General features: G+C 57.3%; 42 protein-coding genes. 29 read left to right on the top strand and 13 right to left on the bottom strand.

All coding sequences use genetic code 11. From position 1 onward, the window contains the following. Positions 1–341: hypothetical protein (locus tag B3Q33_RS09790; RefSeq protein ID WP_286827506.1), on the top strand; the 341-nt coding region annotated here is incomplete at its 5' end. Between the two features lie 89 nt (positions 342–430). Here B3Q33_RS09790 and B3Q33_RS09795 read toward each other — a convergent pair. Both B3Q33_RS09795 and B3Q33_RS09800 read right to left on the bottom strand, forming a co-directional pair. Continuing rightward, positions 431–619, bottom strand: coding sequence for a hypothetical protein (locus tag B3Q33_RS09795; protein WP_272961452.1), 189 nt, complete (start codon positions 617–619; stop codon positions 431–433). Between the two features lie 167 nt (positions 620–786). After that, positions 787–1,623, bottom strand: a complete 837-nt coding sequence (locus B3Q33_RS09800; RefSeq protein ID WP_272961453.1) for an SDR family oxidoreductase — start codon at positions 1,621–1,623, stop codon at positions 787–789. 122 nt (positions 1,624–1,745) lie between these two features. Here B3Q33_RS09800 and B3Q33_RS09805 point away from each other — a divergent pair, with 122 nt between their 5' ends. The 3 genes from B3Q33_RS09805 to B3Q33_RS09815 all read left to right on the top strand — a co-directional run bounded on the left by B3Q33_RS09805 (position 1,746) and on the right by B3Q33_RS09815 (position 3,433). Then, positions 1,746–2,759, top strand: coding sequence for an AraC family transcriptional regulator (locus tag B3Q33_RS09805; protein ID WP_035250015.1), 1,014 nt, complete (start codon positions 1,746–1,748; stop codon positions 2,757–2,759). Between the two features lie 71 nt (positions 2,760–2,830). Then, positions 2,831–3,235 carry an HIT domain-containing protein gene (locus B3Q33_RS09810; RefSeq protein ID WP_272962032.1) on the top strand — a complete coding sequence of 135 codons (405 nt, stop codon included), beginning with the start codon at positions 2,831–2,833 and terminating at the stop codon, positions 3,233–3,235. A 3-nt stretch (positions 3,236–3,238) separates the two neighbouring features. After that, positions 3,239–3,433 carry a CPXCG motif-containing cysteine-rich protein gene (locus B3Q33_RS09815; RefSeq protein WP_035250019.1) on the top strand — a complete coding sequence of 65 codons (195 nt, stop codon included), beginning with the start codon at positions 3,239–3,241 and terminating at the stop codon, positions 3,431–3,433. 305 nt (positions 3,434–3,738) lie between these two features. Here the strand turns inward: B3Q33_RS09815 and B3Q33_RS09820 are convergent, their stop codons facing one another. From B3Q33_RS09820 to B3Q33_RS09830, 3 genes are all read right to left on the bottom strand, one after another. Next, positions 3,739–4,023 (bottom strand): SelT/SelW/SelH family protein, encoded by a 285-nt coding sequence (locus B3Q33_RS09820; protein WP_272962031.1) that lies wholly within the window; start codon positions 4,021–4,023, stop codon positions 3,739–3,741. After that, the gene (locus B3Q33_RS09825) at positions 4,023–4,604 is read right to left on the bottom strand and encodes a YajG family lipoprotein (RefSeq protein WP_272962030.1); all 582 of its coding nucleotides are present in this window, start codon (positions 4,602–4,604) and stop codon (positions 4,023–4,025) included. Before B3Q33_RS09825 ends, B3Q33_RS09820 begins: the two co-directional genes overlap by 1 nt. 76 nt (positions 4,605–4,680) lie before the next feature. Then, entirely contained in the window at positions 4,681–5,652 is a 972-nt protein-coding gene (locus B3Q33_RS09830) for a polyprenyl synthetase family protein (RefSeq protein ID WP_273010080.1), read from the bottom strand. Positions 5,653–5,891: 239 nt separating this feature from the next. Here B3Q33_RS09830 and rplU point away from each other — a divergent pair, with 239 nt between their 5' ends. From rplU to proB, 4 genes are all read left to right on the top strand, one after another. Further along, positions 5,892–6,203, top strand: coding sequence for a 50S ribosomal protein L21 (gene rplU / locus B3Q33_RS09835; protein ID WP_007148862.1), 312 nt, complete (start codon positions 5,892–5,894; stop codon positions 6,201–6,203). 30 nt (positions 6,204–6,233) lie between these two features. Continuing rightward, positions 6,234–6,494 carry a 50S ribosomal protein L27 gene (rpmA, locus tag B3Q33_RS09840; protein WP_035250027.1) on the top strand — a complete coding sequence of 87 codons (261 nt, stop codon included), beginning with the start codon at positions 6,234–6,236 and terminating at the stop codon, positions 6,492–6,494. A gap of 439 nt (positions 6,495–6,933) precedes the next feature. Beyond that, the gene (gene cgtA / locus B3Q33_RS09845) at positions 6,934–8,118 is read left to right on the top strand and encodes an Obg family GTPase CgtA (protein WP_273010078.1); all 1,185 of its coding nucleotides are present in this window, start codon (positions 6,934–6,936) and stop codon (positions 8,116–8,118) included. 23 nt (positions 8,119–8,141) lie between these two features. Continuing rightward, positions 8,142–9,254, top strand: a complete 1,113-nt coding sequence (gene proB, locus B3Q33_RS09850; RefSeq protein ID WP_035250029.1) for a glutamate 5-kinase — start codon at positions 8,142–8,144, stop codon at positions 9,252–9,254. Positions 9,255–9,405: 151 nt separating this feature from the next. Here the strand turns inward: proB and rpsT are convergent, their stop codons facing one another. Beyond that, a complete protein-coding gene (gene rpsT / locus B3Q33_RS09855) occupies positions 9,406–9,672 on the bottom strand; it encodes a 30S ribosomal protein S20 (protein ID WP_035250031.1) in 267 nt (88 codons plus the stop codon). Between the two features lie 226 nt (positions 9,673–9,898). On the opposite strand from rpsT, the gene murJ reads away from it, so the two are divergent. From murJ to B3Q33_RS09915, 12 genes are all read left to right on the top strand, one after another. Beyond that, positions 9,899–11,464, top strand: a complete 1,566-nt coding sequence (murJ, locus tag B3Q33_RS09860) for a murein biosynthesis integral membrane protein MurJ (protein ID WP_272961736.1) — start codon at positions 9,899–9,901, stop codon at positions 11,462–11,464. A 151-nt stretch (positions 11,465–11,615) separates the two neighbouring features. Then, the gene (gene ribF / locus B3Q33_RS09865) at positions 11,616–12,596 is read left to right on the top strand and encodes a bifunctional riboflavin kinase/FAD synthetase (protein ID WP_035250034.1); all 981 of its coding nucleotides are present in this window, start codon (positions 11,616–11,618) and stop codon (positions 12,594–12,596) included. Continuing rightward, on the top strand, positions 12,593–15,403 hold the full coding sequence (gene ileS / locus B3Q33_RS09870; RefSeq protein WP_272961737.1) for an isoleucine--tRNA ligase: 2,811 nt from the start codon (positions 12,593–12,595) through the stop codon (positions 15,401–15,403). Before ribF ends, ileS begins: the two co-directional genes overlap by 4 nt. Continuing rightward, a complete protein-coding gene (gene lspA, locus B3Q33_RS09875) occupies positions 15,396–15,920 on the top strand; it encodes a signal peptidase II (RefSeq protein ID WP_052043072.1) in 525 nt (174 codons plus the stop codon). Before ileS ends, lspA begins: the two co-directional genes overlap by 8 nt. Continuing rightward, a complete protein-coding gene (gene fkpB, locus B3Q33_RS09880) occupies positions 15,913–16,383 on the top strand; it encodes an FKBP-type peptidyl-prolyl cis-trans isomerase (protein ID WP_035250038.1) in 471 nt (156 codons plus the stop codon). Before lspA ends, fkpB begins: the two co-directional genes overlap by 8 nt. Before the next feature lie 90 nt (positions 16,384–16,473). Continuing rightward, positions 16,474–17,409: a 4-hydroxy-3-methylbut-2-enyl diphosphate reductase gene (gene ispH / locus B3Q33_RS09885; protein ID WP_035250040.1), complete on the top strand. Its 936-nt coding sequence runs from the start codon at positions 16,474–16,476 to the stop codon at positions 17,407–17,409. Between the two features lie 329 nt (positions 17,410–17,738). Beyond that, positions 17,739–18,215, top strand: coding sequence for a GspH/FimT family pseudopilin (locus tag B3Q33_RS09890; RefSeq protein WP_272974946.1), 477 nt, complete (start codon positions 17,739–17,741; stop codon positions 18,213–18,215). Continuing rightward, positions 18,206–18,736, top strand: a complete 531-nt coding sequence (pilV, locus tag B3Q33_RS09895) for a type IV pilus modification protein PilV (RefSeq protein ID WP_272974947.1) — start codon at positions 18,206–18,208, stop codon at positions 18,734–18,736. The genes B3Q33_RS09890 and pilV overlap by 10 nt, the downstream gene beginning before the upstream one ends. Beyond that, positions 18,736–19,509 (top strand): PilW family protein, encoded by a 774-nt coding sequence (locus B3Q33_RS09900; RefSeq protein WP_272974948.1) that lies wholly within the window; start codon positions 18,736–18,738, stop codon positions 19,507–19,509. Before pilV ends, B3Q33_RS09900 begins: the two co-directional genes overlap by 1 nt. After that, entirely contained in the window at positions 19,506–20,042 is a 537-nt protein-coding gene (locus tag B3Q33_RS09905; RefSeq protein ID WP_272974949.1) for a PilX N-terminal domain-containing pilus assembly protein, read from the top strand. Before B3Q33_RS09900 ends, B3Q33_RS09905 begins: the two co-directional genes overlap by 4 nt. Positions 20,043–20,053: 11 nt before the next feature. Further along, entirely contained in the window at positions 20,054–23,059 is a 3,006-nt protein-coding gene (locus B3Q33_RS09910) for a PilC/PilY family type IV pilus protein (protein ID WP_272974950.1), read from the top strand. A 10-nt stretch (positions 23,060–23,069) separates the two neighbouring features. Then, positions 23,070–23,516, top strand: coding sequence for a type IV pilin protein (locus tag B3Q33_RS09915; RefSeq protein WP_272980214.1), 447 nt, complete (start codon positions 23,070–23,072; stop codon positions 23,514–23,516). Between the two features lie 46 nt (positions 23,517–23,562). Here the strand turns inward: B3Q33_RS09915 and B3Q33_RS09920 are convergent, their stop codons facing one another. Beyond that, the gene (locus tag B3Q33_RS09920) at positions 23,563–24,060 is read right to left on the bottom strand and encodes a GspH/FimT family pseudopilin (protein ID WP_272974952.1); all 498 of its coding nucleotides are present in this window, start codon (positions 24,058–24,060) and stop codon (positions 23,563–23,565) included. 71 nt (positions 24,061–24,131) lie between these two features. Between B3Q33_RS09920 and B3Q33_RS09925 the strand changes: the two genes are divergently transcribed. Then, the gene (locus B3Q33_RS09925; protein WP_272974953.1) at positions 24,132–25,229 is read left to right on the top strand and encodes an NAD(P)/FAD-dependent oxidoreductase; all 1,098 of its coding nucleotides are present in this window, start codon (positions 24,132–24,134) and stop codon (positions 25,227–25,229) included. On the opposite strand, the gene B3Q33_RS09930 is transcribed toward B3Q33_RS09925, so the two are convergent. The 3 genes from B3Q33_RS09930 to B3Q33_RS09940 form a co-directional block, all read right to left on the bottom strand. Further along, positions 25,178–26,563, bottom strand: a complete 1,386-nt coding sequence (locus tag B3Q33_RS09930; RefSeq protein ID WP_272974954.1) for a sigma-54-dependent transcriptional regulator — start codon at positions 26,561–26,563, stop codon at positions 25,178–25,180. The two genes, B3Q33_RS09925 and B3Q33_RS09930, sit on opposite strands and share 52 nt — an antisense overlap. A 12-nt stretch (positions 26,564–26,575) precedes the next feature. Next, a complete protein-coding gene (locus tag B3Q33_RS09935) occupies positions 26,576–28,060 on the bottom strand; it encodes a sensor histidine kinase (RefSeq protein WP_286827507.1) in 1,485 nt (494 codons plus the stop codon). 61 nt (positions 28,061–28,121) lie between these two features. Continuing rightward, complete coding sequence (locus B3Q33_RS09940) at positions 28,122–28,391, bottom strand: PP0621 family protein (protein WP_232222144.1); 270 nt, start codon at positions 28,389–28,391, stop codon at positions 28,122–28,124. A gap of 66 nt (positions 28,392–28,457) precedes the next feature. Here B3Q33_RS09940 and B3Q33_RS09945 point away from each other — a divergent pair, with 66 nt between their 5' ends. Then, positions 28,458–30,083 (top strand): NAD+ synthase, encoded by a 1,626-nt coding sequence (locus tag B3Q33_RS09945; protein WP_035250057.1) that lies wholly within the window; start codon positions 28,458–28,460, stop codon positions 30,081–30,083. 115 nt (positions 30,084–30,198) lie between these two features. Here the strand turns inward: B3Q33_RS09945 and B3Q33_RS09950 are convergent, their stop codons facing one another. After that, complete coding sequence (locus tag B3Q33_RS09950) at positions 30,199–31,014, bottom strand: outer membrane protein assembly factor BamD (protein WP_035250059.1); 816 nt, start codon at positions 31,012–31,014, stop codon at positions 30,199–30,201. Between the two features lie 70 nt (positions 31,015–31,084). On the opposite strand from B3Q33_RS09950, the gene rluD reads away from it, so the two are divergent. From rluD to clpB, 3 genes are all read left to right on the top strand, one after another. Then, positions 31,085–32,059: a 23S rRNA pseudouridine(1911/1915/1917) synthase RluD gene (rluD, locus tag B3Q33_RS09955; protein ID WP_035250061.1), complete on the top strand. Its 975-nt coding sequence runs from the start codon at positions 31,085–31,087 to the stop codon at positions 32,057–32,059. A gap of 86 nt (positions 32,060–32,145) precedes the next feature. Beyond that, a complete protein-coding gene (pgeF, locus tag B3Q33_RS09960; RefSeq protein WP_272961745.1) occupies positions 32,146–32,901 on the top strand; it encodes a peptidoglycan editing factor PgeF in 756 nt (251 codons plus the stop codon). A gap of 275 nt (positions 32,902–33,176) precedes the next feature. Further along, positions 33,177–35,762, top strand: coding sequence for an ATP-dependent chaperone ClpB (gene clpB / locus B3Q33_RS09965; RefSeq protein ID WP_272980339.1), 2,586 nt, complete (start codon positions 33,177–33,179; stop codon positions 35,760–35,762). Between the two features lie 43 nt (positions 35,763–35,805). Here clpB and B3Q33_RS09970 read toward each other — a convergent pair whose 3' ends face one another. Next, positions 35,806–36,267, bottom strand: a complete 462-nt coding sequence (locus tag B3Q33_RS09970) for a DUF4124 domain-containing protein (RefSeq protein ID WP_272961748.1) — start codon at positions 36,265–36,267, stop codon at positions 35,806–35,808. Between the two features lie 458 nt (positions 36,268–36,725). Here B3Q33_RS09970 and B3Q33_RS09975 point away from each other — a divergent pair, with 458 nt between their 5' ends. Together B3Q33_RS09975 and ilvN are read left to right on the top strand one after the other, a co-directional pair. Further along, positions 36,726–38,447 carry an acetolactate synthase 3 large subunit gene (locus tag B3Q33_RS09975; protein WP_035250067.1) on the top strand — a complete coding sequence of 574 codons (1,722 nt, stop codon included), beginning with the start codon at positions 36,726–36,728 and terminating at the stop codon, positions 38,445–38,447. Continuing rightward, complete coding sequence (ilvN, locus tag B3Q33_RS09980) at positions 38,447–38,938, top strand: acetolactate synthase small subunit (RefSeq protein ID WP_035250069.1); 492 nt, start codon at positions 38,447–38,449, stop codon at positions 38,936–38,938. Before B3Q33_RS09975 ends, ilvN begins: the two co-directional genes overlap by 1 nt. A gap of 254 nt (positions 38,939–39,192) precedes the next feature. On the opposite strand, the gene ilvY is transcribed toward ilvN, so the two are convergent. Beyond that, a complete protein-coding gene (gene ilvY, locus B3Q33_RS09985) occupies positions 39,193–40,077 on the bottom strand; it encodes an HTH-type transcriptional activator IlvY (protein ID WP_272961749.1) in 885 nt (294 codons plus the stop codon). 158 nt (positions 40,078–40,235) lie between these two features. Between ilvY and ilvC the strand changes: the two genes are divergently transcribed. Next, positions 40,236–41,252: a ketol-acid reductoisomerase gene (ilvC, locus tag B3Q33_RS09990; RefSeq protein ID WP_035250094.1), complete on the top strand. Its 1,017-nt coding sequence runs from the start codon at positions 40,236–40,238 to the stop codon at positions 41,250–41,252. 96 nt (positions 41,253–41,348) lie between these two features. Next, a complete protein-coding gene (gene pssA / locus B3Q33_RS09995; RefSeq protein ID WP_035250072.1) occupies positions 41,349–42,128 on the top strand; it encodes a CDP-diacylglycerol--serine O-phosphatidyltransferase in 780 nt (259 codons plus the stop codon). The last annotated feature ends 396 nt before the right edge of the window (positions 42,129–42,524 follow it).

Here is a 42,524-nt window from a genome sequence, read left to right on the forward strand (position 1 = left end):
GGGCTGATGGTCGCCCGGCTCGTGCCCGCCAGTGGGAAGCGGAATTCAACGTGGCCTCCTGGGTCCGTATTGCCGGGGCCGCAGGCAAGGTGCAGTTGGTAGTGCGTTACATGGACAGCAAGGCCGACCGGGCTGTGCTGGTGGATACTGCTGACGTTGGGGGCGAGGGTAGTGCCCTGTTGTCCGGGAGTATTCGCCTGAAGCTGACCGCGGATGTGGAGCAGGTGCAGATCTCCCTGCGGCTCAGCGAGCCGGCCATGACCCATGTGGTGGAAGAGCTGTTCATGCAGCGTCGTGGCGCCGCACTGAAATCGTCCGATAAGCTGATTTCCAACTACTGATCAGACAGGAAGATGGATAAGTTGGCTGCTCCGGGCCGATGGCCGTGGCGGCCTTGTGCTGTGTTGGCTGTAGCCAAAAAATAAACGCGTCAGCCCTGCCGGCTGACGCGCTGCGGAAAATCCAGCCTGCCCTCCAGGTCGTCCTGTTCCGTGGACGCCGTGCCGTCACGGTTCACCAGGGACTCCGGCAAGCTCTGAAAATCCAGACCGGTGAGCCGGTTCAGGTTTTCCAGTGCCGTTGTCGGGCGCAGTTTTCGTAATTTCAGAATCTTGCTCATGGCATGTTCTCTCTCGCTTGGAGTTAGCAAAGCGAGAACCGTGCCAGCATTGTGAAAATATTTTTATTGTTTTTGCTCAAAGGGTTACGGAGGAAATGTGAAAAAAGTCACGGTGAAATGGGCGGAACCCGGCAGCAAGTGACAATTTTGGTAACCCTCCTTTCCTGTCAATCCAGAAAGAAATCCGGCAATAGCTTGTCATCGTCCAGATCCGGGTCCACCCGATAGCCGCTGAGATCGCTGATGCCGGCATCGCGTAGTACCTCCTCATCAATAAAGAAGTGCCCGCTAGCGTCGGCTACCGGTCTGGTGAGGATGGCCCAGGCCGCATCGGCCATGATCGATGGCTGGCGAGCAGCCTTGACGGTGGGCGCGCCGCCCAGCTGGTTCTGTACTGCAGCGGTATTGATGACGGTTTTCGGCCACAGGGCATTTACCGCTACCTTGCCGGCGTATTCGTCGGCCATCCCCAGTACACACAGGCTCATGCCGTACTTGGCCATGGTGTAGGCCACGTGGCGGCCAAACCAGTGGGGTGCCATGTTCAGTGGCGGGGCCAGGTTGAGGATGTGCGGGTTGGCGGCTTTCTTCAGATGGGGCAGGCACAGCTTGCTGGCCATGAAGGTGCCGCGACTGTTGATCTGATGCATCAGGTCGTAGGACTTCATGGTGGTGGCTTCGGTGCCGGTCAGGGAGATGGCACTGGCATTGTTGACCAGAATGTCGATGCCGCCAAAGGTGTCTACGGCCTGGTCCACGGCGGCCTGCAGCTGTTCCTCGTAGCGAATATCCCCCACGCAGGGCAGGGCTGTGCCACCCGCCTCGCGGATTTCCTCGGCCGCGGTATAGATGGTGCCCGGTAGTTTGGGGTGGGGCTCTGTGGTTTTCGCAAACAGGACGACGTTGGCGCCGTCACGGGCCGCGCGCAAGGCAATCGCCTTGCCGATGCCACGGCTGGCGCCGGTGATAAACAGGGTTTTGCCTTTGAGGTTGGCGGTGGACATGGTGCTCTCCCGGGGTTGGCGCCATCAAGTGAACGAGAGTTACTTGTCAGCGGCAGGGCGTAACGTTATGGTTGCTTCTTTCGGTCATTTGGGGCCATAGACGGCATCAGCAGGAAACAGCCATGACAATACTAAAAATGGACCCTGCGGAGTACTCGGTCTCCGCCGAATACCTGGCCCTTTTTCTGGATGTGATGTCCAGACGGGGCATTGCCAATGAGGTATTGCTGTCCGACACCGCCATTGAGCCCGGTTGCTGGCGCGATCCAAAGGCGCGGGTAACCGCCCAGGATTTTGAAAGGGTCGTGATGCGCGGTATCCAGCTTAGCGGTGAACCCTGGCTGGGCTGGGAGTTGGGCGCCGCCATGACGATTTCCTCCCACGGGTTTCTTGGTTATGCCGCCATGAGCAGTGCCACCCTCGGCGAGGCCATGGAGCTGGCGGTGAAATACTTCCGTACCCGCAGCACCCTGGTACAGCTGGATATTTTCACCGATGGCGACATGGCGGTGATGCAGATCGATGAGTTGCTGGCGCTGGGTGGGTTGGCGCCGGTAATGATGGAAAGCCTGTTCGCCAGTTTTCACTTCATGGGCCAGAAGTTGTTGCCGGACATGGAGATTATTGGCGAGCTGCGTTTTACCTACCCGGAACCGGAGTACTTTGCGCGCATGCGCCCGGTGATGCCGGTGCCGGTATATTTCGATTGTGCCTACAATCAAATGCGCTTTCCGGTGGAACGTCTGGACTATGAGCTGCAGTTTGCCGACCCGCGCCTGGCACGCATGGCAGCGGACCAGTGTGAGCAGGAGATGGCCTCCATCAAGGCGCCGCCAGCCCTGCTTGGCCAGGTACGGCGGATCATTCTGGGCGGCGGTGGGCGCTTTCCCGGGGTGGAAGAGGTGGCCAGTGAGCTACATATGTCTTCACGGACCCTAAAGCGCAAGCTGCAGCAATTGGGTACCAGTTATCAGGAGGTGCTGGATGGTTTGCGCAAGGGCCTGGCGGTGGAGTACCTGACCCAGACAGATAAGACCGTGGACGAGATCGCCATGAGTCTGGGCTATTCTGATGCCTCCAATTTTGCCCGGGCGTTTCGGCGCTGGACCCTGCGCAGCCCTTCAGATTATCGATAAGAGACGCTGCATGTTTCACGCAGGGAGTTGCGTGAAGCGTGTTGCGCGTTGTTGTCCATCAAGGAGACATCATGGCCACACTGCATCCCCGTCTTGCTGCTGATACCCGTGACCTGGGGGAAACCGACTTGTGCTGGCTGCGCTGGATGAATGACCGGCGCTTTGCCTGGCTGATCGTGGTGCCCAAGCGTGATGGTCTGCGCGAATGGCATCATTTGCCCAGTACGGAGCAGCAGTTGCTACTGCAACAGGTCAATGGCCTGGCGGCGGAGCTGGAGCGGGTGACCGGGGCGGACAAGATCAATATCGGCGCCCTGGGCAATATGGTGCCGCAACTGCATATTCATATCATCGCCCGCTTTGAGGGAGATCCCTGCTGGCCCGGTCCGGTCTGGGGACAGGGCCAGCCTGAACCCTGGGCAGAAGGGGAGGCGCCGCAGTGGCTGCAGGGGCTGATCATCGCGGAGGTGGGCTAGCTTATGGCGGGACTGGTACCGGTGACCGTGCAATGCCCCCATTGCTGGGAGCCCATCGAGGTGCTGATTGATACGTCGGTGGCGGAGCAGGAATACGTGGAAGACTGTCAGGTGTGCTGCCAGCCGTTGCTGTTTACGGTGGCGGTACCGTTCGACAGTGAAGAGCCGCAAGTAGATGTGCGGCCGGAGAATGAATAGCCCGCCCCTGTGAGGTTGACCCGGCGTTGCCGTAGGAGCGTCGCTGGCGGCGCGATAGCCAGGAGCATGTTGCCCTGAGCTGTTTCGAAGCCGCTGTAGGAGCTCCTCTCGAGGGGCGAGCCACGCGTCAGCGTGGAAATTCCCCGCGGGCGATCAGGAGTATCAGGGCTTTACAGGTTCCATTGCTGGCCTGCCTCGCTATGCTCAGTTCGCCCCTCGAGAGGAGCTCCTACAGCAGCGTTGTAGAAAGTGTTTTGCGGCGCTGGTTATCGCGTTGTCCGCGACGCTCAGTGGAGTAGTGGGTATCAGGCGTCCTTGCGATCAATATGCCCCAGCTCCCGCTCCGGGCAGACCACATCCCGCACCCGTCGCTTCAACTCGGTAATGTCCGGAAAACCGCCATCTGCCTCGCGTTCCCAGATCGGCTGGCCATTAGCTTCGATGCGGAATGCTCCGCCTGTGCCCGGTTGCAGGGCCACTTCATCCAGTTCGTCGCTGAAGGTGGTCAGCAATTCCTGCGCGTACCAGGCGCTGCGCAGCAGCCAGTTGCACTGGCTGCAGTAGTGAATGGCGACGCGGTTGCCTGGCATCAGGGCGTGTAGTTACCCGCCAGGAAGGCCAGCATTTCCGGATCCTTGAGCAGGCGGTTGATGGCGCCGCTGAGGATGTCGTTGACCATCTGTTGGTTGCGGTTGGCCGAGGGGGTCAGAGGCAGGTCATGAACTACGCTGCTTTTGTAGGTGCCGGTGTGAAGCACGTCGCCGCGGCTGGCTTCGGCCAGCAGGGTGAGAGTCAGGGTCACTTCATTGACCACTGAGCCTTCTTCGGGCACATAGTCCAGCTGTTCCAGGCGAACCTCCAGGCGAGTGGCATCTTCGCCGGGGTTGAAGGCATTGAAGCCCTGGGTTTGCAGCCCTTTGCGAATGGCATCTTCGATAGCGCTTTTTACATCATTGGCGGGGCGCACCAAGGCGGTGTTTTTATACACGCCGCCGCGGGTGCCGAAGGCTTCCTGGTCACGGGAATCCACCGCCAGAACCTGCACGGGCTGATTCTGGCCAACATTGGTGGCCTCCACATCGGCAACCGGTTTGACGTCAATCATCTGCGGGCTGAGGGCGCAGCCGGCAAAGGTGGCACTCAGGGCAAGAACTAGCACAGCGCGTAACATAAGGACTCCTTGGTGACAGGTTCAGCCAACACGCGGCGCATCAATATTTCGTGCAGCGTGTTGCCTGTTGCGGTTTTCAATAGGTCCGCTTGAGAGATTCTTCCGCCAGGGTGAACAGGGTCTCCTTGTAAGGGGAGGCCGGCACCGCGGCGATGGCGTCCAGGGCCAGGCGCGTATGCTCGGCGGCCTTGTCCACCGTATATTGCAGACCACCGCTGGCCTGAACGGTTTCAATAATATGCTGCAGATGGTCCAGGCCGCCGTTGCGAATGGCATCCTTGATCAGTGTGGCCTGCTCCGCACTGCCGTTGGCGATGGTGTAGATCAGCGGCAGGGTGGGTTTGCCCTCGGCCAGGTCGTCGCCCACGTTCTTGCCCAGCTCGTTGGCTTCGCCCTGGTAGTCCAGCACATCGTCGATAAGCTGAAAGGCAATGCCCAGATGGCGGCCGTAGGCGGCGAAGGCATCCACGAAGTCAGTGTTTTCGTCGGCCCCCAGAACGGCGCCGGTTTCCGCCGCCGATTCAAACATCTTGGCGGTCTTGTGATGAATCACCCGCATGTAGTTGTCTTCGCTGGTGTTGGGGTCGCGCACATTGATCAGCTGCAGCACCTCACCCTCGGAGATGGTATTGGTGCTCTGGGAGAAAATATCCAGCAACCGAGAATGCCTGAGGCCCACCATTAGCTGCAGGGCGCGGGAAATCAGGAAATCGCCCACCAGGACGCTGGCGGCATTGCCCCATACCGCATTGACCGTGGGCCGTCCGCGGCGCAAGTTGGACTCATCCACCACATCATCGTGGAGCAGAGTCGCGGTATGCAGGAACTCGATAATGGCGGCCACATCCACATGGCGCTCGCCATGATAGCCCGAGGCGCGGGCACACAGGATGGACACCAGCGGACGCAGGCGTTTGCCACCGGACTGGACGATATAATCCCCCACCTCGCGGATCAGCGGGACATTGGAATCCAGGTGGTGGTTGATAAACTGGTTCACCGCCGCGAAGTCATCTTCGACGACAGCATAAATGGCCTTGAAATCCATGCACTTGTGTCCAGACAGAAGGTGGGCGCAACAGCGGGCAATGCTAGCAGTGGCTGGCGGCTAGTCAAGGAAAGCCCATTCCCTGTGAAGGCCGCGGCAGCGGGCAGAATCAGGGCTTGTTCAGGGGCGGTGTTTCACGTACACTTCGCGACCCAATTTCATCCTCTGCCTGGCCTGCAAGTGACGATGCTTCTGAACTGGAGTCGTCCGCCTGAGTGGAGTCGTGCTGGAGCACATGCATGTACGCAGTAATCAAAACCGGTGGCAAGCAGTATCGCGTTGAAGAAGGCGATGTTGTGCGCATCGAGAAAATTGAAGTGGCCACCGGCGAATCCGTGGATTTCGACCAGGTGCTGCTGGTTGCCAACGGCGATGACGTGAAAGTCGGCCAGCCGATGCTGGATGGCGCCAAGGTAACCGCTGAAGTGCTGGAGCAGGGCCGTCACAAGAAAATCAAGATTGTGAAGTTCCGTCGTCGCAAGCACTCCCGCAAGCAACAAGGTCATCGCCAGTGGTACACGGCGGTGAAAATCACCGGGATCCAGGGCTGATCCTTAGACATTTGAAGAGAGGATTGAGACATGGCACATAAGAAAGCCGGTGGTAGTACTCGTAACGGTCGCGATTCGGAAAGTAAACGCCTTGGCGTAAAGCGCTTTGGCGGTCAATTGGTCAGCGCAGGCGAAATCATCGTTCGTCAGCGTGGCACCAAATTCCACGCTGGTGGTAACACCGGCATGGGCAAAGACCACACCATCTTTGCCAAGGAAACCGGTCGCGTTAAGTTTGAAACCAAGGGTCCGCTGAGCCGCAAGTTTGTGGTGATCGAGCCCGTGGCCTGATCCGCAAGGGTCGGTAAGAACCTGTTCGCGCTCTATACGCAGCAGCGTTGCCACTAAAAAAGCCGCCAGGCAAGGCGTGAACCGCAGGGCCTGACGGGTCAAGTTCAAGGTTCACAACACGGCATGGCGGCTTTTTTAGTGGCAACCCGAAGGGCCGGGCCCCTTTTGCCGCCAGCCCGCGATTGCGCTTGCTTATGTAGAATGACTACACGGCACAATCGCAATCACGACCTGGCGACAAAATTGACTCCGGCGCTGCTGCGTATAGAGCGCGAACAGGTTCTCAAAGCCCCGCGAGGCTCCTGCCCGCGGGGCTTTTTTGTGTCAGGCTGCTTGCAAGCGGCGTGGGCAATAGCACGCGAACAGATCCAGGACATTGTGGTGAGTGGCCCGTGTGCTGCCCTACAATGGCATCCATCCAGTAATAGAGTGTCCCCCAATGCAATTTGTCGATGAAGCCACCATTGAAGTTCACGCCGGTAAAGGCGGTGATGGCTGTCTGAGTTTCCGGCGCGAAAAATACGTGGAATTCGGCGGTCCGGATGGTGGCGACGGCGGCGCCGGTGGCAGTGTGCTGGTGAAGGCGGATACCAATCTGAATACTCTGGTGGATTACCGCTACGACCGCAATTTCAAAGCCCGTAACGGCGAGGGCGGCAAGGGGCGGCAGATGACCGGTAAATCCGCTGATGACGTGGTGTTGCTGGTGCCGGTGGGTACTACCATCGTCGATGTGGATACCGATGAGGTGCTGGCGGATCTGACCGATCCGGAGAAGCCGGTAATGATCGCCCTGGGCGGTCGCGGCGGGCTCGGTAATATTCATTTCAAGAGCAGCACCAACCAGGCCCCGCGCAAGATTACCAAGGGCAAGCCGGGTGAATCCCGTCGCCTGCGCCTGGAATTGAAAGTGCTGGCGGATGTGGGGCTGCTGGGCATGCCCAATGCCGGCAAGAGCACCCTGATCCGGGCCATTTCTGCCGCCAAACCCAAGGTGGCGGATTATCCGTTTACCACCCTGGTGCCCAATCTTGGCGTGGTGAAGGCGGATCGCCATCGCAGTTTTGTGGTGGCTGATATTCCCGGCCTGATCGAAGGGGCCGCAGAGGGTGCAGGTTTGGGGATTCGTTTCCTCAAGCATCTGGCGCGTACCCGCCTGTTGCTGCATGTGGTGGATCTGGCGCCCATGGATGGCAGCAGTCCGGCCGATCACATTGATGCCATTGCCGACGAGCTGGACCGTTTTTCTCCGGCTCTGGCCGAACAGGAGCGCTGGCTGGTGTTCAACAAGATTGATCTACTGGCGGATGATGAAGCGCAGACGCAGGCGGATGCCATCGTTGAGGAGCTGGGCTGGCAGGGGCCGGTGTTCCGCATTTCCGCTGCTGCGGGTGTGGGCTGCGAAGACCTGGTCTACGCCCTGATGAATGCTATTGAAGACCGTCGCCGGCTGGAACAGGAAGATCCGGATTATGCCGCCGCGCAGCAGGATCTGCGGGCTCGTCTGGAAGAAGAAGCCCGCGAGAAGGTGCAGGAGCTCAAGGCGGATGCACGCCGGGCCCGCCAGAATGATGATGACGACGACGATGATGACCACGATGTGGAAGTGGTTTACGAACCCTGATCAAGCGTGACTAAGGAGTGGGTGTGGCGGACCGCCAGCGTTGGGTAATCAAGATAGGCAGTGCCCTGCTGACTAATGACGGCAAGGGGCTGGATTGTGCGTTGATGCAGTCCTGGGTGGACCGCATGGTGGCGCTGCGTGAGCAGGGCATCGAAGTGGTGATTGTGTCCTCCGGCGCCGTGGCGGAAGGAATGACCCGGCTGGGTTGGACCTCCCGTCCGGATTCCGTGCACGAGCTGCAGGCCGCTGCTGCGGTGGGCCAGATGGGGCTGGTGCAGGCCTGGGAGTCGCGCTTTCAGAAGCACAATCTGCACACCGCCCAGGTGCTCCTTACCCACGATGACTTGTCCGATCGCAAACGCTACCTCAATGCCCGCTCCACGCTGCTGACCCTGCTGGGCTTTTCGGTGGTGCCGGTGGTGAACGAGAACGATACCGTGGTCACCGATGAAATCCGCTTTGGCGACAACGATACCCTGGCGGCTCTGGTGGCGAATCTGATCGAGGCGGACCGGCTGGTGATTCTCACCGACCAAGATGGGCTCTTCGACGCCGACCCACGTAGCAATCCCCAGGCAGCATTGATCCGCGAGGCACGGGCGTCGGACCCGGATATTGCCCGAGTGGCTGGCGGTGGCGGATTATTGGGGCGTGGAGGCATGGCCACCAAGGTGCGTGCCGCCAAGCTGGCTGCCCGCTCTGGGGCGTCGACGACCATTGCCTCCGGGCGCAGCCCGCAGGTGTTGGCAGAGCTGGCCCAGGGGCAGGGGCCGGGCACCACATTGTTGCCGGATACCTCGCCCATGAATGCCCGCAAGCAGTGGCTGGCCGGGCATCTGCAGATGCGTGGCCGTGTGGTGCTGGATGCCGGTGCGGTGCGCCGTATCCGCGATGGCGGCTCCAGCCTGCTGCCGGTGGGTGTGGTGGATGTGTTCGGCCAGTTCTCACGGGGGGAAATGGTGGCCTGTGAGAGCGAGCAGGGCGAGCGTATCGGCTGTGGCCTGGCCAACTATGACGCTGCCGACGCACGCCGCATCTGTAGAAAGAAAAGTACCGAGATTGCCGATGTGCTGGGCTACATGAATGAAGAGGAACTGATCCACCGGGATAATATGGTGGTGTTCGACGTCGGCTGATGTGGGAAGCGAGTCTCGAGTTTTCGAGTTTCGAGAAGCGAAAGGCAAAACCGGTTTGGCCCTTCGAAACTCGCTTCTCGCAACTCGTCACTGATTTCCAGGCATAAAAAAACCGGCCAATGGCCGGTTTTTTAACGCGAACGCGTCAGAATCAGGCAGCCATGGCCTTGATCTTGGCGTTCAGGCGGCTCTTGTGGCGAGCTGCCTTGTTCGGGTGAAACTTGCCCTTGCGGGTGGCTTTATCCAGCACAGACACCGCCTGGGTATAAGCTTCCTGAGCGCTGCCTTGGTCGCCGGACGCAATAGCCGCGTTCACCTTTTTCAGGTATGTGCGCACCATGGAGCGCATCGCTGCGTTGTGCTGACGGCGGTTTTCCGCCTGACGCGCACGCTTGCGTGCTTGCGGTGAGTTAGCCAAGGTCCTGCTCCTATACTTTTAAATTCGAAGGTCAAATTCGGGTTGTGACACTGGCCGCTGGGGCCGACCCTACCTGTTGTGATCAAAAAACACGCGGGTCATGGTCTAAAGACGCGCAACTATGCCGATCCGACGGCCCGATGTCAATGGGCTGTGGGGGCGGAAATCATCATTCTGGCGGTTTGGGCGACCTTTGTTTACTCTTGCCCGGTTTGCTGGAGGCATCATGACCGAACCCACAGAAAAGACCCCGAAAAAAGCCGGTTTAATGGCCTCCACCGCCCTGGTGGCGACCATGACCATGCTGTCGCGGGTGCTCGGGCTGGTCCGGGATGTGGTGATCGCCCGTATGCTGGGGGCTTCCGCCGGGGCCGATGCCTTCTTCGTGGCCCTGAAAATCCCCAATTTTTTCCGTCGCCTGTTTGCCGAAGGGGCCTTTAACCAGGCGTTTGTGCCGGTGCTCAGCGAGTATCGAAGCAAAGGCAGCATGGCGGCCACCAAGCTGTTGGTGGACCGGGTGGCCGGCACCCTGGGAACCGTGGTGGCGTTGATCACGCTGGTGGGGATGCTGGCGGCGGCGGGGGTGGTGTGGCTGTTTGCTCCCGGTTTTGGCGATGATCCGGTGAAACGGGCGCTGACCGTGGAAATGCTGCGGCTGACCTTCCCCTATCTGTTCTTTATTTCCCTGACCGCCTTTGCCGGCGGCATTCTCAATTCCTGGAACCGCTTTGCGGTGCCGGCCTTTACCCCGGTGCTGTTGAACCTGAGTCTGATCGGCTGCGCCCTGTTCCTGGCGCCGCAGTTTGCCGAAGATCGCATGGCGGTGGCGCTGGCCTGGGGGGTGTTGATCGCCGGGGTGGCGCAGCTGCTGTTCCAGTTGCCGTTCCTGGCGCGGTTGAACCTGATGCCGGTGCCGCGCATGGGCTGGTCGGATCCGGGGGTGCGCAAGATCATGACATTGATGATTCCGGCCCTGTTCGGGGCGTCGGTCTATCAGCTCAACTCCCTGGTCAATACGGTGCTGGCGTCACTGCTGGAAACCGGTTCGGTGACCTGGCTCTATTATACGGACCGGCTGATCGAGCTGCCGTTGGGCATTTTCGCGGTGGCCATTGGCACGGTGATCCTGCCCAGCCTGTCCAGCAAACATGTGGATGCGTCCAGCGAGGCGTTTTCCCGTACTCTGGATTGGGCTATCCGCATGGTGCTGCTGATTGGTCTGCCGGCGGCGCTGGCGTTGGCAGTATTGGCCGAGCCGCTGCTGTCCACCCTGTTCCAGTACGGTGAATTCACTGCCTTTGATGTGGCGAAAACGGCGGAATCCCTGCGCGCTTACAGTACCGGCCTGTTGGCGGCCATGCTGATCAAGGTGCTGGCGCCAGGCTTCTATGCCCGTCAGGACACCCGCACCCCGGTGAAGATCGGTGTGATTGCCATGCTGGCGAATATGGCGTTCGGCGCCATGCTGGTGTGGGAGTGGCACCATGTGGGGCTGGCGACGGCCATGGCGCTGTCCGCCTGGCTTAATGCCGGGCTGTTGTATCTTGGGCTGCGTCGGGCCGGGGTTTATCAGCCGCTCAAGGGCTGGTTGTTACTCTGGGGGCGGATGGTGTTTGCTGGTATTGCCATGGCGGCGGTCACCTACTGGTTGTCGTTGCAGACCCAGGCCTGGACCGAGGCAGGTGTCTGGAACCGGATCGGCTGGCTCAGCCTGATTGTCGCTTCCGGGCTGGCTATCTATGGCACCAGTCTGCTGGTATTGGGGTTGCGCCCCCGGCACTTGCGTCGCTAATTTCCGGCAAGAGGTGCAAAGGGCGTTGTCTTTACTCCCTGTGAGCACCATGTCTTTGGCGGTTAACCGTTTTTCCCGCCGGCAGGTCACGGGCGCATACAAAACCATCGACGAGCCTGTATAATCGGGCGTCTTTTGAGACGAGGATGAGATGCGACTGATTCGCGGCATTCACAATCTGCGCGACAGGCATCGCGGCTGCGTGGCCACCATCGGCAATTTCGATGGGGTGCATCAGGGGCATCAGCGGATTCTGGATCAGGTGATCGCAGAAGCCCGCCGCCGTGGACTGAAGGCCACGGTGATGCTGTTCGAGCCGCAACCTCAGGAATTTTTTGCTCCGCAGCAGGCGCCGGCCCGGCTCATGTCCCTGCGCGACAAGCTGATTGCCCTGCGTAACGCCGGGGTGGATCAGGTGCTGTGCGTGCGATTTGACGAGCGTTTCCGCTCTTTGACCGCTGAAGCCTTTGTGCAATCCCTGTTGGTGGATGGGCTAGGGGTGGAATACCTGGTGGTGGGTGATGATTTCCGTTTCGGTTGTGGTCGCGACGGGGATTTCGCCTACCTGCAGCAGGCTGGCGGGCAGTTCGGTTTCGCTGTGACAGATACCGCCACCTGCGAAATCCATGGCGAGCGGGTGTCCAGCACCCGGGTGCGAGCGGCGCTCAGCGCCGGCGATTTTGCCCTGGCGGAAACCTTACTGGGTCGCCCCTTTGCCATCAGTGGTCGGGTGCGTCATGGCGACAAGATCGGTCGCACCCTGGATTTGCCCACGGTGAATCTGGCGCTGAAGCGTCTGCACTCGCCGCTGGCAGGGGTGTTTGCCGTGACGGTGACTGGCGCCGGGCTCACGGACCAGGCCGGTGCTGCCAATATGGGCGACCGGCCGACGGTAAACGGCACGGAAAATCGCCTGGAAGTGCATCTGTTGGATTATCGTGAAGAGAGTAACGATGCCGGGGCCGGCAAGGACAGCCTGTACGACAAGCATTTGACGGTTGCCTTTCGCCATTATGTGCGGGCGGAAGAGAAATTCGCGGATCTGGATCAGCTCAAGACTGCCATCTGGCAGGACGTGAAAGCGGTCCGGGACTACTTTGAAAAGACGGGATTATCTAAGACGGGACTATGACGGACTACAAGGCAACGCTTAATCTTCCCCAAACCGACTTTCCCATGAAAGCCGGCTTGTCCCAGCGCGAACCGGCGCGTCTGAAAGAGTGGCAGCAAAAGCAGCTCTACCAGAAGATCCGTGAGGCCTTTGCCGGCCGTCCCAAGTTCATTCTTCACGATGGCCCGCCGTACGCCAACGGCGACATTCATATTGGCCATGCGGTGAACAAGATCCTCAAGGACATGATCGTCAAGTCCCGTACCCTGGCCGGCTTTGATGCCCCCTATGTGCCGGGCTGGGACTGCCATGGCCTTCCCATCGAACTGATGGTGGAAAAGAAGGTCGGCAAGGCCGGGCACAAAGTCGATGCGAGTACTTTCCGCAAGAAGTGCCGTGAATACGCCAGCAAGCAGGTGAATGGCCAGAAGGCGGACTTCATGCGCCTGGGCGTGTTCGGCGACTGGGACAATCCCTACCTGACCATGGATTACGCCTTCGAGGCGAACATCATCCGTTCCCTGGGCAAGATCGTCGACAACGGCCACCTGCAGCAGGGCTTCAAGCCGGTGCACTGGTGTCTGGACTGCGCCTCCGCCCTGGCGGAAGCGGAAGTGGAATACTACGACAAGGTGTCCCCGGCCATTGATGTGGAGTTTAGTGTGGTGGATGTGGCGGACTTTACTGCCCGTTCCGGCATCAAGGCCACCGCTCCGGCGCTGGTCATCTGGACTACCACTCCCTGGACCATCCCGGCTAACCGGGCGGTGGCGGTGCATCCGCAGCTGGACTATGTGCTGCTCAGCGGCGAGTTGGATGGCCAGCATCTTGAGCTGTTGGTGGCCGAGGCGCTGGCGGACGATCTGGTGGAGCGCTGGGGCATGGAGAGCGTAACCCGCTCAACCACAGTGAAAGGCGAAAAGCTGGAAGCATTGTCTCTGCAGCATCCGTTCCTGGGTGCGCAGGTGCCGGTGATTCTCGGTGAGCACGTGACCACCGATGCCGGTACCGGCCTGGTGCACACCGCTCCCGGCCACGGTGCCGATGACTTTGTGGTGGGCCAGCAATACGATCTGGACCCGATCAGCCCGGTGCTGGACAGCGGCCTGTTTCGTGACGACCTGCCAGTAGTGGGCGGAGTGCATGTCAGCAAGGCCAACGAGCCGGTGATCGAGGCACTGCAGGAAAGCGGTGCCTTGGTGAAGCTGGCAAAAATCGAGCACAGCTACCCGCATTGCTGGCGCCACAAGACGCCACTGATCTTCCGTGCCACCGCCCAGTGGTTTGTCTCCATGGACCAGGCCGGGCTGCTGCCCCGTGCCCGTCAGGAAATCGACAAGGTGCAGTGGCTGCCGGAGTGGGGCAAGGCCCGCATCGAAGGCATGCTCACCGACCGCCCGGACTGGTGTATCTCCCGCCAGCGTACCTGGGGCGTGCCCATTGCGCTGTTCGTGAACAAGGAAACCGGCGAGCTGCACCCGGACACCCCGGCCCTGATCGAACAGGTCGCCCAGCGGGTGGAGCAGAAAGGCATTGATGCCTGGTTCGATCTGGCGCCCGCCGAGTTGCTGGGCGAGCAGGCCGACCAGTACAGCAAGGTGACCGATACTCTGGATGTGTGGTTCGATTCCGGTGTCACTCATTACTGCGTACTGGACCAACGTCCGCAGCTGAACACCCCGGCGGACCTGTATCTGGAAGGGTCCGACCAGCATCGTGGCTGGTTCCAGTCTTCGCTGCTGACCAGCCTGGCGGTTCGCGATGCAGCACCTTACAAGACCGTCCTGACCCATGGTTTCACCGTGGATGAGCAGGGCCGCAAGATGTCCAAGTCCGTCGGCAATGTGATCGCGCCCCAGGAAGTGTGGAACGATCTGGGCGCCGATATCCTGCGTCTGTGGGTGGCAGCCACCGATTATCGTGGCGAGATGTCCGTGTCCAAGGACATCCTCAAGCAGATGGGCGATAGCTATCGTCGTATCCGTAACACCAGCCGTTTCCTGCTCTCCAACCTGAGCGGTTTCGACCCGGCCAGCGATGCGTTGCAGCCGGAGCAGATGCTGGCGTTGGATCGCTACATTGTCGATCGCGCCCTGCAACTGCAGGAAGAGATTCAGGGGCTTTACGACGGCTACCATTTCCATCAGGTCTACCAGAAGTTGCACAACTTCTGTGCCCTGGATCTGGGCGGCTTCTACCTGGATATCATCAAGGATCGCCAGTACACCACCCAGGCGGATTCCGTGGCGCGGCGCTCCTGCCAGACAGCCCTTTATCATATCGCCCAGGCGCTGGTGCGCTGGATGGCGCCGGTACTCAGCTTCACCGCCGAGGAAATCTACGAAAACCTGCCCGGCGAGCGTCTCGATTCGGTGTTCCTGGCGGAATGGTACGACGGCCTTTTCGGTCTTACCGATGCGGACATGGATCGTAATTTCTGGCAGCAGATGCAGGATGTGAAGCAGGCGGTGAACAAGGCCATCGAGAATGCCCGTCGCGACAAGCTGATCAAGGGCGGCCTCAGTGCCGAGGTGGTGCTCTATGTGGATGACCAGCAGCAGACGCTGTTGAACCGTCTGGGCGATGAGCTGCGTTTCGTCACCATTACCTCTGCGGCCACCCTCAAGCCTCTGGGGGAGGCGCCTGCCGAGCTGGAAGACACGGCGGTGAGCGGGTTGAAGGTGCAGGTGCTGGCCAGTGAGTACGGCAAGTGCGCGCGCTGCTGGCACCACCAGCCGGATGTCGGCTCCCATGCCGCGCATCCGGAGTTGTGTGGCCGTTGCGTGACGAACGTGGACGGCGAGGGTGAGGTGCGACGTTATGCCTAAAACGCCAGATATCTCATCTTCTGAAAGCAGCAAACGGCTGCTGCCAGGGCAACTAATTTGGTTGTGGCTCACCGGTGTGGTGATTGCCCTGGATCAGATCACCAAGCATATGGTGGTGGCCCGGTTTGATCTCTACGAGCGGCTGGAAGTGATGCCGTTCTTCAATCTGACCCTGGCTTATAACCCCGGTGCCGCATTCAGCTTTCTGGCGGATGCGGGGGGCTGGCAGCGCTGGTTCTTTACCGCCATTGCCCTGGGTGCTTCGGTACTGATCCTGGTCTGGCTGACCCGGCTCACCGCTGCAGAGAAACTGCAGGGCGTCGCGTTGGCGCTGATTCTGGGCGGGGCCCTGGGCAATTTCTACGACCGGCTGGTGCTGGGGCATGTGGTGGACTTTCTGGATTTCTACTGGGGTAACAGCCACTTCCCGGCCTTCAATATCGCCGACAGCGCTATCACCATTGGTGCCGGTCTGATTCTGCTGGATATGCTCCTGGGAGCCAAAAAGCATGACTGAGATTCTCCGGGCGGGCCCGGACACCCGTATCACTCTGCATTTTGCGGTGCGCCTGATGGATGGCACCGAGCTGGATTCCACCTTCGGCGGTGACCCGGCGGCCTTCGTCTGGGGTGACGAATCCCTGCTGCCGGGCTTTGAAAATGCCTTGCGCGGCCTTAAAGCCGGCGATCGCCGTAGCGTTTTCCTGGAGGCGAACAAGGCCTTCGGCGATTACAACGACGACAATGTGCAGCACTTCACCCGTAGTACCTTTGCCCAGTACGACACCCTGGAGCAGGGCATGGTGCTGAGCTTTGCGGATGCGGCTGGCGGCGAACTGCCTGGCGTGATCAGCAAGGTGGAGGATGAGTGGGTCTATGTGGATTTCAATCACCCTCTGGCCGGCCGAGACCTGACCTTCGAGGTAGAGATTATCGCCGTGGAGCGTTACGCTCCGGAGCAGCCCGTTACCCTGAACTGATTGCAGTCCGCGGCATCAGTGTCGTTGCAACGGTCGCAGAAGCGGCCCTGTACCCGTTACAATACCGGTACCAGTCAAGCAGGATCTCCTATGCAAATCCGACTCGCCAACCCCCGTGGCTTCTGTGCCGGGGTGGATCGCGCCATCGATATCGTCAACCGGGCACTGGAAGTGTTCGGGCCGCCGATCTATGTGCGCCACGAGGTGGTCCACAACCGCTATGTGGTGGACGATCTGCGTCAGCGCGGGGCGGTGTTTGTGGAGGAGCTCCACGAAGTGCCGGATGATGCCATTGTTATCTTCAGTGCCCATGGTGTTTCCAAGGCGGTGCAGCAGGAGGCGGAGCGCCGCCAGTTGAAGGTGTTCGATGCCACCTGCCCGCTGGTCACCAAGGTGCATATGGAAGTGATTCGCTACGCTCGCGAAGGCCGCGAGAGCATTCTGATTGGCCATGCCGGTCACCCGGAAGTGGAAGGCACCATGGGCCAGTACGACAAGTCCTATGGTGGTGATATCTACCTGGTGGAAGATGAGGCGGACGTGGCGACGATTCAGGTTCGTGACCCGGACACCCTGGCCTTCGTGACCCAGACCACCCTCAGTGTGGACGATACCGCGAAAGTGATCGATGCCCTGCGCGCCCGCTTTCCGAACATCCTCGGCCCCAAGCGTGAAGACATCTGCTACGCCACCACTAATCGTCAGGATGCCGTGCGCCAGCTGGCGCTGGAATGCGGGCTGGTGCTGGTGGTGGGTTCTGTGAACAGTTCCAACTCCAACCGTCTGCGGGAGCTGGCCGAACGCTGCGGCGCTGAAGCCCACCTACTCGACGACCCCTCCCAGATCGACCCTGCCTGGCTCAAGGGCAAGACCGCCGTCGGCGTCACCGCCGGCGCCAGCGCCCCCGAAGAGCTGGTCCAGCAGGTCATCGCCACCCTCAAATCCCTGGGCGGCTTTGACCCCGAGGAAATCCCCGGTCGCGAAGAGAACATCCGTTTCTCCATGCCCAAGGCGCTGCGCTCCTGATTCTGGCTGGGAAAACGTATTGGTTTCCTTTAGGGCCCCCCCTCCGCCTTTTGTCTGTTTAAAATGATAATTTTGCACCCGTCTAGGTTTTGCTGCCTCCTGGCCCCCGGGATAGTGCAGTAATGCTTTCCACTAAGGTAAAAGTTGCATTGGTGTACGATTAAAGTGTGAGTGCCGTCACACCCTAAAGTACCAAAATCCATTATTTTTCAGCAGCTTATACCGTCCAAGGTGGTCGACAGTCCGTTTGTCCTCGGTTGATTGATGGCGCCTATGGAATTGCTAAGCTGAACTCAACGCAATTCTCAAGCCCAGACAACCGGACTGAAATGATGACAAAAAAAAGCAGGCAGCGAGGCTTCTCACTGGTCGAAATGATGGTTGCGATCATCATCCTCGTAGTGCTGGGGTCCATTGCCGTTCCCGCTTTCCGCAACGTTGGTGCAGGTAATTCACTGCGTGGTGCGGCCAGTGAGCTGGTTGCTGCTCTTGGGACTGCTCGTACTCAGGCAGTAAACCTCAGAGTAAACGTCCAATTATCTGCGGTTAGTGGTGGGGACTGGAGTCAGGGCTGGCTTATTTCATATCCGGCCGGTGCCCCGGAGGAGGACCAAAGCTTTGCCATTTCACCGGATGTAACCGTGACGCGTTCCGGCTCTGGCAGTTTGACTTTCCAGCCAGATGGTTTTGTCAATCAGGCTGACAGCTTCATTGTCTGCGACTCTGTGCGAACAGGAGAGACGGGTCGAAAGATTTCTGTTTCTAAGGTCGGGCGAATGAGTAATGAGGATATCACGTGTTCCTGAAAAAAATGGTAGTTAAAGCTGCGCAGCGCGGTGTCGGTCTTGTTGAAGTCCTTGTGGCTCTCTTGGTGCTTGCAATCGGCGTTCTGGGCTACGCCGGGATGCAACTTTCAGCGTTAAAAGGTGCTGAACTGGCAAATAACCGAGCTCAGGCAACACTGATTGCACAGGATGCGCTGGAACGTTTGCAGGTAAATCCAAATTTGCCGGCTTACATAGCGGCGGCCTGGCCTACAACGCCAGCAGCTGTTGGCTCAGCGCCCAATGCCTATGCAACCTGCACCGGGGTTGGTGCAGGTTGCAGTAGCGCTCAGATGGTTTCCTGGGATGTTAATCAATTATCTTGGATGGCTGGGAATTTGTTGCCAGAAGGATTGGTTGCCATTCAATCCTGCCCTAATAGTGGCCTGAATTGTGTTGTTGTCAGTTGGGATGGGATGAAGCCTTCAGAGTGCGTAAAGGCAGGAGGGGAGGTTAATACCGATACGGATTCTTTCTGTGCGGTTATCGAGGTGCTCCGCTAATGAAAACGATGAAAAAACAGTCAGGCTTCAGTTTTGTTGAATTAATGGTGGCAATGGTTGTTGGATTGGTTGTGACCGGTGCAGCACTTCAATTGCTGATAACCAATAACAGAACTTTTGCCCTGCAGCAGGCAACGTCGCGTGTACAGGAAAATGGCCAGCTTGTTATGCGCTTTCTTGTGAGGGATGTGCGGCGCACAGGCCTTGATCAGAACGTAGCTGCGGCCGTGCCTAACGGGGTGTTGTTTGTTCCTGCCGCAGGCTTGCCTGCTTCAAGTGATGGTGCCACAGACCGTATAACTATTGCCTATCACGGTACGACGGATTGTGAAGGCGGCGGCGGGGGGGGCATTGTTCAGGTCGTTAATAGCTACTATGTGTCAAATGATGGCTTGTTTTGTAATGGAAATCTTTCTGGAGGCGCGGGTATAGAGCTGGTTTCCGGGGTTGAAGGTTTTAAGGTTAAGTATGGAATTGATGAAAATCCGGATGGTGCTTTGGGAGTAACTACCTTTGTGGGAGCAGCAAATGCTAGTGGCTATATAACTCAAGCTCAATCAGATGCAGGTGTTCCTGGGGCTGTGGGAACTATTGTCGCTGCTAGGCTGGCGCTGCTGTTGAGCGAGCGGAGTGAAGCGTTGCCTGGTGGTGGAGAGCAAACATTCTATTTGCTGGGAAACAAAATTACCAAATCGGATACTGATGCAAAGGCTGTTCGTAGGATGTTTACAAGCACAGTTCAGTTGCGAAATGTTGATTGGGAAACGCTATGAAAAAAAATGCGATTTCGCGTGGATATAGTCAGCGTGGCGCAGCATTGATTGTTGCGCTGCTTATTCTTGTCGTGGTTTCTGTTCTGGGTGTTTCTGCAATGAAGACAAGTATGTTTGCGGCCAAGGTGGCAACAGGAACGCAGGCAGATGCCATGGTTTTTGAGGCTGCGGAAAGCTCAGTGGCAGATATGTACAACACTATAAACAATATGGATGAAGTCGCATTGACGGCGTTTTTGGTTGATCAGGTTGTGGCGAGACGGTGTTTGCTGAATTCAGGTGGAAGAGATGGTGCCTGCAGCAGCGGTGATTCGATGGATGCCAGAAAAGTTATTACAGCATCTGCTGGTGCATCTGAAGACGGGTATGAACTGATTTCCGGGAACCAAGTTAGTGCAACCGGTAATTCAGCAACATTCGTGGACTACTCAATTAACGTACAGGGTGACGCTGTTATGGACGGCTTTAATATTAACGATCGTCATCTACAGCAACTATTGAAGACTGGAATCCTTCCAGGCTCAGAAATGTAGCGGGGGACATTATGAAAAACGACATGTCTATCTTAAAAGGAATGGCGCTTTTGCTTGTGCTGGTTTTGTCTCCGGCATGGTTGTTCGCCGATGACACTGAGATATTCTTTGCGCCTGCAGAAGTTGGCAATAGTGAAAATGAAACTATTGCCAATGTAATGGTGCTGCTTGATACCTCTGGCAGTATGCGCAGTTGTGCTGAAAGTAGCGCCAGCTGGTGCTCAGATGTTGAAAATCGCCGTATCAACATGCTCGAAGATGCAATGCATCTTCTGATCGACTCGGTACCAGAAAAAGTCAACATGGGTATTGGGCGGTTTCGTCACGGCTACAATTGTGCAGATGATCGCTACACCTGCGGTGGCTATGTATTAATGCCGGTAACCCAGGTAAACGATAATTCCAAGCGCGCGCTTAAAGAGGCAGTTTCAAGCCTGAATAGTGCTGGTGATAATGCTTCTGGATCTAATACTGGAGCTCCATATGGTAGTACTCCAACTGCTGAAAGTTACTGGGAGATGGGGCGTTACATGCTGGGAGCACCCCCAGGCTCAGCGGAGTATGGTAATAGCGGTAATGACGACAATACTCGCTCTGTATGTACCGAGTTTGAAGAAACCGAAGAATGCGAGATTGTTGATGAGTATGGTTGGGAAGATATCTCCGATAGGTGTAACCGTAATCGCCCTGATTGCCGACGAATTTGTACTTCTCCTTGGGGATGGTGCTGGGGTAACAGTGGCTACACTTACCAGGAATATAAACTTATAGGGCAAAAAAAAGAGTGTGAGATTACTAACGCGTGTGTAAATAGTCAGGATATTGTGGGCTCTGATGGCCGTTATGTGTCACCGATTAACTTAGAGAACCAGTGCGAGTCTAACCATATCGTCATCTTCACTGATGGTGACCCAAACGATATCAACTTACCTGATCATAATTTTTATGCCTGTAATGGTTCTGGGAAATCGGACTCTTATGAGTGTCAGGCGGCGATCTCTCAGTATTTAAACAGTGAAAGCAATTATATTGGCCGATCTATAAAAACCTATAACGTTGGTTTGTATATGGGTCAGAATAGAGGGGATATGGAAAAAGTCTCTTCTGACGGCTCTGAAGGCACCTATACGGCTGATACTTCAGATGCGCTAGCTAGTGCCTTTCTTAAAGTGTTTGATCTGATTGATGAGGATTCTCGGACGTTGTCCGCCCCTGGTGTAGCGGTAAACCAATTAAACCGGTTTGAGCATCTTGACCAGCTTTATTATGCGGTTATTCAGCCTGCTTCCAGTAGTTTCTGGGAAGGAAACCTGAAGCGCTATCGTCTTTCGGGGGATAATGTCACAGATGTTTCCGGTAATGATGCTATCGATGATGAGACAGGCTACTTCAAAGAGACCGCAAGAAGCTGGTGGAGTGATGAAGCTGACGGGCCAGATGCTACCCAGGGTGGCGCTCGGCAGGCTAACGGTGAAGGCTTCCTGCGCACCTTGTATTATAACGAAGGCAGCGCAATGACGACTTTGCCTTGGGGTTCTGTTGGAAGTGGTGCGTATGATAATGAGTTTTTCGGCCTTCCAGAGAATGCCAGTGACGAAAAGTTGGAGCAGCTTGCCAGTAAGCTAAAAGTGCTTTGGGGTGATCCGATGCACAGTGTTCCGGTTTTGGTTGATTACAGTGGCGACAATGTGGTCTTTGTTTCCACCAATGGTGGCATGTTGCACGCAATAGATGCCAAAACGGGAAAAGAGATTTACTCATTTATGCCCAAAGAGTTTCTCTCCAGATCCAACCTTTTTACAACTGATCGCCCGTCATTGGATCAAAATAACAATCGTCAAATATATGGTTTGGACGGTAGCTGGGTCGCACTGAAAAAAGATGGCAAAAAGCTCCTTTTTGGAGGAATGCGGCGAGGCGGAAACAGTTACTATGCTCTCGACGTTACATCAAGAACGTCACCAAAACTGCTCTGGAAAAAAACGATCACGGATAGCGGATATTCGGATTTGGGTCAAACCTGGTCTACACCGACCCCAGCAAGAATTGGAACAAAAACGGTTCTGATTTTTGGCGGCGGCTATGACACCAGCCATGATGCAAGCGGTGGAATGAGAAGCAACGGTGACGATGCTGGCAATGTTGTCTATATTGTAGATGCCTTAACGGGTGATGTGCTGTGGTCCGAAGATTTGGCATATTCCGTACCGAGCAGTATAGCTGTCGTTGATAAAAACGCAGACGGTTCTTCTGACCATCTTTATTTTGGTGATACGGGCGGCCATTTGTATCGCGTTGATATTGATGAGGATAATATTGGAGCAAGCAAGGTGCATGTTTTGGCGGACTTGGGCGGGAGTTATGCGAACAACCGCCGTTTTTATGAAGCTCCCGCAGTAGCTTATGTGGAGCACAAGGGCGAAAAACAGCTTTATCTGACAATTGGGTCTGGCTATAGAGCTCACCCTCTGGACAAAAATACGAATGAAGCTTTTTTTGTTATTCGTGACGACAGCGCTTACAAGGACTCTGCTCCAGAAAAAGAGCTGGAAATTGGTGATTTGGTCAATGTAGGTGTAGGGAATCCCGTGAAAGGGGATTCGCCGGGCTGGTTCTACTATCTTGATGTTGCACCTGGTGAAAAAGTGATGTCATCACCGGTGGTATATGACAATACCGTTTTCTTCTCTACATATTCCCCGGTTGGCGGTACGAATGAAGATAGTCCATGCGCGGTTAGCCTTGGAAGTGCCTATTTGCATACGGTCAATCTCATTACGGGTGATCCTGCAAAAATCAACAATGATGGCTCTGTAGCTAGTGATCGTCAGGAAGAGTTGCTGCAACAGGTGCCGCCGCCGACGCCGGTTCTATTTATGGACGAAGACAAGATCAAGGTGGTTGTCGGTACTGAGGTGCCTGCAGAGGGTACGCCGCGAGATCAAAGGCTTCGCAAAACGCAATGGCGCCAGTTAGAGCCTAATGAAGCGAATGTAATCCCTGTTTCTAAAAAGTAGCGGAGTGGCCATGAGTGCCTATAACTATTCTCAAAATGAGCGCCGCTCAAAAGCGGCCGCTGCCGGCTTTACTTTGATCGAGATACTCATAGTGGTTGTGATAATCTCGATATTGCTGGCAATCGCGTACCCTGCATATACAACGTATGTACAGGATGCGCGTCAAGAGGCCGGTAGGGCTGTGCTCCTGGACTGGGCTTCTGCTCTGGAGGGGTATCGTGGAAAGCACTTCTCTTATAATGGTGCCAGCTCTATGACTGGCACACTTGTGCCCGAGTCGGTTGGACACAAGCATTATAATTTCACAATTTCTGTACCCTCGGACCATAAATACACGATCAAGGCGACGCCTTATAGTGCGATGATGAGTGGTACAGAAACGATGGTGCTGGATAGTCAGGGTAATGCTTGTGCCGCTGTCGGGGGTTGTACCCCTTCTAGCGGCAGTAGTTGGTAGACGGTAAACAGGAATAGTCCAGACATTTCTGGACTATTCCTTTTTTTTAGATTTTATGGCAGTCAGTTCCCGCTTTCTCAATACGGGTTCTTCCAATCCAGTTCATAATTATTTTTCTTCCTTTGTTGCCATTGCAAATCAGGAAATGCCCGTTCTGGAATCGGGTTGCCCCTCTGTTTCTATAGCGTAAATGTGTGCCTCTGAATCGTTTCCATTCCAGCCAGGTGTCGCTTGGTAATTTTACATAATGATGTATTTCGCTTTTTTCTAGTGCATTGTTCATGTTCGTATCTCGCCCCTCTATCAATATTGTGGTTCTTTTGAAGCTACTGCATCCCCGCTCTCCATCGCAGATGAGTCGGTTCCCATCCGTCATAGCATTGGCTCTGGCCTCTCTGATTAATCCAGCTACACTGTTGGTGGCAGCTATAACCCGATATTCTTGAATCATTGGGAGGCCAATATTGTGCGCAATCATTGCCAGCACAGAAAGTGTGCTTAATGCCGTAAGGCACTCAAGTAAAGTAAAGCCTGTTTTTTTCATGGTTCTTTATCCGAAACATCGATATGGCCGGGTAGAACTTGTTTTATATATGCAAGATGTCATGAGCTGAAATGAGAGAAGTCGTAATTGTTGGTGGTGGTATTGTCGGTTTATTGGGTGCGTTCGAGCTCACAAAGCGTGAGATCTCCGCCACAGTGATTGATGAATCAGAAGGCGGGTTGGCGTCCTGGGCAGGTGGAGGAATTCTCTCGCCACTTTATGCGTGGCGCTACTCTGATGCGATGAATCGCCTGACCTTCGATGCCATGGCCCGCTACAGAGAACTCTTTAGTGAACTTGTCGGACGCTGTCTGGAGTGGTCTGATTTGCATCAAGGTGGTTTGTGGGTGCATGTGGACACTAAGGAAATGAACACGGTAAAAGACTGGGCTGGTAAATGGGGGGTGCTATCAGAGACGCTTTCTGGAAGCGTTTTGTTGCCGTCTTTTCCTTTTTCAGAGGGTGTCTTCTTTCCTGATTTGGGCAATGTCAGAAACCCGCGCTTGTTAAAAGCTTTGAGAAGCTATCTGACGTCCAAAGGGGTCTCGTTTATAAAGGATAAGGTGGTTTCACTTTTGCCAAAGCAAAAAGGTGCGGCACTGGAAACTCAGAATGGATTGGTTTTGAATGCAGAGAATGTGATTGTCTGTGCAGGGGTAGGGAGCAGCAAGCTTCTTTCAATGTTGGGTGTGTCTTTGCCAATGTTTCCGGTAAAGGGAGAAATGCTGCTTTATTATCTCACGCCAGGTAGAGTGCCTTCAGTTATGCTAACTCAATCAGGCTATCTGATCCCTCGTGCGGATGGTGCTGTGCTGGTTGGCTCTACGTTGATTAGAGGAGATTACACTACCTACCCGACTGTGCCCGGGCGCTATCAGCTTGAGGCAGTGGCGGCAAATCTTCTCCCGGAATTAGCGAGCCGTACACCCGCCCATCATTGGGCAGGCGTACGCCCCGGGAGTGAGGTGGATCACCCATATATTGGCGCCGTGCCGGGGTGCAATGGGGTCTTTGCTGCAGCAGGCCATTATCGTAATGGTTTGGTGTCTGCTCCGGCCACGGCAGAGCTTCTCGTGCAGATGGTGTGTGGAGAACGACCAACTATTGACCCTGCTCCCTACTCGCTTTCTCCTGGGCTTCGATCAAGGTCCAGTTTCTTCAATCGGTAACGTAAAGACCGGAATGTCATGCCCAGTTTTTTTGCTGCAGCTGTTCTGTTCCAGTGCGTTGCATCCAGAGCCTTGAGAATTTCCTGCCTCTCGATGTCTTGAAGAAATTCTTCGAGAGGCTGGCCTAATGGACGCTCTGGAGAGGTACAGGTTTCCAGTGTCGTTGCCGTGGCGGCTTTCGGGAGTGTGTCCGTTTGCAGCCTTAGATGCTCTTCCTGGATTTCTTTCCCATCACATAAAGTCAGGGCTCTTTCCAGAGTATTTTCCAGCTCCCTGACATTGCCTGGGTAGGTATATTGTTCCAGGGTTTTCATGGCAGAGGCGCTGACGATTGGCGGGGCGATTTCCCAGGCTTCGCTGAGGCGCTTGAGAATGTGGCCGACCAGAGCAGGAATATCTTCCTGGCGTTCGCGCAACGGGGGGACGTGCGCCTCGATGACATTCAGCCGATAGAAAAGATCTTGCCGGAAGCGCCCTTCCGCCATTTCTTGAGCCAGATCCTTGTGGGTAGCGCAGAGGATACGAAGATTGACCTGAAACTCCCGGGGCTCACCCACCGGGCGAACGGATTTTTCCTGAATGGCTCGCAACAGTTTAACTTGCATGTGCAAGGGCAGGTCGGCCACTTCATCCAGAAAAAGGGTGCCGCCATCGGCTTCGCGGAATAGCCCCTTGCGGTCTTCCACGGCCCCGGTGAATGCCCCTTTGCGATGGCCAAAGAATTCGCTTTCCATCAACTCCGACGGAATGGCCCCGCAGTTGACGGCGACAAAGGGTTTTTCCCGTCGAGAACCCAGGTTGTGTATCAGGCGGGCAATACGCTCCTTGCCGCTGCCGGATTCGCCGCTGATGTAGATTGGCGCCTGGCTGCGTGCCAGTTTGCGGACCTGGGCTTTCAGGGCGCGCATGCTCGGCGCTTCCCCGATCAGGTTGTCCTCTTCCTCGTGGTGGTCTTCCACTTCGTTGATGTCCAGCCCGTCTTCAATCAGCTGGCGAAGTCGATCCAGTGACACAGGCTTGGCAATAAAGTCATAGGCCCCGTACTTCATGGCATCGGTGGCGGTTTCCATGCTGCCATAAGCCGTAATGACGGCGGTGGGCATTTCCGGGCAATGCCTGGCAATAAACTGCAGCAGCTCGAGCCCGGTGCCATCACCCAGATTCATATCCGTCAGACAAAGGTTGAATCTGCCATCGGCAAGGGCCGCTTTGGCTGCGCCAAGCGATTCGGCAGCTGTGGCCTTGAGCTTCATGCGCCCAAGGGTGATGACAAGCAGTTCGCGCAGATCGGCTTCGTCGTCTACAACCAGTACGTGTGGGGTGTCAGCACTCATAATAATATCGTGTTATTGAAATTGTCGGTGCGGGTGGGCAAAGGTTATCACAAAGCTGGCCCCGTTCGGGGTGTCTTCCAGATCCAGGGCTGCCTGGTTGGCTTGGCAAAGCTCCCGGCAAAGATAAAGCCCCAGCCCATTGCCGTCATTGGCTGTTGTGTAGAAGGGCTCAAAAAGGTGCCGGGCGGTCTCGGCGGGTATGCCATTGCCGTTATCCCGGATTCTGAGCCAGGGGAGACCCGTTTGTTCATGACTGCCGCATTCCAGGTCAACCTTGCACTCTTCGCCTCCATGCTGAAAGGCATTGCGGATAAGGTTGTCGACGACCTGGGTCAACTGGTTGCGATCAAAGCGTACTTCTACATCGGACTGGCAGGCTTTTTTCAGGCTGTTGTTCGCGTAGCCCCGCAACGCCCATTGCTCACATAATTCGTTGAGAAAAGGCGCAAGGCCAAAGCGCTCGGCCTGTCCTTTGCCCCGGCGAGAGAGATCGAGCACGTCGTGAATGATGCCATTCACGCGGCCCACATGGTTGCGGATGATGCCGAGTAAATGCTGATCCTCCTCGCTGGCATTGCCGTCCAGGAGCAGCTCGGTGGCATGGTTGATCGCGCTTAACGGGTTGCGAATCTCATGGGCCAGGGTGGCGGACAGTCGTCCCAGTGATGCCAGGTTCATCTGTTGCGCTTCCTGAGCGACTCGGGCGCTGTCTTCAAGAAATAATAGAGTGAGTAGCTCATGGTCCGTCTCCAGCGGGGCAAACCGGGGACTGAGTACCGGCGACTGTTCCGAGGTTCTCAGCGTAGCGAGGGGCAGTAGAGGGTTGTCTTGCCAGCGTTGATAGCGGCTAACCAATTGTTTGGGTAACTGGTTGCCTAGCATGGGGGTGCCAAACAGGCTATTGGCTGCCTGGTTGGCCATCAGAATCCGGAAGGATTCATCAAACACCACCACGCCAGTGCGCATGCGCTGCACAATTTGCTGGTTAAGGGCTTCCAGGCGTTCGATGGCGACACGCTGTCGCTCAGCAATGCGCTCGCTTTGCTGCAGACGTTGGGTTATTTGCTGGATGATCAGCGACACCATGAAAAAGGCGATACCCAGCAGGCCGGATTCGGTTAGCAGGAAAGGGGAATCCGACATGGCCTGAATGGAAAAGTAGAACTGCTCGAACATCATGGCCAGGGTGGCCAGGGCGGCGATCAAAAAACCGAGACGTCCGCGTAGCAGGATGTTGCCGGCGGCCACTGTAACCAGAAGCAGTACCGCCAAGCCGCCCTCAAGACCACCGTTGGCGTGGACAACCAGGGAGAGCATGGTCAAATCGGTAATCAGCGAGGCGGGCTGAGCCCAGGCCGGATAGGCGCGTTTTTCGGCGCGAAAGTCCAGGGTGGCTGATGCCAGCGTGAGCCCCAGATAGACAAAAAGCGTGGTTTCAAACAATAACGGCAGATGGGTGCCGATAAGGGGCTGTTCCGGCCCAAAGTGGAGCAGCATCAGACTGCAAGCAATGGCAATCCGATAGACATTATAAATACGGGCGGGCGTCCATCCCTGGCTAGCGGTCATTGTGTTCCAGATACAGGCGTTGGTGCTTCTGGGAGCAAAAGTGCAGCCCATTGTGAGTGAAGGCTTCCGGGGCAGGAACGTGCACGCCACACTGGGCGCATTTGAGCATGGCCTGGGCGTCCTGACCGTTACCAGAGTCGGAACTGTCGCGACGGTTTGCCTGCGAGAGCAGGTTTTTCACTACCCGCCAGGCCAGGTAGACCAGGGCGGCAATAACCAGCAGGCGAATCAGGCCCATCTTGTTCTCCTTGTTTGTCATGATGCGTTCATCGATTGCCGGCTAAAGAGTACAATCAGCGCTCACTTGAGGAAAGGCCGGTTAATCATGCGGATTATTATGGCCCAGCAGAATGCGCTGGTGGGCGACATTGAGGGCAATGCCCAGCGGGTGATCGATGCGGCAGACGAGGCTCGCCGTCTGTTGGGCGCTGATCTGGTACTGTTTCCGGAATTGATGCTGACGGGGTATCCGCCAGAGGATCTGCTGTTGCGTCCCAGTCTCAACAGCCGTGTGGATGCCGCGCTGGAGACCATTGGTGAGAAGATCACGGTACCGGTGGTGATTGGCTACCCTGCCGTGCGCAATGGCCAGCGTCGCAACGCCGCCGGGGTAGTATTTCCTGGCGAAAACCGCCCTCGCCATGAATATTTCAAGCAACATCTACCCAATTACCGTGTGTTCGACGAAAAACGCTATTTTCAACCGGGTTCCGAGGCCTGCACCTTTGAGCTGGATGGCTGGACCCTGGGCCTGACGATCTGCGAGGACATCTGGCATAGCGGGCCCGCATCCCAGCTGCAGCAACAAGATGTGGATCTGGTTCTGAACCTGAATGCGTCGCCGTTCCGGGCCAACAAGTTTCAGGAGCGCCTGGAGCAGGTAGAAGCCCGCAGCCGCGAAACCGGCCTGCCGATTCTCTATTGCAACCTGGTAGGTGGCCAGGACGAGCTGGTTTTTGATGGTGCATCGTTTGTTTGTGACAGCCAGGGGCGCCGTTGTGTACAGGCTGCCAGCTTTACCGAGGCGTTGGTCCCGGTGGACCTGCAGTGCAGTGACGGACACTGCGAGCCGGTGGGGGAGCAGCTTCCGCTCCCCGGGCTGGAAGAAAGCCTCTATCAGGCGCTGGTGCTGGCAACCCGGGATTACGTGAACAAGAACGGTTTCAAGGGGGCGCTGCTGGGCTTGTCGGGTGGGATCGATTCGGCCCTGACTCTGGCGGTGGCCGTGGATGCCCTCGGTCCGGATCGGGTAGAAGCGGTGATGATGCCATTCCGCTATACCTCAGCCATGAGCCTGGAGGATGCCGAGAAGCAGGCCCTGACTCTGCGGGTCCATTACCGCGTGCTGCCCATCGAGTCTGCTTTCAATGGGTTTATGGATATTCTCAGTGAGTCATTTGCCGGGCAGGAGAAAGATACTACCGAGGAAAACCTGCAGGCGCGCTGCCGTGGGGTCCTGCTGATGGCGCTATCCAACAAAAACGGGTCTGTGGTGCTGACAACCGGCAACAAGAGTGAGATGGCAGTGGGTTATGCCACGCTCTACGGGGATATGGCAGGTGGCTTCTCGGTGCTGAAGGATGTGTTCAAGACCATGGTTTACCGCCTGGCCACGTGGCGCAACCAGCAGGCCGGCGTGGAAATTATCCCGGAACGGGTTATCACACGCCCGCCATCGGCGGAACTGGCACCCGACCAAGTGGACAGTGATTCCTTGCCGGGTTACGACGAACTGGATGCGATTCTCGAGCGCTATGTGGAGCAGGACATGAGCGCCGAAGCGGTAATCCGTGACGGTTTTGATCGCGAGAATGTCTACCGGGTCGTCAAGCTCACCGATCGCAACGAATACAAGCGCCGGCAGGCTGCGGTGGGTCCCCGCGTCAGCCGCCGGGCTTTCGGCAAGGATCGCCGTTACCCAATCACCAATGGCTGGCGACCGGGGGACTGAGAGCAGTTACAAGCTACAAGGAAAAGCAAAGTCAAAAAAAAGGTGGCTCCGAATATTAGTCGGTGCCACCCTTTTTTAGCTAGAAGCTAGAAGCTAGAAGCTAGAAGCTAGAAGCTTACAGAAGGTCAAACGTCAGCAAGCTCAGCAGCCCGTCATCCTCGTCCGGCCACCAGGCCAGATCGACTTGCTTGTCGTTGTCCAGAAATTTGCTGTCCGGCCAGTTCAGCGCCAGTACATCACGACTTTTCTCTGCCAGTTCCGGTTGCTTCAGGCGCTGGTAGCCTTTCGCCATGATGGCGAGGGCTTCGGGTACGGCAGGGGTCTGCTGGTAGTGCTTGACCACATACTGGGCCCGGTTGATGGAAGCGATGATGGCGCCGCGGCGCGCATAGTAGCGGGCCACATGGAGTTCCTGGCGGGCCAGCTGGTTACGAATGTGGACCATGCGTGAGCGGGCATCCGGCGCGTATTCACTGTCCGGGAAGCGGTTCACCAGGCGCTCGAAATCCCGAAACGCGTCCTTGGCGGCGCCCATGTCCTTGCTGGACTTGTCGGAGCTCACCATATTGTCGAACAGGCCCTTCTCCATATTGAAGTTGGCCAACCCGCGCATGTACAGCGCGTAGTCCATGCGCGGATGTGCCGGGTAATTGCGCATGAAACGCTGGGCCGCGACCACGGTGGCCGGGTAATCCACCGCCCGATACTGCGCGTAGATCAGATCCAGAGCTGCCTGCTCGGCAAAATCACCGTAGGGAAAGCGGGCTTCCAGCTCCTTGAGCTGATCGATAGCGGTCAGGTAATTCCTGGATTCCAGCGACTCGCTGGCTTCCCGGTACTGGTCCACCTCGGTAAGCTCCGGGCGCTCCTTGTTGCTGGCACAGCCGGCGAGTAGCAGCAGGCCAAGCAATGGCCATAAAAGACGTGGCATTCTTTCCTCGTTAAACGGTTACAATGACGGGCTAGGTATTTAGATACGGCATTTAAACACAGGTTGCACTATGGGACATCTTGGCGGCGAGAAAATTCAGCGCAGTGAGCAGGTCCGCGCAGATCAGACGGGACAGCGGGTCGACCAGGCCGCTGCCGAGCTGTTCGAGGGGTTTTCCCGCTCGCGGCTGCAGGGCTGGATCAAGGACGGGGTGCTGACGGTCAATGGTGCCAAGGTCAGGCCCAAGGACAAGCTGGTCGGCAATGAGAGCCTGACCCTGGAAGTGGAGATCGCGCCGGAACTGGACGATCAGCCCCAGTCCATTGAGCTTGATGTGGTCTACCAGGATGACGACCTGATCGTGATCAATAAACCCACCGGTTTGGTGGTGCACCCGGCAGCAGGGCATGCGGATGGCACCTTGCTGAATGGCCTGCTGCATCTCGACGAGCGTCTTAGCAGTCTGCCTCGAGCGGGTATCGTCCATCGGCTCGACCGGGATACCACCGGCCTGATGGTGGTGGCTCGCTCACTGGAAGCCCACCAGAGCCTGGTGGCCCAGCTGCAGGACAAAAGCTTGTTCCGTCAGTACGAAGCCATTGCTGTGGGGGTGATGACCGGCGGTGGCAAGGTGGATGCGCCCATGGGGCGCCACCCGGTGGATCGCAAGAAGCAGGCGGTGGTGAAAACCGGGGGCAAGAACGCGGTTACCCATTACCGCGTACTGGACCGTTACCGGGCCCACACTCGCATCAAGGTGCAGCTGGAAACCGGCCGTACCCATCAGATTCGGGTGCATATGGCCCATCGTAATTACCCCCTGGTGGGCGATCCGCTCTATGGCGGTCGTCTCAAACAGCCCGCTGGCGCCAGCGAAGCCCTGCGTGAGGCTCTGCGGCGTTTCCCCCGTCAGGCTCTGCATGCCCGCAAACTTGGCTTGATTCACCCGGCCACGGGCGAATACTGTGAATTCGAGGCACCGCTACCTGAGGATATGCAGGGGCTCATTCAGGTGCTGGAAGAAGACGCTAACTCGCAGAGCTGAAATCGCCGCAGGCGATATCCGCCACAAAGCAATAAATGGCGGATGTGCCTAGGGTATGTCTGCGTGACCCAATCAGGGCTGTACCAATGACTTTACCTAGCCGCTCCAAATGGATCTGGCCAGACTGGCAGCCGCACCCCCACGTGCGTGTGGCTGTGACCACCCGGGCCGGCAGCCATTCCCCGTCCCCCTGGAATGGCTTCAACCTGGGCATGAACTGCGGGGATCAGACTGCGCGTGTGGAGCAGGCGAGGCATCACGTGGAAAAGCTGCTGCAGGCAGATCATCCGGTGGCCTGGCTGAAACAAGTCCACGGCAAGCGAGTGATTCGGGCGGGTGAATCCGATAACGAGGCGGATGGCGCCTGGACCGACCAGCAGCGCTGGCCTTGTGTGGTGCTTACCGCAGACTGCCTTCCGGTGCTGCTGGCGCGTACCGATGGCAGCGCTGTGGCAGCAGTGCATGCGGGCTGGCGTGGCCTGCAGGCGGGTATTGTCGCTGAAGGGGTGAAGAGTATTGCCCCGGCTGGCGAGCCTGTCAGTGCTTGGCTGGGCCCGGCTATCTGCGGGAAATGCTACCAGGTGGGCGACGAGGTTTACCGGGCCTTTGTGGCTGCCCACACTGATTTCAAAGGCGCCTTTCAGGCAGATGCCTCGCCCGGCCATTGGCGCTTTTCCGTCGCTCAGGCTGCCATGATAGAACTGGCTCGTCTGGGCGTAGAGGATGTTCAGGGTGGCGAGCTCTGTACCGCCTGTGATCTCACGCGCTTCTATTCCTTCCGCAAGGAAGGTGACACGGGCCGGTTTGCTTCTCTGATCTGGCTCGACGAAGAAGGCAATTGATAATTGAGAATGGATAATTGATAGCTGCGCGAGACAGGCTATCCGTTGTCTGGCGCTATGAGGCCGCGTCCAGTGATTGGGTGCGGCCTTTTTGCTGGAAGAACTCCGCTGCGCTTTTATTGAGCGTTATCAATTATCCATTCTCAATTATCCATTAGCCTTGAATCTGGCTCAATCGGACCCATTAAAAGGTCAGATGATTGATAACCGGTGATCGTGACTGGCTTGCCGACAGGGGGCCGGAATGCGGATCACAACCGGATAGGAGTGCCCAAATGCGAATGGATAAACTCACTGCCCGCCTGCAGCAAGCGCTGTCAGACGCGCAATCCCTGGCCGTGGGGCAGGGCAATAGCACGATTGAACCGGTCCACCTGATGCTGGCGCTGATGCAGCAGCAGGGTGGGGCGGCCCGCCCTTTGCTGGAAAAAACCGGCGCTAACAGTGGTGATGTGATCACCGCCTTGAATATGGCCGTGGATAAGCTGCCCACGGTGAGTGATTTCAATGGTGATGTGCAGATGGGGCAAGCCACAGGTCGCCTTCTTAACATGGCCGACCGCGAGGCCCAGCAGCGTGGTGACCAGTATCTGTCCACGGAAGTGGTATTGCTTGCAGCCTGTGACGATAACGGCGAGCTGGGCAAGCTGATGAAGCACGCCGGAGTCACCAAAAAGGTGCTGGCGGCGAAGATCGCCGAGGTGCGAGGTGGAGAGGCTGTGGACGACCCCAATGCGGAAGACAAGCGCGAGGCGCTGGACAAGTACACGGTGAATCTCACCGAACGGGCCGAGTCAGGCAAGCTGGACCCGGTGATCGGCCGTGACGACGAAATCCGCCGTACTATCCAGGTGTTGCAGCGCCGTACCAAGAACAATCCGGTACTTATTGGCGAGCCCGGGGTGGGCAAGACCGCCATCGTGGAAGGCCTGGCCCAGCGGATCGTCAACGGCGAAGTGCCGGAAGGTCTGAAGGACAAGCAGGTGTTGTCCCTGGACATGGCGGCACTGATTGCTGGCGCCAAATACCGGGGCGAATTCGAGGAGCGGCTCAAGGCTGTCCTCAACGAACTGTCCAAGCAGGAAGGTCGCATCATCCTGTTTATTGATGAGCTGCATACCATGGTCGGTGCCGGCAAGGGTGAAGGCTCCATGGATGCCGGCAATATGCTCAAGCCGGCACTGGCTCGCGGCGAGCTGCACTGCGTGGGTGCGACGACGCTGGATGAATACCGCAAGTACATCGAAAAGGACGCGGCCCTGGAACGCCGTTTCCAGAAGGTGCAGGTGGATGAGCCCACGGTGGAAGACACCATCGCCATCCTGCGTGGCCTCAAAGAACGCTATGAGGTCCACCACGGTGTAGACATCAGTGATGGCGCCATCATCGCGGCGGCAAGGCTCAGCCATCGCTACATTACCGATCGGCAATTGCCGGATAAGGCCATTGACCTGATTGATGAGGCAGGCAGTCGCATCCGCATGGAAATTGATTCCATGCCGGAGGAAATGGATCGACTGGACCGCCGCCTTATCCAGCTCAAGATGGAGCGCGAGGCACTGCGCAAGGAAGAGGATGAGGCCAGCAGGAAACGTCTGGAAAAGCTGGAAGACGATATCGACGAACTGGAAAAGCAATATGCGGATCTGGAGGAAATCTGGCAGGCCGAGAAAGCCGCGCTGCAGGGTGCTCAGGAGTACAAGGCAGAACTGGAGCAGGCCCGCGTCGAGCTGGAGCAGGCCCGCCGTGCCGGGGATCTGAGTCGCATGTCAGAGCTGCAGTATGGGGTGATTCCTGAACTGGAGAAAAAGGTTCAGGCTGCCCAGGATCAGGAAGAGCAGCACTCCCAGACCGAAAATCAGTTGCTGCGCAACAAGGTGACCGACGAGGAAATCGCCGAGGTGGTATCCAAGTGGACCGGAATTCCTGTTGCCAAGATGCTGGAAGGCGAGAAGGACAAGCTGCTGCGCATGGAAGAGGCCCTGCACCAGCGGGTAGTGGGTCAGGCGGAAGCGGTGGAAGCAGTGGCCAATGCGGTGCGCCGTTCCCGGGCTGGCCTGTCTGATCCCAATCGTCCCAATGGCAGTTTCCTGTTCCTCGGGCCCACCGGGGTGGGCAAGACCGAGCTCTGCAAGGCGCTGGCGAACTTCCTCTTCGATACCGAAGAGGCGATGGTGCGCATCGACATGTCCGAGTTCATGGAGAAGCACTCCGTGGCGCGGCTGGTGGGCGCCCCCCCGGGTTATGTGGGTTACGAAGAAGGCGGTTACCTGACCGAGGCCGTGCGCCGCAAGCCTTACTCTGTAGTGTTGCTGGATGAAGTGGAAAAGGCGCATCCGGATGTGTTCAACATCCTGTTGCAGGTGCTGGACGATGGCCGTCTCACGGATGGCCAGGGCCGCACCGTGGACTTCCGCAACACCGTGGTGGTGATGACTTCGAATCTGGGCTCCGACCTGATCCAGAAACTGGCCGGAGACAACGATTATGAGGCCATGAAAGCGGCGGTCATGGAGGTAGTGGGCAATCACTTCCGTCCGGAGTTCATCAACCGGGTGGACGAGACCGTAGTGTTCCATCCGCTGGCCAAGGATCAGCTCAAGGGAATTGCTGCCATTCAGCTGGATTATCTGCGCAAGCGGCTGGCTGAGCGAGACATTCGCCTCGAGTTAAGCGATGCGGCCCTGGATAAACTGGTGGAAGCCGGCTTCGACCCGGTCTACGGTGCCCGACCGCTGAAGCGGGCCATACAGCAGCAGCTGGAAAACCCGCTCGCTCAGTCCCTGCTCAGAGGGGAGTTTGGCCAGGGAGACACCATCTCGATAGATGTGGATGGAGACCGCTTCAGTTTTACGCGGTGAGGTGAGAGTGCAGGGAGCCCTGTCAAACAGGGCCCCTGTATCCTTAATTCCGGGTGCAGTTTTCCAATGCCTTCTGGCTATTCTGGATCATCTTTTCTCTTTCTTCCTGGTCCAGGACTTCCATTTCTCCGGTTTCCGGATTCTTCCTACGAACAATGGGTTTGTTTTTCAGAGTTTCGAGATTCTTGCGGTGTTGCTCGCAGCGCTCCTGAGCGAGTTCATCCGGTTCTGATTTCAGGCGAGTTTCCTCTTCCGCTGCCTTTGCGGCTTCCTCTTTGGCGTTTTCGCGAGCGTTTCGTCTCTCATCCAGGGCTTCCAGCTCACGATCCTGATCCGAGCTGGCATTGGCGCGGGTGTTCACTTCTGAGGAGGTCGTGCCCTGCGGCGGGTTGGCACCGTAGTGAGTCACCCCCTGATCATCGACCCACTTATAAAACTTGGCTGCCGAGCTGGCGCTGGCGAGGATAAGCAGAAGGCTGCCAAGCAACAGGCTGAATTTGTTCATAATGTCGGTCTTCTTATTTGGGTTGTTTTCAACTCTCGTACTTTAGCATGACGGGTGAAGGGGATTTTCTGCAACCCAAACCCGACGGAGGGCTTTGATTCATCGCACATTTCTGACAAAATTAAACCTTTCCGGAGATCGGGACCCGCATTCGCTTACCGGCGTGTGTGAGGCCGGGACCCGGGGCACCGTTACCGCGATGTCCTGCCAGCAGTATCACTGCACTCTCGTCCCGCTGTGGGAGCCTCCGGAGGTTTCTCATTCCTATAAAGCGGGAGTAATCCCTCTTCAGGTCTGCATTGCCTCCGCGTTGCCCTCCCGGCCTGTGTTCGTGTCGGCCACCTCCGACAGGACCCCAGAGCACCCACATATGGTGCTTTATCCACAGGCAGCAAGTTGTAAACCCCGTCCCGCTGCATGGCAGTGGGTTGTATGCATTCTGATTTGAGGTAGCAACCGTGGAAATGTTATCCGGCGCGGAGATGGTGGTCCGTGCGCTGCAAGACGAGGGAGTGGAGTACATCTTCGGGTATCCCGGAGGGTCCGTACTGCACATTTATGATGCATTGTTCCAGCAGGACTCTGTCAGCCACATTCTGGTCCGTCACGAGCAGGCAGCCACTCATGCGGCCGATGGCTATGCCCGTGCTACCGGCAAACCGGGTGTGGTCATGGTGACCTCCGGCCCCGGTGCCACCAACGCTATTACCGGTCTTGCCACCGCCTTCATGGACTCCATTCCCATGATCGTGTTGTCTGGCCAGGTTCGCTCCGACTGGATTGGCGATGATGCCTTCCAGGAAACCGACATGATCGGTGTGTCCCGCCCGGTGGTGAAGCACAGCTTCATGGTCCGCGATGCCAAGGACATTCCCGAGATCATGAAGAAGGCGTTCTACATTGCCACCACCGGCCGTCCCGGCCCGGTCCTGATCGATATTCCCAAGGATCAGACCGCGCCGAATGTGAAGAACCCCTACGAATACCCGAAAAAGGTCAAGATGCGCTCCTACGCGCCGGTCAGCCGTGGTCATTCCGGCCAGATCCGCAAGGCGGTGGAAGAGCTGATGAAAGCCAAGCGTCCGGTGATCTATGCCGGCGGTGGTGTGATCCAGGGTGAGGGTAGCGAGCTACTCACCAAGCTGGCCCATCGGCTGAATTTTCCGGTGACCAATACTCTGATGGGATTGGGCTGTTTCCCGGGCACTGATCCGCAGAATGTGGGCATGCTGGGCATGCATGGCACCTATGAAGCCAACATGACCATGCATAGTTCCGACGTGATTCTTGCCGTGGGTGCCCGTCTGGATGACCGGGTCACCAACAACGTGAAGAAATTCTGCCCGGGCGCCAAGATCATCCACATCGATATCGATCCGGCGACGATTTCCAAGAACATCATGGCGCATATCCCCATCGTGGGGCCGGTGCATCAGGTGCTGGAAGAAATGCTGACGATGCTGGACGAACACGGTGGCGAGCCGGATCGCAAGGCTCTCGAGCGCTGGTGGGAAGAGATTGAAGGCTGGCGCAAGGTGCATGGCATGCGCTATGAGACCAATGAAAACGGTCCCATGAAGCCCCAGCAGGTGGTGCAGGCGTTGTACAAGGCCACCAAGGGTGATGCCTATGTGACCTCGGACGTGGGTCAGCACCAGATGTTTGCTGCCCAGTACTACCAGTACGACAAGCCTCGTCGCTGGATCAACTCCGGGGGGCTGGGGACCATGGGCTTCGGTCTGCCTGCCGCCATGGGCGTGCAGTTTGCATTCCCTGACGCCACAGTGGCCTGTGTGACCGGGGAGGGCTCCATCCAGATGAATATTCAGGAGCTGTCCACCTGCCTGCAATATGGTCTGCCGGTGAAGATCATCAACATCAACAATCAGGCCCTGGGCATGGTGCGTCAGTGGCAGGACATGCAATACGGTGGCCGTCATAGCCAGTCCTATATGGAATCTTTGCCTGACTTTGTGGCCCTGGCCGAGGCTTATGGACACGTGGGCATGAAAATCACCAAGTTCGAAGATCTGGAAGGCGCAATGGATGAAGCCTTTGCCCTTAAGGATCGTCTGGTGTTTATGGATATCTATGTCGACTCCACCGAGCACGTGTACCCGATGCAGATTGCAGACGGATCCATGCGTGATATGTGGCTGAGCAAGACGGAGCGGACCTGATGCGTCGAATTATCTCTATTCTGATGGAAAACGAGCCGGGCGCACTGAGCCGGGTGATTGGTCTGTTCTCCCAGCGTGGCTACAACATCGAAAGCCTGTCGGTGGCGCCCACCGAAGACAGCACCCTGTCACGGCTGACCCTGACCACCTTCGGTAATGATCTGAAGATCGAGCAGATCACCAAGCATCTCAACAAGCTGATCGAAGTGGTCAAGCTGGTGGATCTCACCGAGGGTGCTCACATTGAGCGCGAGCTGATGCTGATCAAGGTGAAAGCCACCGGCGCCCAGCGCGCTGAGGTGAAGCGCAGTGTGGATATCTTCCGTGGGCAGATCGTGGATGTGACCAGCACTGTCTACACCGTTCAGCTTACCGGTGCTTCCGACAAACTGGACGCCTTTATCGGTGCCATCGGGGAAACCCAGGTGCTGGAAGTCGTGCGTTCTGGCGTGTCCGGGATCTCCCGGGGCGAGAAGGTGCTGAGCCTGTAAAACGCTCGACGCCTGCTGCTGGGTGCGAGACGAAAAAGCCGCTCTTCGGAGCGGCTTTTTTTGTGTCTCTTGTTTTGTCTGTAGAAGCGTCGCGGGCGCCGCGATAATCGACCTCAGAGCAAAGGCATTTTCACCACAGAGGGCACCGAGAACACAGAGAAACCCCTTCCTTTTCCTCAGTAATCTCTGTGCCCTCTGTGGTAAATCGCTCTTGTTTGGGCTTTTGGCTATCGCTCCGCCTGTGCTGCCATCCCTTATTCCGGTAGTTGCGACCAGAATGCCTGAATCAGCGGCTCCTCCCGCCGGCGCTCCTGGGTAAACAGTCCTACCTCGTAGGGCGCTAGCGCAGGCTGTACATCCAGGGGGCGGGTGCGGCCGGCCAGCGGGCTGTTGTCCAGTACGATCTTCGGCACGATGCCCACCCCGAATCCCAGGCTGACCATGCTGACGATGGCCTCATTGCCTCCCACCTGGGCGTAGATGTGCGGCTTCACTCCCAGTTGTCGAAACCAGCGATCCACCCGCTCCCGGGCCAGGCCCTCCTCGGAAAGAATCATGGGAACCTCTTCCCAGGCCGTTTTGCTGGCGGTGCCGCTGAGCCGCTCAGCCAGCTGGGCCTGGCCGGCCTGAGCAATAAACAGCAGCGGGGAGCGGGCGATGGGGCGGAAGGCGATACCGGCGGGCAGGTGGTCCGGGCGGGCGCCGATGGCGATATCCTCCTCGCCATGCTGGATGCGCTGTACTGCCTGCGCCGGGTCACCGGTGTGCAGCTTCAGCTCGATGCGCGGGTACTGGTGGCGAAAGCTGCTGAGGATGTCGTAGAGGAAGCTGTAGCTGGCGGTCACCGAGCAGTACAGGCTCAGCTCCCCCTGCAGCACGCGCCGGTCTTCCTGCAGGGCATGACGCAGGTTGTCCCAGCGCGTCAGCGTGTCGCGGGCGTATTCCTGAAAACGCTGGCCTTCCCGGGTCAGGGTGACGCTGCGATTGTCCCGGTAGAACAGCGGCACGCCCAGCTCATCCTCCAGTTGCTGGATGGTGCGGCTGAGCGTGGACGGACTCACATGACACATGGTGCTGGTGCGGCCGAAGTGCAGGGTGTCCGCCAGGGTCAGGAACAGGCGCAGGGGTTTGCTATCCATGGCTCTCTCGTCGTTGCGATAATCGCAATGCTATGTTTCAAATATATCATTTTACGCAATGCGGCGGATAGCCTAGAGTGGCTGGCCTGTCCGGGCAGGCTCCCTGAGTGCCTGCCTGTCACCGATTTCCGTTATCTGAAAGAGCCAGAGCTATGAGCATGCAAGTGTATTACGACAAGGATTGCGATCTTTCCATCATCCAGGGCAAGAAAGTGGCCATCATTGGTTACGGCTCCCAGGGGCACGCCCACGCCTGCAACCTGAATGATTCCGGTGTAGACGTGACTGTCGGTCTGCGTGCCGGTTCTTCTTCCATCGCCAAGGCCGAAGCCCATGGCCTGAAAGTTAGCGATGTACCGGCTGCTGTGGCGGCTGCTGATGTGGTCATGATCCTGACCCCGGACGAATTCCAGTCCCAGCTGTACCGTGACGAAATCGAGCCGAACCTGAAAAAAGGCGCGACCCTGGCGTTCGCCCATGGTTTTGCCATCCATTACAACCAGATCGTGCCGCGCGCTGATCTGGACGTGATCATGATCGCTCCCAAAGCACCGGGTCACACCGTGCGCACCGAGTTCACCAAGGGCGGCGGTATTCCTGACCTGATCGCGATCTTCCAGGACGCGTCCGGCAATGCCAAGAACGTGGCTCTGTCCTATGCCTCTGGCGTTGGTGGTGGCCGTACCGGCATCATCGAGACCACCTTCAAGGACGAGACTGAAACCGACCTGTTCGGTGAGCAGGCGGTTCTGTGTGGCGGTGCAGTCGAGCTGGTGAAAGCCGGTTTCGAGACCCTGACCGAAGCGGGCTACGCGCCGGAAATGGCCTACTTCGAGTGTCTGCACGAACTGAAGCTGATCGTTGACCTGATGTACGAAGGCGGCATCGCCAACATGAACTACTCCATCTCCAACAATGCGGAGTACGGCGAGTACGTGACGGGCCCGGAAGTGATCAACGACGAATCCCGTGCGGCCATGCGCAATGCCCTGAAGCGTATCCAGAGCGGCGAGTACGCCAAGCAGTTCATCTCTGAAGGTGCCCTGAACTACCCTTCCATGACGGCAGCCCGTCGCAACAACGCGGCTCACCCTATCGAGCAGGTGGGTGAGAAGCTGCGCGGTATGATGCCGTGGATCCAGGCAAACCAGATCGTCGACAAGAGCAAGAACTAAGAGCTTGTTTCGATCATCAAAAAACGCGGCTTCGGCCGCGTTTTTTGTTTGCGGTCACTGCGTTAGACTAGTCACACCCAATTTGGATGGACCACCATGCAGGATAACGACAAGACAACCACCCCGGAGCAGCCCGACACCTTTGAGGTGGTGGAAGCCGAGCATCGTACCGGCGCCCGCCACAAGGGGGTTTACCTGCTGCCTAATCTGTTTACCACCGGCGCCCTGTTTGCCGGCTTCTATGCCATCGTGGCGGCCATGAACGGCCTGTTCGAGCATGCCGCTATCGGCATTATCGTGGCCGGCATCCTGGATGGCCTTGATGGTGGGGTGGCCCGACTCACCAATACCCAGAGCAAGTTTGGCGCAGAGTATGACTCCCTGTCCGACTGCGTGGCCTTCGGGGTGGCGCCGGGACTGGTGGCCTATTCCTGGGGGCTGTCCGAGCTGGGTAAGTTCGGCTGGATGGCTGCCTTTATCTATGTCGCCTGTGCTGCCTTGCGCCTGGCGCGCTTCAACGTGCAGGCGGAGAGCACTGACAAACGCTTCTTCATCGGCCTGCCAAGCCCCACAGGGGCCGGTCTGGTGGCGACCCTGGTGTGGCTGGGGGCCAGCCGTGGCATGGACGGTAACGACATCTCCTGGCTGGTAGCGCTGGTGGTCGCTGGTGCGGGCCTGCTGATGGTGTCCTCGGTGAAGTATCATTCCTTCAAGGAGCTTCATATCGGCCGGGTCCCATTCAAGGTATTGCTGGGGGTTATCGTGGCGTTTGCCATCGTGTTCCTGGATCCTCCCCTGGTGTTGCTCACTGTAGCTATCGTGTATGTGACGGTGGGGCTATTGATGAGTCTCTGGCGATTGCGTAAAGGGAGCTGATCTCCGCAAATCGTTGACGAAGGGCGCCATGACGGCGCCCTTTTTCGTTTCTGTGCTGGGGTGAATACCTGGGAAATGTCTTTTTTTGCGTATTATTGCCTTGGGGCTAAGAGAAAAAGGCTGAAATAGGCCGATTCCTTTCCTGTGGTCGGACTGAGGATGTATCGCTAAGCAAATGAATCTGCTCAAGAAACCACCGTATACGGGCCTTTTCGGTGGTTTTTTGCCCGTGATGCCTAAAAGGTGACCGTTTGATAAAAAAGTGATGAAAAAAGTGTTGACGGTCCCCGGGAAATCTCTAGAATGCGCCTCCACAGACACGGCGGACACGGCAACACGCCAAGGACGCAGTGAAAGAAGCCAAGGCTTCCAAGCTCTTTAACAATCAGGCAAGCA

This window comes from Alcanivorax sp. UBA3183 (assembly GCF_002364155.1).
GTDB lineage: Bacteria > Pseudomonadota > Gammaproteobacteria > Pseudomonadales > Alcanivoracaceae > Alcanivorax > Alcanivorax jadensis.

What these genes read in the sequence shown, in the direction of transcription:
- B3Q33_RS09825 (WP_272962030.1), bottom strand. Translation starts at nt 4,604, where the DNA reads ATGTTACGCGCTGTGCTAGTTCTTGCCCTGAGTGCCACCTTTGCCGGC.
- B3Q33_RS09920 (WP_272974952.1), bottom strand. Translation starts at nt 24,060, where the DNA reads ATGAAAAAAACAGGCTTTACTTTACTTGAGTGCCTTACGGCATTAAGC.
- B3Q33_RS09890 (WP_272974946.1), top strand. Translation starts at nt 17,739, where the DNA reads ATGATGACAAAAAAAAGCAGGCAGCGAGGCTTCTCACTGGTCGAAATG.
- B3Q33_RS09925 (WP_272974953.1), top strand. Translation starts at nt 24,132, where the DNA reads ATGAGAGAAGTCGTAATTGTTGGTGGTGGTATTGTCGGTTTATTGGGT.
- B3Q33_RS09820 (WP_272962031.1), bottom strand. Translation starts at nt 4,023, where the DNA reads ATGCCAGGCAACCGCGTCGCCATTCACTACTGCAGCCAGTGCAACTGG.
- B3Q33_RS09830 (WP_273010080.1), bottom strand. Translation starts at nt 5,652, where the DNA reads ATGGATTTCAAGGCCATTTATGCTGTCGTCGAAGATGACTTCGCGGCG.
- B3Q33_RS09795 (WP_272961452.1), bottom strand. Translation starts at nt 619, where the DNA reads ATGAGCAAGATTCTGAAATTACGAAAACTGCGCCCGACAACGGCACTG.
- clpB (WP_272980339.1), top strand. Translation starts at nt 33,177, where the DNA reads ATGCGAATGGATAAACTCACTGCCCGCCTGCAGCAAGCGCTGTCAGAC.
- B3Q33_RS09930 (WP_272974954.1), bottom strand. Translation starts at nt 26,563, where the DNA reads ATGAGTGCTGACACCCCACACGTACTGGTTGTAGACGACGAAGCCGAT.
- B3Q33_RS09910 (WP_272974950.1), top strand. Translation starts at nt 20,054, where the DNA reads ATGAAAAACGACATGTCTATCTTAAAAGGAATGGCGCTTTTGCTTGTG.
- murJ (WP_272961736.1), top strand. Translation starts at nt 9,899, where the DNA reads ATGACCGAACCCACAGAAAAGACCCCGAAAAAAGCCGGTTTAATGGCC.
- B3Q33_RS09805 (WP_035250015.1), top strand. Translation starts at nt 1,746, where the DNA reads ATGACAATACTAAAAATGGACCCTGCGGAGTACTCGGTCTCCGCCGAA.
- lspA (WP_052043072.1), top strand. Translation starts at nt 15,396, where the DNA reads ATGCCTAAAACGCCAGATATCTCATCTTCTGAAAGCAGCAAACGGCTG.
- B3Q33_RS09815 (WP_035250019.1), top strand. Translation starts at nt 3,239, where the DNA reads ATGGCGGGACTGGTACCGGTGACCGTGCAATGCCCCCATTGCTGGGAG.
- B3Q33_RS09900 (WP_272974948.1), top strand. Translation starts at nt 18,736, where the DNA reads ATGAAAACGATGAAAAAACAGTCAGGCTTCAGTTTTGTTGAATTAATG.
- ilvC (WP_035250094.1), top strand. Translation starts at nt 40,236, where the DNA reads ATGCAAGTGTATTACGACAAGGATTGCGATCTTTCCATCATCCAGGGC.
- B3Q33_RS09940 (WP_232222144.1), bottom strand. Translation starts at nt 28,391, where the DNA reads ATGACAAACAAGGAGAACAAGATGGGCCTGATTCGCCTGCTGGTTATT.
- ispH (WP_035250040.1), top strand. Translation starts at nt 16,474, where the DNA reads ATGCAAATCCGACTCGCCAACCCCCGTGGCTTCTGTGCCGGGGTGGAT.
- rpmA (WP_035250027.1), top strand. Translation starts at nt 6,234, where the DNA reads ATGGCACATAAGAAAGCCGGTGGTAGTACTCGTAACGGTCGCGATTCG.
- ilvN (WP_035250069.1), top strand. Translation starts at nt 38,447, where the DNA reads ATGCGTCGAATTATCTCTATTCTGATGGAAAACGAGCCGGGCGCACTG.
- B3Q33_RS09945 (WP_035250057.1), top strand. Translation starts at nt 28,458, where the DNA reads ATGCGGATTATTATGGCCCAGCAGAATGCGCTGGTGGGCGACATTGAG.
- cgtA (WP_273010078.1), top strand. Translation starts at nt 6,934, where the DNA reads ATGCAATTTGTCGATGAAGCCACCATTGAAGTTCACGCCGGTAAAGGC.
- rluD (WP_035250061.1), top strand. Translation starts at nt 31,085, where the DNA reads ATGGGACATCTTGGCGGCGAGAAAATTCAGCGCAGTGAGCAGGTCCGC.
- fkpB (WP_035250038.1), top strand. Translation starts at nt 15,913, where the DNA reads ATGACTGAGATTCTCCGGGCGGGCCCGGACACCCGTATCACTCTGCAT.
- pgeF (WP_272961745.1), top strand. Translation starts at nt 32,146, where the DNA reads ATGACTTTACCTAGCCGCTCCAAATGGATCTGGCCAGACTGGCAGCCG.
- B3Q33_RS09800 (WP_272961453.1), bottom strand. Translation starts at nt 1,623, where the DNA reads ATGTCCACCGCCAACCTCAAAGGCAAAACCCTGTTTATCACCGGCGCC.
- B3Q33_RS09810 (WP_272962032.1), top strand. Translation starts at nt 2,831, where the DNA reads ATGGCCACACTGCATCCCCGTCTTGCTGCTGATACCCGTGACCTGGGG.
- rplU (WP_007148862.1), top strand. Translation starts at nt 5,892, where the DNA reads ATGTACGCAGTAATCAAAACCGGTGGCAAGCAGTATCGCGTTGAAGAA.
- ribF (WP_035250034.1), top strand. Translation starts at nt 11,616, where the DNA reads ATGCGACTGATTCGCGGCATTCACAATCTGCGCGACAGGCATCGCGGC.
- B3Q33_RS09935 (WP_286827507.1), bottom strand. Translation starts at nt 28,060, where the DNA reads ATGCTGCTCCACTTTGGGCCGGAACAGCCCCTTATCGGCACCCATCTG.
- pssA (WP_035250072.1), top strand. Translation starts at nt 41,349, where the DNA reads ATGCAGGATAACGACAAGACAACCACCCCGGAGCAGCCCGACACCTTT.
- ileS (WP_272961737.1), top strand. Translation starts at nt 12,593, where the DNA reads ATGACGGACTACAAGGCAACGCTTAATCTTCCCCAAACCGACTTTCCC.
- ilvY (WP_272961749.1), bottom strand. Translation starts at nt 40,077, where the DNA reads ATGGATAGCAAACCCCTGCGCCTGTTCCTGACCCTGGCGGACACCCTG.
- B3Q33_RS09950 (WP_035250059.1), bottom strand. Translation starts at nt 31,014, where the DNA reads ATGCCACGTCTTTTATGGCCATTGCTTGGCCTGCTGCTACTCGCCGGC.
- B3Q33_RS09915 (WP_272980214.1), top strand. Translation starts at nt 23,070, where the DNA reads ATGAGTGCCTATAACTATTCTCAAAATGAGCGCCGCTCAAAAGCGGCC.
- B3Q33_RS09905 (WP_272974949.1), top strand. Translation starts at nt 19,506, where the DNA reads ATGAAAAAAAATGCGATTTCGCGTGGATATAGTCAGCGTGGCGCAGCA.
- B3Q33_RS09970 (WP_272961748.1), bottom strand. Translation starts at nt 36,267, where the DNA reads ATGAACAAATTCAGCCTGTTGCTTGGCAGCCTTCTGCTTATCCTCGCC.